General features: G+C 33.8%; 51 protein-coding genes. 11 read left to right on the top strand and 40 right to left on the bottom strand.

Going from position 1 to position 52,721, the window contains the following annotated elements; translation table 11 throughout:
- The 10 genes from M0Q24_RS05825 to M0Q24_RS05780 form a co-directional block, all read right to left on the bottom strand.
- The coding region (locus M0Q24_RS05825; protein ID WP_295048358.1) for a 2Fe-2S iron-sulfur cluster-binding protein at window positions 1–503 on the bottom strand (503 nt) is incomplete at its 3' end.
- A 3-nt stretch (window positions 504–506) separates the two neighbouring features.
- Window positions 507–2,126 (bottom strand): FAD-dependent oxidoreductase, encoded by a 1,620-nt coding sequence (locus M0Q24_RS05820; RefSeq protein ID WP_295048356.1) that lies wholly within the window; start codon window positions 2,124–2,126, stop codon window positions 507–509.
- The gene (locus tag M0Q24_RS05815; protein WP_295048353.1) at window positions 2,116–4,701 is read right to left on the bottom strand and encodes an ABC transporter substrate-binding protein; all 2,586 of its coding nucleotides are present in this window, start codon (window positions 4,699–4,701) and stop codon (window positions 2,116–2,118) included. The genes M0Q24_RS05820 and M0Q24_RS05815 overlap by 11 nt, the downstream gene beginning before the upstream one ends.
- An 8-nt stretch (window positions 4,702–4,709) precedes the next feature.
- Window positions 4,710–5,114, bottom strand: a complete 405-nt coding sequence (locus tag M0Q24_RS05810) for a YqaA family protein (protein ID WP_295048351.1) — start codon at window positions 5,112–5,114, stop codon at window positions 4,710–4,712.
- Between the two features lie 27 nt (window positions 5,115–5,141).
- A complete protein-coding gene (locus M0Q24_RS05805; protein ID WP_295048349.1) occupies window positions 5,142–6,068 on the bottom strand; it encodes a D-2-hydroxyacid dehydrogenase in 927 nt (308 codons plus the stop codon).
- Window positions 6,069–7,232 carry a formate-dependent phosphoribosylglycinamide formyltransferase gene (gene purT / locus M0Q24_RS05800; protein WP_295048347.1) on the bottom strand — a complete coding sequence of 388 codons (1,164 nt, stop codon included), beginning with the start codon at window positions 7,230–7,232 and terminating at the stop codon, window positions 6,069–6,071.
- Window positions 7,233–7,487: 255 nt separating this feature from the next.
- A complete protein-coding gene (gene flgE / locus M0Q24_RS05795; protein WP_295048345.1) occupies window positions 7,488–9,617 on the bottom strand; it encodes a flagellar hook protein FlgE in 2,130 nt (709 codons plus the stop codon).
- 272 nt (window positions 9,618–9,889) lie between these two features.
- Window positions 9,890–11,149 (bottom strand): flagellar hook-basal body complex protein, encoded by a 1,260-nt coding sequence (locus M0Q24_RS05790; RefSeq protein WP_295048343.1) that lies wholly within the window; start codon window positions 11,147–11,149, stop codon window positions 9,890–9,892.
- 5 nt (window positions 11,150–11,154) lie between these two features.
- On the bottom strand, window positions 11,155–11,853 hold the full coding sequence (locus M0Q24_RS05785) for a flagellar hook capping FlgD N-terminal domain-containing protein (RefSeq protein WP_295048340.1): 699 nt from the start codon (window positions 11,851–11,853) through the stop codon (window positions 11,155–11,157).
- 19 nt (window positions 11,854–11,872) lie between these two features.
- Window positions 11,873–13,273: a flagellar hook-length control protein FliK gene (locus tag M0Q24_RS05780; protein WP_295048338.1), complete on the bottom strand. Its 1,401-nt coding sequence runs from the start codon at window positions 13,271–13,273 to the stop codon at window positions 11,873–11,875.
- A gap of 107 nt (window positions 13,274–13,380) precedes the next feature.
- Between M0Q24_RS05780 and M0Q24_RS05775 the strand changes: the two genes are divergently transcribed.
- Window positions 13,381–13,644 carry a hypothetical protein gene (locus M0Q24_RS05775; protein WP_295048336.1) on the top strand — a complete coding sequence of 88 codons (264 nt, stop codon included), beginning with the start codon at window positions 13,381–13,383 and terminating at the stop codon, window positions 13,642–13,644.
- Here the strand turns inward: M0Q24_RS05775 and M0Q24_RS05770 are convergent.
- The 4 genes from M0Q24_RS05770 to M0Q24_RS05755 all read right to left on the bottom strand — a co-directional run bounded on the left by M0Q24_RS05770 (window position 13,623) and on the right by M0Q24_RS05755 (window position 17,230).
- Entirely contained in the window at window positions 13,623–14,033 is a 411-nt protein-coding gene (locus tag M0Q24_RS05770; protein ID WP_295048334.1) for a hypothetical protein, read from the bottom strand. The two genes, M0Q24_RS05775 and M0Q24_RS05770, sit on opposite strands and share 22 nt — an antisense overlap.
- A gap of 52 nt (window positions 14,034–14,085) precedes the next feature.
- Window positions 14,086–15,063: an argininosuccinate synthase domain-containing protein gene (locus tag M0Q24_RS05765; protein WP_295048332.1), complete on the bottom strand. Its 978-nt coding sequence runs from the start codon at window positions 15,061–15,063 to the stop codon at window positions 14,086–14,088.
- Window positions 15,064–15,108: 45 nt separating this feature from the next.
- Window positions 15,109–16,767: a DNA primase gene (dnaG, locus tag M0Q24_RS05760; protein ID WP_295048330.1), complete on the bottom strand. Its 1,659-nt coding sequence runs from the start codon at window positions 16,765–16,767 to the stop codon at window positions 15,109–15,111.
- Window positions 16,768–17,098: 331 nt separating this feature from the next.
- The gene (locus M0Q24_RS05755; RefSeq protein WP_295048328.1) at window positions 17,099–17,230 is read right to left on the bottom strand and encodes a hypothetical protein; all 132 of its coding nucleotides are present in this window, start codon (window positions 17,228–17,230) and stop codon (window positions 17,099–17,101) included.
- A 229-nt stretch (window positions 17,231–17,459) separates the two neighbouring features.
- On the opposite strand from M0Q24_RS05755, the gene rpsU reads away from it, so the two are divergent.
- Window positions 17,460–17,672 (top strand): 30S ribosomal protein S21, encoded by a 213-nt coding sequence (gene rpsU, locus M0Q24_RS05750; protein WP_295048327.1) that lies wholly within the window; start codon window positions 17,460–17,462, stop codon window positions 17,670–17,672.
- A 126-nt stretch (window positions 17,673–17,798) separates the two neighbouring features.
- The gene (locus M0Q24_RS05745) at window positions 17,799–18,932 is read left to right on the top strand and encodes a methyl-accepting chemotaxis protein (RefSeq protein ID WP_295048326.1); all 1,134 of its coding nucleotides are present in this window, start codon (window positions 17,799–17,801) and stop codon (window positions 18,930–18,932) included.
- On the opposite strand, the gene dgt is transcribed toward M0Q24_RS05745, so the two are convergent.
- From dgt to M0Q24_RS05700, 9 genes are all read right to left on the bottom strand, one after another.
- Window positions 18,927–20,024: a dGTP triphosphohydrolase gene (gene dgt / locus M0Q24_RS05740; RefSeq protein WP_295048325.1), complete on the bottom strand. Its 1,098-nt coding sequence runs from the start codon at window positions 20,022–20,024 to the stop codon at window positions 18,927–18,929. The two genes, M0Q24_RS05745 and dgt, sit on opposite strands and share 6 nt — an antisense overlap.
- Complete coding sequence (locus tag M0Q24_RS05735) at window positions 20,024–20,590, bottom strand: alkylphosphonate utilization protein (protein WP_295048324.1); 567 nt, start codon at window positions 20,588–20,590, stop codon at window positions 20,024–20,026. The genes dgt and M0Q24_RS05735 overlap by 1 nt, the downstream gene beginning before the upstream one ends.
- A gap of 47 nt (window positions 20,591–20,637) precedes the next feature.
- Entirely contained in the window at window positions 20,638–21,801 is a 1,164-nt protein-coding gene (locus M0Q24_RS05730) for a diguanylate cyclase (protein WP_295048323.1), read from the bottom strand.
- Between the two features lie 2 nt (window positions 21,802–21,803).
- Window positions 21,804–22,022 carry a hypothetical protein gene (locus M0Q24_RS05725; RefSeq protein WP_295048322.1) on the bottom strand — a complete coding sequence of 73 codons (219 nt, stop codon included), beginning with the start codon at window positions 22,020–22,022 and terminating at the stop codon, window positions 21,804–21,806.
- 2 nt (window positions 22,023–22,024) lie between these two features.
- Complete coding sequence (locus M0Q24_RS05720) at window positions 22,025–22,852, bottom strand: FAD-dependent thymidylate synthase (protein WP_295048320.1); 828 nt, start codon at window positions 22,850–22,852, stop codon at window positions 22,025–22,027.
- A 70-nt stretch (window positions 22,853–22,922) separates the two neighbouring features.
- A complete protein-coding gene (locus tag M0Q24_RS05715) occupies window positions 22,923–23,561 on the bottom strand; it encodes a protein-L-isoaspartate(D-aspartate) O-methyltransferase (RefSeq protein WP_295048317.1) in 639 nt (212 codons plus the stop codon).
- Window positions 23,562–23,605: 44 nt separating this feature from the next.
- Entirely contained in the window at window positions 23,606–24,097 is a 492-nt protein-coding gene (locus tag M0Q24_RS05710; protein WP_295048315.1) for a hypothetical protein, read from the bottom strand.
- 49 nt (window positions 24,098–24,146) lie between these two features.
- Complete coding sequence (locus tag M0Q24_RS05705) at window positions 24,147–24,629, bottom strand: DsrE family protein (protein ID WP_295048313.1); 483 nt, start codon at window positions 24,627–24,629, stop codon at window positions 24,147–24,149.
- A gap of 32 nt (window positions 24,630–24,661) precedes the next feature.
- On the bottom strand, window positions 24,662–25,684 hold the full coding sequence (locus tag M0Q24_RS05700; RefSeq protein WP_295048311.1) for a ribonucleotide-diphosphate reductase subunit beta: 1,023 nt from the start codon (window positions 25,682–25,684) through the stop codon (window positions 24,662–24,664).
- A gap of 228 nt (window positions 25,685–25,912) precedes the next feature.
- Between M0Q24_RS05700 and M0Q24_RS05695 the strand changes: the two genes are divergently transcribed.
- On the top strand, window positions 25,913–26,791 hold the full coding sequence (locus M0Q24_RS05695) for a bifunctional methionine sulfoxide reductase B/A protein (RefSeq protein ID WP_295048362.1): 879 nt from the start codon (window positions 25,913–25,915) through the stop codon (window positions 26,789–26,791).
- Between the two features lie 144 nt (window positions 26,792–26,935).
- Here M0Q24_RS05695 and typA read toward each other — a convergent pair whose 3' ends face one another.
- Complete coding sequence (gene typA, locus M0Q24_RS05690) at window positions 26,936–28,744, bottom strand: translational GTPase TypA (RefSeq protein WP_295048309.1); 1,809 nt, start codon at window positions 28,742–28,744, stop codon at window positions 26,936–26,938.
- A gap of 261 nt (window positions 28,745–29,005) precedes the next feature.
- Here typA and M0Q24_RS05685 point away from each other — a divergent pair, with 261 nt between their 5' ends.
- Entirely contained in the window at window positions 29,006–30,256 is a 1,251-nt protein-coding gene (locus tag M0Q24_RS05685; RefSeq protein ID WP_295048307.1) for a CCA tRNA nucleotidyltransferase, read from the top strand.
- Here the strand turns inward: M0Q24_RS05685 and M0Q24_RS05680 are convergent.
- The 6 genes from M0Q24_RS05680 to dnaA form a co-directional block, all read right to left on the bottom strand.
- Window positions 30,243–30,716: a hypothetical protein gene (locus M0Q24_RS05680; protein ID WP_295048306.1), complete on the bottom strand. Its 474-nt coding sequence runs from the start codon at window positions 30,714–30,716 to the stop codon at window positions 30,243–30,245. The genes M0Q24_RS05685 and M0Q24_RS05680 overlap by 14 nt on opposite strands.
- Before the next feature lie 15 nt (window positions 30,717–30,731).
- Window positions 30,732–31,109: a preQ(1) synthase gene (gene queF / locus M0Q24_RS05675; protein WP_295048305.1), complete on the bottom strand. Its 378-nt coding sequence runs from the start codon at window positions 31,107–31,109 to the stop codon at window positions 30,732–30,734.
- A complete protein-coding gene (locus tag M0Q24_RS05670) occupies window positions 31,106–32,491 on the bottom strand; it encodes a GGDEF domain-containing protein (RefSeq protein ID WP_295048303.1) in 1,386 nt (461 codons plus the stop codon). The genes queF and M0Q24_RS05670 overlap by 4 nt, the downstream gene beginning before the upstream one ends.
- A 6-nt stretch (window positions 32,492–32,497) precedes the next feature.
- Window positions 32,498–34,810 carry a DNA topoisomerase (ATP-hydrolyzing) subunit B gene (gyrB, locus tag M0Q24_RS05665; RefSeq protein WP_295048301.1) on the bottom strand — a complete coding sequence of 771 codons (2,313 nt, stop codon included), beginning with the start codon at window positions 34,808–34,810 and terminating at the stop codon, window positions 32,498–32,500.
- A 181-nt stretch (window positions 34,811–34,991) separates the two neighbouring features.
- Entirely contained in the window at window positions 34,992–36,059 is a 1,068-nt protein-coding gene (dnaN, locus tag M0Q24_RS05660; protein WP_295048298.1) for a DNA polymerase III subunit beta, read from the bottom strand.
- A 175-nt stretch (window positions 36,060–36,234) separates the two neighbouring features.
- The gene (gene dnaA, locus M0Q24_RS05655; protein WP_295048296.1) at window positions 36,235–37,542 is read right to left on the bottom strand and encodes a chromosomal replication initiator protein DnaA; all 1,308 of its coding nucleotides are present in this window, start codon (window positions 37,540–37,542) and stop codon (window positions 36,235–36,237) included.
- A 147-nt stretch (window positions 37,543–37,689) separates the two neighbouring features.
- On the opposite strand from dnaA, the gene ruvC reads away from it, so the two are divergent.
- The 3 genes from ruvC to M0Q24_RS05640 all read left to right on the top strand — a co-directional run bounded on the left by ruvC (window position 37,690) and on the right by M0Q24_RS05640 (window position 39,595).
- Window positions 37,690–38,166: a crossover junction endodeoxyribonuclease RuvC gene (ruvC, locus tag M0Q24_RS05650; protein ID WP_295048294.1), complete on the top strand. Its 477-nt coding sequence runs from the start codon at window positions 37,690–37,692 to the stop codon at window positions 38,164–38,166.
- Window positions 38,167–38,264: 98 nt separating this feature from the next.
- Window positions 38,265–39,230: a PAS domain-containing protein gene (locus M0Q24_RS05645; RefSeq protein ID WP_295048292.1), complete on the top strand. Its 966-nt coding sequence runs from the start codon at window positions 38,265–38,267 to the stop codon at window positions 39,228–39,230.
- A gap of 53 nt (window positions 39,231–39,283) precedes the next feature.
- Complete coding sequence (locus M0Q24_RS05640; RefSeq protein WP_295048290.1) at window positions 39,284–39,595, top strand: pyrimidine/purine nucleoside phosphorylase; 312 nt, start codon at window positions 39,284–39,286, stop codon at window positions 39,593–39,595.
- Window positions 39,596–39,611: 16 nt separating this feature from the next.
- On the opposite strand, the gene M0Q24_RS05635 is transcribed toward M0Q24_RS05640, so the two are convergent.
- The 6 genes from M0Q24_RS05635 to purB all read right to left on the bottom strand — a co-directional run bounded on the left by M0Q24_RS05635 (window position 39,612) and on the right by purB (window position 46,924).
- Window positions 39,612–40,892 carry a citrate synthase gene (locus tag M0Q24_RS05635; protein ID WP_295048288.1) on the bottom strand — a complete coding sequence of 427 codons (1,281 nt, stop codon included), beginning with the start codon at window positions 40,890–40,892 and terminating at the stop codon, window positions 39,612–39,614.
- A gap of 59 nt (window positions 40,893–40,951) precedes the next feature.
- Window positions 40,952–42,307: a Do family serine endopeptidase gene (locus tag M0Q24_RS05630; protein WP_295048286.1), complete on the bottom strand. Its 1,356-nt coding sequence runs from the start codon at window positions 42,305–42,307 to the stop codon at window positions 40,952–40,954.
- A 90-nt stretch (window positions 42,308–42,397) separates the two neighbouring features.
- Window positions 42,398–42,781, bottom strand: a complete 384-nt coding sequence (fliW, locus tag M0Q24_RS05625) for a flagellar assembly protein FliW (RefSeq protein WP_295048285.1) — start codon at window positions 42,779–42,781, stop codon at window positions 42,398–42,400.
- A gap of 10 nt (window positions 42,782–42,791) precedes the next feature.
- Entirely contained in the window at window positions 42,792–43,157 is a 366-nt protein-coding gene (locus M0Q24_RS05620) for a hypothetical protein (RefSeq protein WP_295048283.1), read from the bottom strand.
- Window position 43,158: 1 nt separating this feature from the next.
- Complete coding sequence (locus M0Q24_RS05615; protein ID WP_295048281.1) at window positions 43,159–45,525, bottom strand: ribonucleoside-diphosphate reductase subunit alpha; 2,367 nt, start codon at window positions 45,523–45,525, stop codon at window positions 43,159–43,161.
- Between the two features lie 70 nt (window positions 45,526–45,595).
- Complete coding sequence (purB, locus tag M0Q24_RS05610; protein ID WP_295048279.1) at window positions 45,596–46,924, bottom strand: adenylosuccinate lyase; 1,329 nt, start codon at window positions 46,922–46,924, stop codon at window positions 45,596–45,598.
- A gap of 115 nt (window positions 46,925–47,039) precedes the next feature.
- Here purB and M0Q24_RS05605 point away from each other — a divergent pair, with 115 nt between their 5' ends.
- The gene (locus M0Q24_RS05605) at window positions 47,040–47,966 is read left to right on the top strand and encodes an RluA family pseudouridine synthase (RefSeq protein WP_295048277.1); all 927 of its coding nucleotides are present in this window, start codon (window positions 47,040–47,042) and stop codon (window positions 47,964–47,966) included.
- Window positions 47,967–48,895: 929 nt separating this feature from the next.
- Here M0Q24_RS05605 and M0Q24_RS05600 read toward each other — a convergent pair.
- From M0Q24_RS05600 to hisF, 4 genes are all read right to left on the bottom strand, one after another.
- Window positions 48,896–49,138 carry a hypothetical protein gene (locus M0Q24_RS05600; protein WP_295048275.1) on the bottom strand — a complete coding sequence of 81 codons (243 nt, stop codon included), beginning with the start codon at window positions 49,136–49,138 and terminating at the stop codon, window positions 48,896–48,898.
- 230 nt (window positions 49,139–49,368) lie between these two features.
- Window positions 49,369–50,439 (bottom strand): 23S rRNA (adenine(2503)-C(2))-methyltransferase RlmN, encoded by a 1,071-nt coding sequence (rlmN, locus tag M0Q24_RS05595; protein WP_295048273.1) that lies wholly within the window; start codon window positions 50,437–50,439, stop codon window positions 49,369–49,371.
- Window positions 50,436–50,981, bottom strand: a complete 546-nt coding sequence (locus M0Q24_RS05590) for a purine-nucleoside phosphorylase (RefSeq protein WP_295048271.1) — start codon at window positions 50,979–50,981, stop codon at window positions 50,436–50,438. Before M0Q24_RS05590 ends, rlmN begins: the two co-directional genes overlap by 4 nt.
- A gap of 4 nt (window positions 50,982–50,985) precedes the next feature.
- The gene (hisF, locus tag M0Q24_RS05585) at window positions 50,986–51,744 is read right to left on the bottom strand and encodes an imidazole glycerol phosphate synthase subunit HisF (RefSeq protein WP_295048268.1); all 759 of its coding nucleotides are present in this window, start codon (window positions 51,742–51,744) and stop codon (window positions 50,986–50,988) included.
- Window positions 51,745–51,946: 202 nt separating this feature from the next.
- Here hisF and M0Q24_RS05580 point away from each other — a divergent pair, with 202 nt between their 5' ends.
- Window positions 51,947–52,411 carry a CZB domain-containing protein gene (locus M0Q24_RS05580; RefSeq protein ID WP_295048266.1) on the top strand — a complete coding sequence of 155 codons (465 nt, stop codon included), beginning with the start codon at window positions 51,947–51,949 and terminating at the stop codon, window positions 52,409–52,411.
- Window positions 52,412–52,493: 82 nt separating this feature from the next.
- A partial coding sequence (locus tag M0Q24_RS05575) for an rRNA adenine N-6-methyltransferase family protein (RefSeq protein WP_295048360.1) occupies window positions 52,494–52,721 on the top strand: 228 nt, incomplete at its 3' end.

Genomic DNA, 52,721 nt, shown 5'->3' with positions numbered 1-52,721 from the left:
TCGCTAACATATCGCCAAATACGAGTTAGTGCGAAAGGTCCTAAAAACTCTTCATTTACCGCATAAACAGGGCAAACACTATAACAAGATCCACACAAGATACAGTCACTTTGAAGCTCATTTATCTTCATACTCTCTTGGCTTAAACTCATAGTCTTGGCTATAGAGCTTTGCCACGCTTTTGCTTTTGCATTGAACTCATAAGCTCTGTCCATATCTACAACTAAGTCACGAATAACAGCGGAGTTTTTCATAGGCTCTACAAAGTCACCATCTTTTACTTTATAGGCACAAGCCAAGACTTCTCTACCATTTACTCTCATAGAACAGCTTCCACAAATACTACTTCTACAACCACTTGAATATGAAAGCGTTGGATCTTGCTTCGTTTTTATCTCATTTAAAAGTTCTAAAAGTGTTGCATCTTCTAGATCTACATCATACTCTATATTCTTTTTTACTGTACTTGCTTCGCTAACATATCTCGCTATTTTAATCCTCATCTCTTACTCCACAAAGTCTGCATAAAGTAGATTGGCTTCTTTATATGTAATAGTGTGAGCCTTATAATCTACATCATTTTGCTCTGGTATGTCGCTTCTGTAGTGAGCACCACGACTCTCAGATCTATTTATAGCACACACTATTACGATCTCGCAAAGTTCAAGCATATTTGAAAACTCTATAAACTCTACTAAGTTAGTGTTATAAGCTTTTGTTTTATCCTTTGGTCCCATCAATGGTAACTCTTTTTGGATCTGATGAATTTGACAAAGGGCTTCTTTTAAGTCTCTATCATTTCTTGAAATCCCAGCATTGTTATAAAATATATTTCCAATAAATGCTCTTTTTTCATAAAAATCTATCTGATTTGTAAACTTTTTTACTTCCTCTACAAGATTTTTATCGCTCTGAGTTTGCTCATCTGTATCTATGGTTTTATCAAATATTTTTGCATACTTTGCCGCATTCACTCCAGCCTGTCTTCCAAAAACAACAAGTTCTAAAAGAGAGTTTCCACCGAGTCTATTTGCACCGTGAACTCTGTGATTTGCACACTCTCCCACAGCGTAAAGTCCTTTTATTTTTGTACTTGAGTCCTCATCTACTTCTATGCCACCCATAGTATAGTGTGCAACTGGTTTTATAGGAATGAGATCATAAACTGGATCTATATTTTCATAAAGTTTTGCTAATTTTCTCTCTTGAGGAAGCTCAGAGTTTATAAACTCCTCACCCAAATGGCGAATATCTAGAAAAACATTCTCACCCTTTTGGATCTCCATATCTATGGCACGAGCCACCTCATCACGAGGTGCTAACTCGTTAGTAAATCTCTCTCCCTTTGAGTTTAAGAGATAACCGCCAGCTCCTCTAGCACTCTCTGAAATAAGAATGGATGAACCTTTTAGTGCAGTTGGATGAAACTGAACAAATTCCATATCGCTAAGTCTCGCTCCTGCTCTAATTGCAGCAGCTAAGCCATCTCCAGTTGAGCTTGTTGAATTTGTTGAGTGCTTATCGTAGATCCTTGAATACCCACCAGTTGCAACTATGACAGAAGAAGCTTCGTAAGTCTCAACCTCTCCACTTCTTATATTTAAAAAAGTAGCCCCACCAATATATGCGTCTTCTTTTTGTGGTTTTTTAGTTACAAGATTTACAAGGCATCTCTCATTTAACATCTCAATACCAAGAGCGTTACATCTATCGTAAAGAGTATGAAGTATCTTTAAGCCTGTATAATCTTGTGCATAACAAGCTCTAGCAGCTGAGGCACCTCCTAAAGTTCTTTGAGCTATCTTTGCATCTTTAGTTCTTGAAAAACAGACTCCTATGCTATCTAACCACTCAACTGCCTCAGGCGCGCTCTCACACAAAAGTCTAACTGCATCTTCGTTTGCTATGCCACGAGCTGACATAAGAGTGTTTTCTATATGTGCTTGGACGCTATCTTGGCTTGCATTACCCAAAGCTGCATTGATACCGCCTTGAGCCATACAAGTCTGACTTCTTGTTGGATACTCTTTTGTTATAACTTTTACTTTAGCGCCCTGAGTGTGAGCGTTTATAGCAGCTACTAAACCTGCTCCACCTGCGCCTATTATCAACACATCACTTCTCATTTTCATCCTCTACTTCTAGCTTTATTATAAATACAGCGCCATCTTCATTATTTTTCACACTAATCTTGCCATCATGGTACTCTTCTATGATCTGCTTTGACATATAGAGCCCTAAACCTGTACCATTTTTTTCTAACTTTGTAGAGAAATACGGATCAAAAATCTTCTCTATAATATTTTCAGAAACCCCTAAAGCGTTATCTCCAATCTCTAAAACAACATTTCCATTTTCATCATAACTTTTTATCTTAATGAGTGCATCTTTTATCTCTTTTTCTACTAGCTGATCTCTTGCATTGTTTAAAAGATTTAGTATAACTTGCATAAACTCATTTTCATGAAGCTTTACAACCGCATCTGAGTGTAAGCTCATACTAATACTAATATTATTTGCATCCATATTGTCTTCTACAAGACTACAAGCTTTCATTACTACTTCATCAAGCTTCCTTAACTCTGCTTTTTTATTGGGCTTATAAAAGTCGCTAAAGTTTGAGATAGTTTGACTTAGATTTTGAGTGTTCGCTGCTATCTTGTCTAACTTTTGATGTACAAACTCTAAAAACTCTTCCCTTTGTTTTTCATCATTAAGATCAAACCTCTCTAGCTCTATAGCCATTCTAATAGCAATCTGCATCGAAGAGATAGAGCTAAGTGGTTGTTTCCACTGATGAGCTACCATGCTTAACATCTCTCCCATCTGAGCTAAACGAGCTTGATGCAGAAGATAAGCATCTTTTTTTAACACATCATTTACCGCATCAGCTACTTTTGTCTCTAGTGATTTGTTTAATCTCAAAAGTTGCTCTTGGAGTGTTTGAAGTTGTCTGTTCTTTTTCTTAAGCAGATAGTGTCTGTATCCAAATATCAGAGCTAAAACAAAAACAATAAGTAAGACATTTTTTAGATAAGCATAATCTGCAGTTCTTGTGTAGTTTATAGATACCCAATCATTTAAAACTTTTTGTATATCTTTTGGTTTTAGTTCATTTGCAATCTTTTGAAAAATTCCAAAAAGTACCTCATCATCTTTTTTAACCCCAAAACTAATCTTTATATCCTCTTCAAACTGCCCAGATATTTTAAGATTTGATTTTGAGTTGTTTTGCATATAGTAAGCCGCTGCCATCATCGCATCTATATGACCATAATATTTACCCTTTTGCACGCCCATAAAGCCCTCTTTTCTTGTAGGAACAATATGCAACCTTAGCTCTGGATATTTTTTTCTTATAGTTTCTACAAAAGAGTATCCCTGTGCTATACTAAACTCTTTATCAGAGACACTTCTTATATCTAAGATATAGTTTTTTGTGCTATCGGTTATGATCGCCAAAGAATCTGTAAAGTAAGGGCTAGTAAAATCAAGATACTCTTTTCTTGACTCTGTATTTTCTACTATTGGTAAAAAATCACACTTGCCCTCTTTTGCTAAAGAGAGTGTCTCTTGCCATGTTTTTGTCTCTATAAGTCTAAAGTTTATTGGCACACTTTGGGAAATTATATCAAGGACACCAGAGCCAATACCTTGTACTTCACCGTCATGTATAGCACTATATGGCAAAAAAGAGGGAATTGAACAAAGGCTTATCTCTTGTTTTTCTCTTAGATACTCATACTCTTTTGCATTTAAAATATTTGAGTCATTGTTAAAAATAAACTCTTGTATATCTATCTTATCTTGTGCTAACCCTAAAATCTTATATATATCAAATATTCTTAGAACTTTATCTTCATTTATCTCACCGAACTTCACACCATCTATAAAAGCTAATTTTTTTAGTTCATTTGCTTCATATCTTAGAGCTTCTATACTTTTGTTTGTAGGGTTGTACTTTTCATAAATTATTTTTATGCTTTCTTCTATATTATCAAATGCATATCTCCAACCTTTAAGTGATGCATCTCTAAAGTCTTTTACTCTTTGCTGGTTGTTTTGGATCTCTTTTTGAGATGTAAAGAGTAAGTCGCTATAAAAGTCAAAACCATCATCTTTTGGAGAAAAAACCCTATAGGGAATGTTCTTCTCTTGTAAAATAAATGTCTCATTTGTTGTATATCCAGCATACAAGTCAACTTTGCCATCTAAAAGGTCGTCAAAGTTAAAACTATGGTTTAATATCTTTATCCCTGACTCTTTAACTCCTCCAGACATTATCATAGCTCGTATAGAGGCAGCATCAGAAGCATCCCGTGTTAGCATGATTTTTTTACCTACAAAGTCTTTTACACTCTTTATATTTGTTATATCGGTGCTTATTAAAACGAATGGGGAAGATTGAAAGATTGCTGAGAGTAAAACTATTTTCTCACCCTCAGAACGAGATCTTATAAGGCTTGATCTACCAATGCCATAAGTCGCTCTAGAACTTATAACCTCGTTTACAGTATTCATATTTTTTTTGAATTTTTTTATCTCTACATCAAGCCCAACTTCTTCATAAAAGCCCTTCTCTTTTGCCATGTAGTAACCAGCAAACTGAAACTGATCCACCCACATAAGTTGGATCGATACTTTTTCTTTTGCTAGTAAAAGTGTGCTAAGAAGTGTTAAAAAAAGGAGTATGATTTTCATAGTTTTTATTATACCACAAGAGTTAGAAGGTAGTACCTTGTAACTCTGAGTCCTCCGGCAACTATAACAAACCAAACAAACTTAAGTCTTAAAACACCAGCTACTAGTGTTAGTGGATCTCCGATGATGGGAAGCCATGAGAAGAGCAGTATATAGTAGCCATACTTGTGTCCGTATTTTAAGCTTTTAGTTCCTGTTTTAGAACGCTCTAGTTTTGTTTTTGTTTTATCATATAGCCAGTAACCAAACCAGTAGTTTAGAGTTATGGCTAAGATATTTCCACAAGAAGCGAAAAAAATAGCACTTAGTGGATTCATATCATTAGCTAAAGCTGCAATAAATGCAACTTCTGAGGAGAAGGGAAGTATGGTAGCTGCAAGAAATGCAGATAAAAAGAGTGCTAGTTCATTCATACAAAAGCCCTCCTAAGAAGCCTTAGACTAAAGCGTGGAGTCTGTTATGTTTTTAGCTACTAACTCTATAAGTTTTTTTCTAGCTTCATTAGATGCCCAAGCTATATGCGGAGTTACATATAGTCTCTCTTTGTTTTTTACACTTAAAAATGGATGATCTTGTCTCATTGGTTCACTCTCAAGTACATCAAGTCCAAAATATAACTCTTTTTGATCTACTATTTTTGCAACTGCTTCTTCATCTATAATGCCACCTCTTCCAAGGTTTAAAATGATCGCACCATTTTTGCACTCTCTTAGCTCTTTATCTGAGAGTAAACCCTTAGTTTGTTCATTTAGTGGAGCGTGAATAGAAATAACATCGCAAGTCTTTAAAAGTGTTTGTAGATCTACTTGCATATAGTCTCTTGTAAGATTCTTGCCACTTGTAGAGTGGTAACAAACTTTTGCACCAAATGCAGATGCAATAGTTGCAACACCACGACCTATGCTACCAAGTCCTACAATCCCCCACTTTTTACCTTTTAATTCAAAAAATGGCTTAGACAAGTGTGTAAAAACAGGACTCTTTACATAAGAAGCATCTTTTACGAACTCATCATAATATCTTGAACTACCAAGTAGGTAAAAAAGCATAGAAAAAGTGTGCTGTACTACTGAGTCAGTTGAGTAACCAGCTACATTTTTAACTTCTATGCCTCTTTTTTTTGCAGCGTCTAGATCTATGTTATTCATCCCTGTTGCAGCTATACAAATAAGTTTTAAACTAGGTGCACAGCTCATAAGCTCATCGCCTATAACAACTTTGTTAGTAACTATAACAGTAGCGTTTGTTATGCGTGAGCTTGTCTCTTTAGGACTTGTCGTCTCATAGATCTCAACTTCGCCCAAGCTCTTAAAAACACTCAGATCTGCATCTCCAAATGTAAGTGCGTCCAATATTACTATTTTCATCTAAACATCCTTGATCATCTCTATAAGCTCTCTTGATCTCTCTAGTGCTTTTTGTGCCTCATCAAATACTAGTGCAACTGCTAATCTTCTCCCTTTATGAGTATCTGGTTTTGAGAAGATTCTCACATATGAGTTTTCACTAAAGAGTTCATCGTCTATCTCTAAAGTTGGTTTGAAGTTTTCAGCCTCTGATTTGTAAGCTGCAGAAGCTCCCTCTCCATAGAATGTAAACCCTAAAGGAAGTCCTAAAACAGCTCTTAAATGAAGTGCAAATTCACTTTGACTTTGAGTGATTAGTGTAACCATTCCAGTATCGTGTGGGCGAGGGCTAACTTCACTAAAGTAGACCTCATCGCCTTTTATAAATAACTCAACACCAAAAAGCCCACGTCCTCCAAGTCCATCTGTTATAGCCTTAGCCATCTCTTGTGATCTCTTTTTTGCAATTTCACTCATTTGCATCGGTTGCCATGAAAAAACATAGTCACCATCTCTTTGCTCATGTCCTATTGGCTCACAAAAAACAGTCTCTTTGCCGTTTCTTACAGTTAGCATCGTGATCTCATAGTCAAAGTCAACAAAGGCTTCAACTATAAGTTCACTAGCATCTCCACGAGCCTCTTTTGCGATCTCCCACGACTTTGAGACATCTTCTTTAGACTTAAGAACACTTTGACCGTGACCAGATGAACTCATAACAGGTTTAACCACACAAGGGTAACCCATTCTTTGCGATGCTTCTCTTAGACCATCTTCTGTAGTTACAAACTCATAAGCCCCTGTGTTTAAACCCAAAACTTCCGCTGCAAAGGTACGGATGTTTTTACGGTTCATAGTCTTTTGTACAGCTGATGCATTTGGAATAACATTGTAACCCTTCGCCTCTGCTTCTATGAGTGCATCTATAGAGAGTGCTTCGATCTCTGGGAGTATGAAGTCTGGTTTTTCACGCTCTACTATCTCTAAAAGAGCATCTTTATCTTGCATATTTACAACATAAGCACGATGTGAGACTTGATGAGCTGGTGCGTTTGGATATCTGTCTACTGCAATAACTTCAAGACCTAATCTTTGAGCTTCAATAGCCACTTCACGGCCAAGTTCGCCAGAACCTAACAACATTACTTTTTTTGAGTTTGATTTTAGAGGAGATGAGAATTGCATCTGAGATAATTCCTTTTATTATTATATTCACTAGAGGTATTGGGAAGCGATGCTTTAGCTTCGCATAGTGCAACTTAAAAGCATCTCTACGAGCTTAAAACCTCGCTTCCGAAAAAAAACACTCTTGTTCCCACGCTCTGCGTGGGAACACATATATCTTTGAGTAGCATATACAGACTCCCACGCAGAGCATGGGAGCCAGAGAAAAAAAACTGAATTTTTATAAAAGAAATTATATCAAAAGAGGATTAAAACTTATTGTTTTAATCCTATGAGAGTTTGTAGAAGTTGATCAGAGGTTGTAATGGTTTTACCATTTGCTTGGAAACCTCTTTGGATGATTATTAGCTGAGTCAGAGCACGTGAAAGGTCAACGTTTGATGCTTCTAAGGCTGCCGCTTGGATAAATCCACGCCCAGCAGTCGCCGCAGTTCCGATAATTGGATCTCCTGAGTTTGCCGTTTGGATAAAGATATTCCCACCCTCTACAGATAAACCTTCGTTATTTGTAAACTTCGCCATAGCAATTTGAGCAAGACCAAAAGAACGACCGTTACTAAATGATCCAACTAAAGTACCACTTTGATCGATTCTGATTCCAACTAGATCCCCTCCAGTATATCCATCTTGAGATATACCGGATGTAGCAGATTCTTTATCATAACTTGTCATGCCATCAAATGAATTTGCAGTACCAAAACTAAGAGTTACTTGCTGATCTGGAGCAGAACCATTATTTCCACTAAAAGAAACATTTGGTGGATTATAAGTAGATAACGATCCATCATTATTAAAACGGATAGAACCTGTTTTCTCATCATATGGTGCTACAGTGTCAATTGTTGCAGGAGGTGGAACTGAAAGTTTCATATCCCATGTACTACCAGTTGATATATTAAGGGCTGTCTTTCTAAACTCCATTCTAAGAGTATGCTTAGAACCCAATGAGTCAAAAATATCAATAGAACTTGAGTGTGTAGCGGCATTAAATCCTTGTGAAAATACTTTACCGCCACTTGCAGCTGGAAGAGTTGCATCTAATGCTTCCATACTTTTAGTAAAGTATGCATTTTTTGTTACACCAGGCTCAATAATAGCAGTAGTTTTTATGTTTAAAGTATAGTCATTTGCGCCACCACCTGGATTTGTAATCTCTATCTTACCCTGTGCATTAACAGATATTGATATATTATTAATGTCTGTTTCTATACCATCACCATTTGCATCTCTTGCATGTCTCTCCATCGCATAGCGAAGATCAGATATTGTTGTAAATGTTTTATCTGCATTTGGTGTAGTTGTCACTGAATTGGGGCTATATTGATATTTATAAGCCGTAGTTGATCCCTCAGTTGTTAAAAACCCACTACCTAAATCATTAGCAGCTATTCTGATATTGTGAGATGCTGCTTCACTCGCATTTGTATTTATAAGTGTCAACTGATTTGTAGTACTATCATAAGAAGCTGTAATACCTGTGATTGATGATTGAGCATCAATTGCAGCAGCATATTGATCACCATTTGTATCTTGATTACCAGTACTTGTTGAGTTAATAGTAACTATTGAACCATCATCCATTTCTAACTGAAGTGCCAAGTCATCACCAGCGGAAACTTGTGCAGCAGCGGTTGTTGTAGCATTTTGAAAGGATATCCAAACACCTTGATCTTCTTGTAAAGAGAATGCTTGTCCAACTTCATTAAACATTACACCTAAATCACCAGATGCTATAGGGTTTCCATTTGCATCTATTGCCGCAAGAGAGGCTGGAGGAGTTCCTGTTGGTAAACTTTTAACCTCATAAGCTGGTGAAATACTCTCAGTGCCAACTTTTGATCCTGAGTTAAGGTTTGCTTTTAAAACTACTTCTTGTGAAGCAAAAGCTGGAGTTGTAAGCCCTGGCGGTATGTTAATGTTTGTAATAGGTGCAGTAGAGTCAACCTTTCCTGTTACTGGATCTCTGAGCCAACCTTGAGTTATAAAACCATTGTTGTCAACAAAATTTCCTTTAGCATCAAACTTAAAGTCTCCTGCACGAGTGTATTTGTAAGTATTACCACCATCTGGAGAGACTATATAAAAACCATCTCCTTGAATTGCAACATCAGTATTTTTATCTGAGTTTTGAACAGAACCCTGTGAGAAAATTCTTGTCATTGAGCTAACAGTAGCACCAAGACCAACTTGAACAGGGTTTTTACCCCCGAGCTGACCTTGAGGAGCTGTAGCAATAGCTTGTGTTTGAGCCAAAAGATCTGAAAAGTTTGCACGAGAATATTTAAAACCTACTGTGTTAACATTTGCAATATTATTTGACTCAACATCCATCGCAATTTGATGTGATTGCAGTCCAGATACACCTGAAAATAGTGATTTTAACATCTTATGTCCTTTAATTTATTTCATAAATTTAAGGGAACCTAGTCCCATTTTATTTATAACGCCAAAGGAACAAGTCCCTTTGACTACGCTAACGCTTGGTTTCCTTCGGCAGGAAGCCCTCGGCACTTGTGCCTCTTTTCTTCATTCACTAAAATTTAAGGGAACCTAGTCCCATTTTATTTATAACGCCAAAGAGAATAAACCCTTTAGACGTTTTGTCTTTTTTTACTTACTAAATAAATAGCATTTAGTGTTCCAACTCTTTAGATATTTTATGCATCCATCTGTAATGCTTTTTGCATCATTTGATCTGCTGTAGTTACAGACTTAGAGTTTGCATCATACGATCTTTGAAGTATGATTAGATCTGTAAGTGCTACATCCATTCTAACATTAGAGTTCTCAAGATTAAAGTTTACAACATCTGTTCCAATGATGTTTTGTCCACTTGCATCTGTATAAAAAAGTGGCTCTCCACTATTGTTAGTTTGTCTAAAGTTTGCTCCACTAGCTCGCTCAAGACCCTGCTCATTTACAAAGTGATAGACTGCTATTTTACCTACACTACTCTGCATTCCATTTGTAAAAGTTGCAATTACCTCAGCATTTCTATTGATACTATAACCTCTTAGATCTCCACCTATGGTTCCATCTGAAATACTAGATGCACTTATTGCAAGGTTACTAATAGCTACGACACCATCAAAACCACTTCCCATGTCTATATTTATCTGTGCACCATTGTTGTCTATAGTGCTTAGTGTAGTAGAAATAAGCCCACCACTAGCATCAAAATCAGCTCTTCCTGTCTTTGTATCATATATCTCTGTGCCATCAAGCGTTTGTGTAGTAGCTACAACATCCCATTGACTACCTGGCAATACTTGTGGAATTATTTTTGTAAAAGAGAGCTTTAGATGATTTTTATTGTTTTGTGGATCAACTACACCTGCACCTATAGTTTGAACTCCATCTTCTGTTCCTATATTTCCTGAAAACTTTGCCATAGTAGAAGGCTCAGGTGGATATGTAAGATCTTTTGGAAAACGCAACTTCTCTTGAGTTCCAACATTACCTAGTTTTACTTCCCCTAAGATATTTGTTAGTTCATTGTTAGCATTTATATTTCCACCTAGAGTTCCTAAGACATAGTGTCCATCTGTTGTAACGAGATCACTATCTACATCAAAAGTAAAGTTTCCTGCTCGTGTGTACATAGTATCCGCACTTCCCGAGATCCCAAACCAACCATTTCCAACTATAGCTAGATCTGTAGATCTATCTGAGAGCAAGATACTTCCTTGCCCTTTATCCATAGAAGATGTACCTAACATCACTCCGTAACCGGTAGTGTCGTTAGTTGGCTTTCTTGATGTGGCATTTAGAGTCTCTTCAAAAATAGAAGAGAACTCTGGTCTATATCCACGAAACCCGATAGTTGAAATATTTGCAATGTTGTCAGATACAATATCTATGGCTGCTTGGTTACTCTTTAAGCCAGATATACCTGTATAAAAAGCTTGAGTCATCATGATAGTTAATAAACCTCTTTAATATTGTCAAGTGGAACATAGTTTGAGCCCACTTTTACAAGTGCTTTACCCTCTTCAAACCTAACTGCTTCTATAGGATAAGTTCCAAGTCTTGTAGTTTGAAGATCTCCTGCTTCATTTCTATAGCTTGCTGTTATATAGTATATACCGCTATCTGCACTACTGCCGTCGCTAAGCGTTCCATCCCAGTCAAACTGATAGACTCCTGCCTCTTTTTTATCTAAAACATTTCCATCTTTATCTTTCATATCTATATCTATTTTACCAACAACTTTACCCTCATTGTTTAGTATCTCTAGCGTTCCATTTTTTATCTCTTGAGGAAAATATACTTCAAATGAACTGTCTGAGCCTTTATCGTGTGCTATAGCATTACTTCCCAGGTCAGCTGTTTTACCAATTGCAGCAATAGTTGAGAAGTGCTGTGATGCACCAAGAGATGCAGCCAAATCAGAAAGAGCTTTGTTGGTGTTCTCAGATGCCTCAAGAGTAGCTAGTTGAGAAGTTTGAGATAAAATCTTCTCACTATCCATAGGCTCAGTTGGATCTTGATGCTGAAGCTCTACTAAGAGAAGTTTCATAAAATCATCTTTACCTAAAATAGTCTTATCTTTTACTGCCGCTGTTGTATTACCTACTGCTCCATGTGTTGCAATATTTTCACCATATGAGTTAATAGCCATAATATACTCCTTATTTTAATTACGCGTAGTATGGAACTACGATCTCTAGTGAGCTTAAAATCTCTTCGTTCTTATCTTCGTTTTCGAAGTAAGAGTACTCTTCATTAGCTCTTCTTTCATTTTGGCGATTTTGCTGCTGCTGACTTGCAGTTTGCTGTTCACTTCCTGAAGAGTTATTAAAGTTCAATGAAGCATTATTTATTCCACTATTATTTAACTGCACTCTCAACTCATTTGCATTCATTGAAAGCGTGTTAATTGCAGCGTTGTTTGAGCTAATATTTACATGCAGGTTTTTACCTCTTTGGATTATAGTAAGATCAACTTCTCCAAGTTTTTGCGGATTTAGTTGAAGCTTTACTCTTGTAAATGGAGATTTATAGTCTTCAATAGCCGTCTTTACATCTTGAGATAAGTACTTTATCATCTGCTTAGCTTCATTTAGTTTTACTTCTAAACTATCAGTTTTTAGAGCTAGCCCATCCAACTTTGAGTTCGAACTACTTTGCTCTAAATTTGATGATGCTTCTCCATGCAAAAGTCTCTCTAAATTTTTTGTTGCGTCAGATGTTGCAGTTGGAGCTATTACTCTCGCTGTTGCTACAGAGAAATCTGCCGTGAAACTCTTAGAGCTTTTGGCTTTTTCACCTTGAAGCAGTAACTTTAGTGTCTCATCTGCTTTCTCTTTTGGTGATTTTTGCTCTATTTTAAACTGCTTTGCTACTACTATCTGTTCTGTTGTATGCTCTTTTGCTTCAAAAGCCTTAAACAGAGGTGTTTTTTTTGTTACATCCACAACAACTTTTGCATCTATCTTTTTATCTTCTACTATATTTTGCACTTCGGTTTTTGCTTGAACCTTTTGCTCACTGTTGTTTTGTACTTTTGTATCACTTTTTACATCTAGTAGAGAAGTTTTTGATTTACTCCGCACCTCTTCTAGACTTAGTTTTGAGACATCAAAGCCAAAGTTTTTAGCCATTGCAGCTAAGCCTCTTAAAGTTTTTGGTAGATCTTTAGCTTCTGACCTTTTATATTCATCACTTTGTAAGATTTTAGACTTTAGATACTCTTTTGCATCTGAGACTAAGGCTTTAAGCTCTTTAGAGCTCATACCTTGAGTAAGTTTTGGGTTTAATTCTAAGGCTTCTTTTTGCTCACTCACAAGCTTTGTAGGTAGTTCGTCTTTGACTTTATCACCTTTTAAAAGAGAGAGAAGTGACTCTTTTTTAGAACTTATTTTTGAAACTATGCTTGGTGACTTTTCATTTTCTAGTGAGAGAACTATTGCACCATTTGCTGGTTTGTCTTTTGTAACAACACCCTTTAAGAGCTGTGAGAAAGATAGGCTCGGCTCTTTATCTGGAGTTGCAAGAGGAGATGATGCTTTAACATCACTTTTTGCATTTACAACAATCATCTTTTACTCCTTGCCTTTGTTTAGGCGATTTACAGTTATATAGCATTAATTATTCCAACAGATAAAATTAAATTTAAAAGATATATGATTTTGTCGATCTTAGGTTTATGAAAAAGATTTTTTTTTTAATTATTCCGGCTATTCTCTTTTCTCAAAGCCCATTTGATACACCAAAGAACAAGTCGTTTGAGTGTTTGGCTTTTGAGACAAAACAGAGTAGAGAAGCACTAGAGGCTGCAAAAAATCCTAAAGTAAATTGTAGATGGGTATGTGATAAAAAGATCTATAAAGAGCAGAAGATCTCAGAGGCTTTAGAGTTTTATAAAAACTCTAAAATATATAAGTTTGACTACTCAAGTATGTCTAAGTAGTCTATATCTTTTTTACAAAAGTGTTTAACACTGTTTTGAAGAACGGCCACAAGTTCATCAGCATTTTCTCCATCAACTGGATAGCTGATTAAAAAAGAGTTTAAAAAGACTCCAAACTTCTCATCAAGTTGTTTTTTAACTATCTCTGCACCATATTTATCTGTATAAGGAAGAACAAAAAAGTAATCTTTTTTATAGTTTGCTATAGTATCTGATGTTCTAAGCGTATCTGACAAGGTCTCTAAGATATTAACTTTTTGAGTTTTAGAAAAGTCACAATAGAGTATAGTAAAACTCTCTGCTCTGTTTTCATCAAGCCTTTGAGCTATACCAATATTTAAACGAAGCAGTTGTTTAAAGTCTGCAAATTGAAAGTGAATACCAGCCATAATAAAACTCCTAATTTAGTCAAGTTTTTAACTCTTTGTAGTATAGCCTAATCTATAAAATTGTAAAAGTTTCTATCTCTTGTCTTGAAGCGTATGGCGAGCTTTGCATCTCCTCTTTATCAAAAAGAAGCGTGTAAGTAGTTTCTGCTTGTGCCTTAGTATATGTCAAGATCACTTTTGCAGCTAATTTTTTATCTTCAACACTTGCATTTTTACTCAGTAGTGAATGAGGTCCGGGAATTCCAAGAGTTCTTATGTGGTAAAATTTATCATTTGCTAACTCTTGTAAGTAAGCATTTTCTTCTTTATTTCTTCCCACAACAAGCTTTGCCCCATCTGGCAGACGAAGGTGTCTTCCAAACTTCATAACTGGGATATCTTTTACTTCAAACTTATCATACTTTATAAAATCTCGCATCTTTTTCCCAAAGTTCTCATCGGTAAGCAGACATCCTCCACCAGGACTCTCAAAGTCAGCAAGTCCTATCTCCTTGGCAAGTTGAAGCTGTCTATCACGGCTTCGTCCACTAATGCCCTCTAGTAGCTCTCTATCTACCCAACCCTTTGTCTCAGCGATAGTTGGTTCTAATAATTTTGCCGACATTGGACGCAAAAGAAGTCCATCACAGTTACTCTCATTTAAAACAGTTTGAAGAGCATCTTTGTTTTGGCTCATAGGACGTTGACCTAAAACCTCCCCGCTTATTAAAAAGCTAGCACCCTCAGCTTCCATGATTCTTTTTGCAACTGCAAACATTTTTGCATGACAATCTATGCAAGGATTAAAATTTTTCCCATATCCATGCTTTGGACTAAAGAGCACATCTTGCAAAAATTCACTCTCTATATCTATGATCATAAGCTCAGCACCAACTTGATCACACATACTCTGCATATGATCCTGTCTATCTTTTGTACTTCCAAAACCCGTAGAAATATTTAGAGCCAATACTTCTATGCCTTGGTCTAGGATAAGTTTCATCGCTAATGTTGAGTCGAGTCCACCACTAAAGAGTGCTATCGCTTTCATATGCTGCCTTTTTTATTTTTATAATTTTACCATTATAATAACTTTTTATAATTTAAAAGCGACTAATTCGCCTTTTTTGAGTTTTGCAATTTTATCACGAATTTTACGGATGATAAAAGCTTTTTTCTCAAATGTGATATCGGTACGAATTTTTATATTTTTATATTCTCTCTCATAATATTTATGCAAAAAAGGTATAAGTTCACTCTTTAGTGCATCTTCATCTCTAAGAGCTTGTATATTATTATCAACCGCGATAGCCATTAGAGATGGTTCATCCGTTTTTCCTTGAAGTGCGTACATAAACTCTCTTGAGTGAAACTGCAAAAGTGAGGCATCGAGCACATCTAAGATCTGATCTATAAATTCAGGACGTTCTAAAACAGTTTTTATAAGCGCTAACTCCCACATATCTTTATGAGTGTTTTTTTGCATAAGCGGGGAGTTCGTTTGCTTTGTATTTTGTGAAAACTTAAGTAGAGATGGACTAACACCCAAGCCACCTAGTCTTGATGCTAAGAAAGTTTTATACTCTTCTTGAAGGATTGGTGAGAGTGTTTTTAGGTATGCCATTCCTTCCTGCATACACTCCTCTTTAGCCTTTGGATCTTTTAGATCATAGAGCGATAAAAGCTCTTCTAAAACAAACTCTATAAAAGGTTTTGGCTCTCTTATCATGTTAGCCAACTCTTCTATAGCACCTTTTTGTACCATATCCGCTGGATCTTGTCCATCGCTAAAAATAATTACTCCACCTCTAAAACCACTAACACTAAGAAGTTTTGATGCTTTTAGTGCAGCCGCACGACCTGCATTATCTCCATCATAAGCCATAACAATTCTAGGCTCGCCCTTTCTTAAAAGGGGTAAATGTTGAGGCGTTAGTGCAGTTCCTAGAGTTGCTACTGCATTTGTAAATCCGGCTTGATGAAGCATTATAACATCGAGATAACCCTCTGTTATGATTATCTCTTTTGTTTTATGTAGTGTTTGTTTGGCGTGATGATATGCATAAAGTAGACGAGATTTGTTGTAGTACGCTGTCTCTGGAGAATTTACATACTTTGCTTGATGACCAGATATAGTTCTTCCACCAAATCCCACAATAGAGCCATTTGCTGAGTGAATAGGAAAGGTTATCCGCTCTATAAATCTAGCAAAACTTCTTCCGCTATCAGATCCCACAACTCCCATATCTATGGCTTCACTAAGTAAAAATCCTTGTGAATTTATATAGTTTATAGTAGAGTTAGAATCAGGTGCATAACCTATACCAAACTTCTCTACACTACTCTCATAGATACCTCTCTCTTTTATATAACTTAGTGCATCAGATCTTGTAGTTAAGAGATTTTGGTACCATTCATTTAGTTTATCCATAACTTGTGAGCGAGGTTTGTTATGTTTGTTATCGGTATGTGTTAGTGTAAAGTTATAGCTATCTGCAAGTTTTTCAAGAGCTTCTGGGTAGTTTAGTTTTTCATATTCCATAACAAACTTAATACTATCGCCACCAGCTCCACAGCCAAAACAATGGTAGATCCCCTTAGATGGACTTACAACAAATGAGGGGGAATTTTCATCGTGAAATGGACATGGTGCTTTAAAGTTTGCACCAGCTTTTTTTAGCTCCACATAAGAACCAACAACATCAACAATATCAAGGCGTGCTTTTAGTGCTTCTATGGAGTCTTGTGTAATCATGGTGAGATTATATCAAGTATAGGCTTACTTTTTTGGTATAAATTTTCCGCAGCCTTTTTTCTCTGTTCCTTTAAAAGTTTTATAGTTTTTAGAACCCTTTAGCCATGCCTCATGACGAGCACATTTTGGACTATCTATACATTTTTTATTATCACAAGCTTTATTGCCCATTTTATTTTCCTGTAGTTTATTGTACGAATTATATATAGAATTTTATCATATTTTATATTTATAATTTTTATATTTTGAAGTTATATGTATAATATTAGAAGGGTTTTATGTTAAACAGATCCAAAAGGATCTATTTAACTGGAGGAAGAATAAGATCAGACTAATAGATGTCTGTACTTGGGTGGTTAGGTTTACTTATTGGCTCTTTAGTATCTACCTTATCGTAGTGTACTGTGTTGCTTGCTTGAAGAGCACCTAATGTTAACGCTATAAGTAAAATGAATTTTTTCATTTTGTATCCTTTGTTAAGAACGCATTACGCTCTAGTATTTTTAAATCAGACAAAGTTTATCCTGTTTAGAGTAAACATACATTGACATATATCAAGAAAGAGTCAAAAAGCTCAATAAATTACTCAAAATACAGATTTAAGCTACTTTTTTCATTTTAAAATCTAATTTTGACAAGGATTATGATATACTCCAAATTCCAAAAATTTAAAAGAAAGTAGGTGATGTGATATGCCAGGTATCGTACTACGCAGTGATGATAACTTTGATGCATCTTACCGCCGTTTCAAGAAGCAGACTGACCGTAACTTAATCGTTACAGAAGCTCGTGCTCGCCGTTTCCATGAAACTGAAACAGAAAAGCGTAAGAAGTTCAAAATTGCATCTCGTAAGAAAATACTTAAGCGTCTTTATATGATGAGACGCTACGAATCACGCCTCTAATAAGCTAAAGCCTTCGGGCTTAGTTTATCTTACTTAAAATATTCTCCTTTAAAAATAATCACAAAACATCTTTTTTTAACAAACCTTTCATGATATAATATCCGCATATTAATATTAGGAATTGTTATGAGTTCACTCTTTCTTCGTATGCGACTAGTTCACTGGATTGGCATAGTGCTTCTTATAGTAAATGCTTTTGTATTTACAGACAATCTTATCTCTCAAATAATTCAAGTAGTGATTGCCCTTGTTATTGTTATTCACGATATAGATGAAAAAATCAACGGTGTTGATGTAGCTAAAAAAATAATACAAAGCCTCTCAGACTTCAAATCAGGGCAAAGAATAGACTTAAAACTTAACTTTTCTAAAGAGTATAAGCATATGGTTGAGCTTATAAATGAGTTTAAAGACAAGGTAGGTGAGGCAACCGAGCTTGGTGATGCTTCTAATGAAATTCATTCAAAATTAAATCAACTTAGAGATTCTGTTAAAATTTTAGAAGATGACTTCAAAATAGGTGAAGATTTAACAACACAAGTATCTACTAAATTAGAGACTATAACTCTTGAATCAGAGAGTAATTTAGAGTTCTCAAATGAAGTTTTAGAGAGTCTAAATAGTGTTTCAAGTCAAATAAGCGAATCTGTTTCTAAAATGGCTACACTTGAAAAGCAAGTAAGACATACTCATGAGGGCGAAATAATACTTAGTGAGAACCTAAAATCTTTAACTATTAATGCTGAAGATATCAAAAATATTTTAAACATCATCTCAGATATATCTGATAAAACAAACCTTCTAGCACTCAATGCTGCCATAGAAGCAGCACGTGCGGGTGAGCATGGGCGTGGTTTTGCGGTAGTTGCGGATGAAGTAAGAAAACTTGCTGAGAATACTCAAAGATCACTAACTGAGATAAATGCAAGTGTAAATGTCATAGTCCAGAGTATCTCAGATGCGAGTACTAGTGTTGAAGAAAATGCTAAGTCAGCACTTGAGTTGGTCTCAATATCAGAGATACTACAAGAGAGTCTTACACAATCAAGTTCAGAGATAGAGCATACTCATCAAAAAGGGCTTCAAGATACAGAAAACTCCCAGCTAATCAAAGATGAAGCATATAGTTCAAGAGACTTAACTAAAATGCAAATAGATAAAATGAAAGATACAAAAGTCTCTATAAACAAGATAAAAGAAAGTATTGTTGTTATAAACGATAACACAAAAGCACTAGTTGAAAAAGTTTCTAGTTTATAGTTTTCCGTACATTTCATTATATAGACTAAGAGCGTGTCTATCACTCATATGTGCAATATAATCAGCTACTACTCTATGTTTTTGTTTTTTATCTAGTGACTCATAATAAAATTTTGGTAACATCTTCTCTTCTTGCATCAAGGCTTTATAAAGGCTTCTAATGGCTTGTTTTCCTGCAAACATCTTTATAACTATATTTTGATGTTGATAAAGTTTATTAAAGAGAAGTTTCTTGAGTTTTTTTATCTTTGTTTCTAACTCTGGAGCAAACCCTACTGGGATCTCATCTTTTGAGCTTATTGTTGCACTCAATACTTCACTACTCTTTATTTTATCTTTTGAATACTCTAGCAAAGAGTAGACTAGGTGATTTATAAGATGTGAGCTAAAACGATAACGAAACATCTCATCTTCATCTTCTAAAATACCCTCAGATTTTACTTTTAGAAGTATTTCTTGTATGAGCTCACTCTCTCTTAAATCATCAAAGTCAATTAGTCCAGAGTTGATACCATCATCTATATCATGGCTCATATATGCTATCTCATCGGCACGATCAACTATCATAGCTTCAATAGAAGGATGAGTATCAAGATTAAACTCCTCATCGATCCACTCTGGTAAAAAGTTCTTTTTATAAGGATATGAATGTTTTAAGATCCCTTCTAATGTTGCAAAAGTAAGGTTTAGTCCATCAAAACTTTTGTATCGTTTTTCTAAATAAGAAACAACTCTAAAACTTTGAAAGTTATGTTCAAACCCATTTTTAAAGCCATCTTTTCTTAAACACTCATCTAAGGTATCACCTCCAATATGCCCAAAAGGCGTATGTCCTAAGTCGTGAGCTAGAGCGATAGCTTCTGCTAAAGATTCATTTAGTCCGAGATGTGAAGTTATTGAGCGAGCGATTTGTGAGACTTCTATAGAGTGCGTCAGACGTGTACGAAAAAAATCTCCCTCTTGGTTTAAGAAGACTTGAGTTTTGTACTCTAACTTTCTAAAACTTCCAGAGTGGATGATTCTATCTCTATCTCTAGCATAGGGATTTCTAAAGTCCCTATCTATATTATAAAAACGCTCATTAGGTTTCATTAAGATTTTTTCAAAAATTTTGTTAGTATTTGAATCTTTACACCATTTACACGACCCTCTATAAGCTCGCTATTGTCGTGAACTAGTGCTATATTTCTAACTGCTGTTCCTCTTTTTGCTGTAAAAGTAGTACCTTTTACATCTAGATCTTTTGTGATTACAACAGTATCCCCAGTTTGTAAAACAACACCATTTGCATCTTTATGTACAAGTGCTTCCTCAGATGAGCTAACACTCGTCAAACCTGCGTCAGCGTAAGCTTTTAACTCATCTTCCATATAGATCATATCTACTAGATCTTGGCGACCAAGAGCATTTAAAAGTCTGTATGCTACAACTTGAACTACTGGCGTTTCACTCCACATAGCGTCATTTAAACAATTTAGGTGTGCCTCATCTAAAAGAGTTGCATCTTGGATCTGCGGTGCACATTTACTACAAACATAGATTGCAGTCTTAGAAGTTGCATCTGATGGTGTGATCTCTAAAACACTTAAACCCTCACTACTTCCGCACAATTCACAAACACCACCACTTCTTTTTTCCAATTCTTTTTCTAAACTCATTTTCTTAACCTTTTAAAATAATAATGCAATTATAGCCCAAATATCTTTTAGCCTTTAATAACTTGGTTTCTTCCTGCTTTTTTAGCTTTATATAGTGCATTATCTGCTCTTTTCATAACTGCAAATGGATCTTTGTCTTTTTGCGTATTTTGTGTAACTCCAGCTGAGATATTTATAAATATCTTTTTAGTGTTGTTTTTATTTCTTACGCTAAATGGAGTAACCGAGATCTCTTGTCTTAGAGCATCTACATGAGCAAATGATTCACTTGTGTCTTTAGATGCAAAGAGTATGACAAACTCTTCTCCACCGTATCTGTAAGCTTTTCCTCCGCCACTAACTCCAGAGAACTTAGCTGCAACCATTTTTAAAACTTCATCGCCTGTGTCATGCCCATAAGTGTCATTAAACTTTTTGAAAAAATCTATATCACACATCGCTAAAGAGTACTTTCTTCCAAGCTTTGCCATATCTTCGATCATTGCTCTACGCCCTGGAAGCGAGGTGAGTTCATCGTAAAAAGCAAGTCTGTAGGACTCACGAATTAAAAGCACAAAAATAATAGTCGCAAATGCCAAAAAGGCTACTTCTGTTGCATTTGGAGTTTTTAAGAAGTAAAGCCCTGCGTAAAATGTCAAAAGAAGCATGAAAAAAGAAGTCGCATACATTAAGTATCTGCCAAACAAGACTAAAGCAAGCATTATAAAGAGGACAAAGATGCCAATGGCAACACTAAGATCTTTTAGTGGGTAAAAGTTTGCAGCAAAGAGTTTTACATTGAGGTAAGCCTCTATACTCTCTTTTGGATAGTAAATTAGATATAAAACTAAAGCGATCTCTACTACAACAAAAACTATCTTTAAAATACCCCAAAAAGAGAAGAGCCCTCTCTCTTTAAAAACCAAAAAGACCATTAGATGAAAAGGATAAAGCATAGATGCATACAAAAATAGCAGTGTCGCTTTTGCAGCACTAAAATACTCAAACCCTAAGTAGATCAAGATAAGAGGGATGATAACAAATATAAATCTGTTACGATTAAAATGCCATGAAACCCAAATAACTAAAAGACTTAGCCCATAAAAAAGATATGCAACTATATCAAAAAGGATCTCTGGTATTTTTTGTGCATTGTAGAGAATTATCGCAAAAAGAGAGGCGATAAAGAGCGGTATTAGTAAGTTTAAAGAGATAGCTTTGATTTGGTTCACGGCTACTCTTTGTTAAACTCTACTATATCTTCTTTGCTTTGCACTTTGTTGTGTTTTGTGTTATCGAAGGCTTTTTGTGCCTCTTTCTCATCATAGTTTCTACACTCTTGAGGCATTATAGCATTTGGATCTTTTGCTATTTGGTCACACATACTTGCATTGAACTTCATGTTTGAACAACCAGTAAAGATTAGTGCTGCTAAAATTAAATATTTGTACATTTTTACTTCTTTTTTACTATAAGATTTAGATATTTTGTAGGTGTAACTCTCATCATCTCCTGGGCTAGCCAGCGGATCTGAAAAAAGGCCGCGCCACTATCTCGAAGAGTGAAGTAATTTTTTAGGCTTCTAAGATTAAAAGTCACCACCATATCTACTTTGACATTGTCAGTGATGATGTGCTTAAAAGCATCTCCAACATTTCGCTTTTTTTTGCCACTCTCTAGGGCTTTGAACATAGCCTCAGAGTCATCTTTAAACTCTTGCAAATAATCCAAAGAGCTTTTTGCTATAGCTATCTCATCAAAGTTTTCTACTTTTGTTTGTTGATATGATAGTTTATCAAACATTGCTGAGATCTCAAGTCTATTATACTCTTTATCACTAGTTACAAACATATCAAAGTTCAAGATCTTTGATATAAAAAATTCTCTATTTCCCTTTGATGCAACAAAAGCGTTGATAATAGAACTCATTGTATAACGAGTACTTCTTACACTTATGGCTTGGATCCTGTGTCTTGCGTGTTCTTGCAAAACTCCTCTTGAAGTCCCACGAACTAAAAAACTAAGGTTTGCATGTTCTAGGATGCTGTGATGAAAATATGTCCAAGCCAAATCACCTAAAAGATTTGACTCTTCTATTTCATTTATCTCATCGCACATTTTAGCATCTGGCATATTATCTTCGATGTAGTTTATAACTTTATTTTCACTATTTGAAAAAGAGTCATAACAAGTTCTAGCAGCCGTTTCAGCTACTCCAATACCTGTATCTTGGAGTAAAATAACCTCTGGTCGAGAATATTGAATGCCGTACATATTTTCCATAACTTCACCCTTTTTAAATTAGTGTTATTTTACACTATTAAACTTTTTAAAGAATTAATGAAATATACTCTTACTTTTGAACTCCGTTAAGTACAGGTACAAAGTCACAAACTTCATGTTCTTTTGATTCAATTGATGAGCCATTTTTTCTATAACTAGTTATGACTTGTTTGTTAGCTACTTCCATCGGAGCTACTAAGATCCCGCCATCAGCTAGTTGATCAAAGAGTTTTTGTGGGATCTTTTTTGTAGATGCTGAGAAGAGGATTCTGTCATATGGGGCGTATTGTGTCCAACCATTTTGACCATCGTCGGTTCTTGTGTGTATATTGTTTATCTTTAGATCTCTAAAGCGTGCTTTTGCTTCAAGCATCAAAGATTCTATACGTTCTATTGTAAAGACGCCACGAAAGAGATGTGACAAAACTGCAGCTTGATAACCACTTCCACAACCTATCTCTAAAACTCTATCTGCACCATCTGGCTCTAAATATTGTGTCATTTTGGCAACTGTTAGAGGTGAGCTTATCCACTGAGCTGAGCCCATAGGAAGAGCATCAAGTTTATATGCGTTATGCTTAAAACCCATTGGAACAAATTTCTCTCTATCAGTCTTTGCTATTGCTTCTTTTACACTTCTATCTAGTGCGAACTTTTGGTGACACTCTTCTGCTAATCTTGCAGTTTTTGTTGCTGTTATTCTGTCCAAACTATTTTATTCCTACATCCATGTATCTTCTTGCTATGCTTAGATTAACTATCACTTGCACATAAAAGTTTTTTTATCGTACCTGTTTTTTTAACTCTATTTTCATAAATAACATGGACAACATGAGCTATAACCATTAAAACAAAAATAGGCTGAGTGCTATTTCTAAGTTCATGGATCCATGTTAGTGTTATATTATCAAGCGCTAAAAGTATATAGATCTCACAAACTAGTGTAATTAAAAGTGCTGTACACATCGCTATATAACCTATGGCTACTATTGCTTGTGATGCTGATTTTGCACGTATGAGATGCATAAGTGGAACAGCGTTCATGCCAGTTAAAGCCATATAGACTCTAGTTATAACTCCACCTAAAAGCATCCCTATAAAAATAGTATGAAGATTTAACATAGACATTGACCAAGTATTGAGTGTTTGATCATAACCTGCATAATAAGTTATAAAGATACCAAAAATACTAACAGCCGTTAGTAGATGCCAAAGTCTATATAGTTTTGTAAAATTTACTTGCATTTATATTTTTCCTAAATTAAAATTATTATCGAAATTTAAAGAGTTTTTATTATTTAAATGTCATAAGAGCATAGCCACTGTTTTGGTACCCAATAGTATCTATGAAGCTGTTAGGCGTAATATGAACAAACTTGAGTACATCTTCTTTATCAATAGCGTTCGAAGCTAAGCTCATTGCGCATGCAATAACCTTTACTCCTCTTTTTTGAGCCAATTCTCTGAGGTATTCTTGCGCTTGTTGTGTGTTTGCTATATCTCTCTCTTTGACTATAAAATCATAGTTTTTTGAAATCATAGGAACACAAGAGCCATGAAGTGTGATAACAAAGTTTGCTTTGTCTCCTCTCTCTTCTATCATGCTCATGGTTTTACCAATCAGCCACATACGAGTTTTTATGTAGTTAGCATCTCCTGAACTACAATCAAATACAGCTTTATACTCATTCGCATGAAGAGTTCCAAACAACATAAATAATAACACTAGAACATTCTTCATTGAAAAATTTCTAAAACCTGATTTTGTATGTGCCATTTTTTTCCTTTATACTATGTGCTAAAAAGTGTTTAGAAATCATCATCAAAATTTAAAGAACCCTTTGAGTAGTTCGTTACAGTTCCCTCAAAAAAATTAGTCTTTTGGTCGTTAAACTTAGCAAAATCGTCTACCCATTTTATAGGGTTGCTTACATTATAAAGCTTGTCAAAACCAACAGAAGCGAGTCTATCATCTGCTAAAAACTGAATATATTGCTCAACTATATCATTTGTTAGACCTAAGATCTGACCTTGAGTTATGTATTTTCCCCAGTCACTCTCTAACTTAACTGCCTCTTTAAACATCTCTATAACTTCTGCTTTTAGTTGAGGAGTGAAGAGATCTGCTCTCTCTTTTCTAAGAGTATTTATAAGGTTTTTAAACAGCGCTAGGTGAGTCACTTCATCTCTTTGGATAAATCTAATCATCTGAGCAGATCCAAGCATTTTACCAGAACGTGCAAGTGTATAGATATATGTAAAACCACTATAAAAGTAGATCCCTTCTAATATCTGGTTAGCAAAACATGCTTTTACAAAGTTGTGTTCAGTTGGGTTTGCAGCAAGCTCTAGGTAAACTTTTGCAATTGCATCATTTTTACCCTTTAGCATCATATCACGACGCCAAAGCTCGTAGATCTCAGCAGAGTTTGTTGAGATGCTATCAACCATGACTGCATAAGATTGTGAGTGTAATGCCTCTTCAAAAGATTGGCGAACAAGGATTAGGTTTATCTCTGGAGATGTAACATATGGATTTACATTATCTATAAGGTTGTTAGTTTGAAGCGAGTCCATAAATATTAACTGTGCAAGAGCCTTATCATAAGCTACTTTTTCATGTTCTGTTAGATTTTTATAATCATTTACATCACGAGTCATATCTACTTCTTTTGGAAACCATGTGTTGTTTAACATCACTTCCCAAAGATTATATGCCCACTGATACTTAATATTATTTAACTCAAAGATACCCGTTGGATCCCCACCAAACACCTTTCTATCGTTTACATTTTCTTTTGAATCTGGATTATATATATTTTTTCTTTTCATCTCTTCCTACTTATCTTGAATAAAGTTTATGATTATACCATTTCAAGATTTTGTTTTGATAAATTTAAAAATCATAAACTAAATATTTACTTGAGTCAAAAAAATCTAGTTATTTTTGTGAGTATATTTAATACTTAAGTTATTATAATAGTTTTAAATACAGACTTAAAGGAGATGCGTATGAAGTTTTTCATATCTTTCATACTGCTAATATTAACAATGAATGCAATGAATTTAGAACCGTATCAAAAAAGAGTAGAGCAACTCAGCGATGAAGAAAAAAGAGTGCTTATCCATAAAGGCACAGAGAGACCATTTAGTGGCAAATATACAAATGAAAAGTCAAACGGCATCTACACTTGTAAGATTTGTGATACACCACTTTATAAGTCAAATGATAAGTTTGACTCAAATTGTGGTTGGCCTAGTTTTGATGATGCAATTGAGGGTGCAGTAAAGAGAGTGCCAGATGCTGATGGAAGACGCGTTGAGATCGTTTGTGCAACTTGTGGAGGACACCTTGGTCATGTCTTCCTTGGTGAGGGATTAACTCCTAAAAACACTAGACACTGCGTAAACTCGATCTCTATAAAACTAGATCAAACAAAAGGGGCAAAAGATGAGACTCTCTCCTATGCTTACTTCGCAGGTGGTTGTTTTTGGGGAGTTGAGTACTACTTAGAAAAACTAGATGGTGTAAAAGAAGTTCACTCTGGCTTTATGGGCGGTCATGTTAAAAACCCAGGTTATTACGAAGTTGTCTCTGGTAGAACTGGCCATCTAGAAGCTGTTGAAGTTATTTACGATAAGAGTAAGATCTCTTATGAGATGCTTGCTAAAACATTTTTTGAGATCCACGATCCAACCCAAGCTAATGGACAAGGTCCAGATATAGGTTCACAATATCTCTCTGCTGTCTTTGTGAGCAATGAAGATGAAAAAAAGATCATCAACAAACTAATAACAGAGCTTGAAGCAAATGGTTATAAAGTTGCTACAAAAATTTTAAATAGTAGTGAGTTTTATAAAGCAGATGAGGGACATCAAAACTACTACAAAAAGAAAGGCTCACTTCCATATTGTCATAGTTATAAAAAAAGGTTTTGAGAAAACTGTATTGGCGACCTCTGCATAAAGAAGTTATGACAGAGTATTTATGTCGCCTTTAGTTTAAAATACCTTTGTTGCAAGGGACAAAATGTCCATGCCATTAAAACGGACGAATTCGTTTTAATGTGTAAATAAAAGAGGCTATTTGCTACCTCTAGAGTGTCTTTTTCTTTCGTTTTCTGTTAGGTATTTTTTACGAATACGAATGTTTTTAGGAGTTATCTCTAAAAGCTCATCATCTTCTATCCACTCTAAGGCACGCTCTAGAGACATAGTTCTAGGTGGGATAAGTTTGATTGCCTCATCTGCACCAGAAGAACGAACATTTGACTGTGCTTTTCCTTTGATAGGATTTACTGCTAAGTCGTTTGAACGAGAATGCTCACCAATAATCATTCCTTCATAAACTTTTGTTTGTGGCCCTATAAATAAAACTCCACGGTCTTGGATATTAAAGAGTGAAAAAGATAGTGTTTCGCCATTTTCCATAGAAACTAAAGCACCATAACTTCTTGATTCAACTCCTCCAGAATATGGACGAAATTCTAAGAAAGAGTGATTCATTACACCCTCACCTTTTGTATCTGTTAAAAACTGTCCACGAAAACCTATAAGTGCACGAGCTGGGATCTCAAACTCAATTCTTTGAAAACCTTGTCCCATTGGTAACATTGATTTCATTTCAGCTTTTCTCTTGCCAAGTCTCTCAATAACTGAACCACTTAGTTCTTCTGGTACATCAATAACTAAATGCTCAAATGGTTCACATTTAACGCCTTCTATCTCTTTTACAATAACTTCAGGACGAGATACACCAAACTCATAATCTTCACGACGCATATTTTCAGCTAAAACAGTGATTTGAAGCTCTCCACGACCTGAAACTTTAAACTTACCTTCACCTACAACTTCTAACTTCATAGCAACATTTGTTTGCATCTCAGCATCTAAACGCTCTCTTAGTTTGTTTGATGTTACATGTTTTCCCTCTTGACCAGCAAGTGGTGAGTCATTTACAGAAAATACAACTGTTAGAGTCGGCTCTTCAATATGCATTGGATCTAGTGGAACTGGATTTGCAGGATCACAAATAGTATCTCCAACATCAACAGTCTCAAGTCCTGCAAATGCAACAATATCTCCAGCTTCTGCTTGCTCTATCTCCATACGGTTTAGTCCGTGAAAACCAATAAGTTTAGTAATTTTTCCCTTTACTAGTGCGCCATCGGCTTTAGCTAGTAAAACTTGATCACCTTTGTTTATAACACCATTAAAAATACGAGAAATTCCTATCTTTCCAACATAGTTATCATAGTCAAGTGTAAAAACTTGTGCTTGAGTAGGGTTTTCTCTATCTCCCTCAGGTTCAGGAATGTGTTTTAAAATAGTTTCAAAAATACATTGAAAATCTCCACCCTCTTGTGCTAGATCTAGCTTTGCTATACCATCACGAGCTGCTGCATATATAACTGGAAAATCTTGTTGTTCATCTGTTGCACCCATGTCTGCAAAGAGGTCAAACATTTCATCAACAACGCGATCTGGATCAGCCGACGCTTTGTCAATTTTGTTTATAACAACAATAGGTTTTTTACCTAACGCTAACATCTTTTTTACAACAAACTTTGTTTGTGGCATAACACCTTCGTAAGCATCAACTAAAACTAAAACACCATCAACCATTTTAAGAACACGCTCAACTTCTCCACCAAAGTCAGCGTGACCCGGAGTATCGATAATATTGATCTTATAGTCTTTATATCGAATAGCTGTGTTTTTAGAAAGAATTGTGATTCCTCTTTCTTTTTCTATAGCATTTGAATCCATAGCTCTTTCATCATGTTGTTCATGACTTCCATATGTTCCTGATTGTTCTAACAATCCATCAACAATTGTAGTCTTACCATGGTCAACGTGTGCAATAACTGCAATATTTCTAATCTTTTGCATTAATCTTTCTCCATTGATATTTCCAAATTTTAGTGTTAAAGAAGCAGTAGAGCACTTCTTTATAGAGATGGAAAAAATTTCCGCGATTGTATCAAAATAAGCTTTAGTTCTTGCCAAATTTAGTTACAAATTTTAAAATATCTGATATTAATGTGCATTTTATTGTTATAATATCTCAAAATATAATCTTAAAAACGGATATTAGAATTCATAATATTGGTTTTTAAGTAAAATTATTAAAATCAAACTATAAGAGAAGAAATGATTGATTATCCAAACTTTTTAGAAAAAATCTTTGATAAACTAAAGTCTAAAAACGCAAAAGCCATTATAGTTGGTGGATATATTAGAGATACTTTACTTAACTTTGAGTCAAATGATATAGATATTGAAGTTTATAATGTAAAAAGCTTTGAAAAATTGCAAAATATCTTAGAAGAGTTCGGAGATTTAAATATTGTTGGAAAAAGTTTTGGAGTTTGTAAACTAAAGATGCAGAGTTACGACTTAGATTTTACTCTTCCTAGACTTGATTCAAAAATTGGATCTGGACACTTAGGATTTGATATAAAAATAGACAAAGATCTTGATTTTAAAGAGGCTGCAAGAAGAAGAGATTTTACTATTAATGCTATTGGATTTGATGTTCACGACAAAACTTTACTTGATCCTTTTAATGGTCTTGAAGATTTAAAAGAAAAAACTCTTAAGATGGTTGATATAAAGACATTTACAGACGATCCTCTAAGGGTTTTAAGAGCAGTGGGCTTTTGTTCAAGATATGAGTTTGCAATGCACGAAGAGCTATTTAGCTTATGTTTTAAGATGATTAGACAAGATGCTCTTCAAGAGCTTCCTAAAGAGAGAATTTATGAAGAGATTAAGAAGATTTTACTTAGATCTACCAAGCCTTCGATTGGTTTTGAACTTTTAAAAGAACTCGGTGCATTAAAGTATTTTAAAAACCTATCTCTTTTAACTCAAGATAACTGGCATCTTATTATGGATGCGCTAGATAGATTTACATCCAAACTAACTGCTAACATTAAAACTAACGAGATCTTGATGTTAGCCATTCTTTGTTATAGATTTGATGAAGTTCAAACTAAAGAATTTGTTATATCCTTAAGTGATGATAAGTTTCTCTTAAAAGAAATTTTAACTCTTAAAACTCAATTTACACAACTTTTAAAACTCTCTTGTTGTGAAGTAAATAATTATGATATTTATAAACTAGCAAGTTTTGTAAATATAGAGCATCTTTGTATTTTAGGTGATGTTTTATCTGGTGTTGGCAAAACTATATATTTAAGAGCAAAAGAGTTAGGAGTGATAGAGAAAAAATTAGAGGCTATTATAATGGGAAAAGATTTAATTTTATTGGGGTTAAAACCCTCAATTGCTTTTTCTAAGATATTAGATGCAGGCTATGAGGCTCAAATGAGAGAAGAATTTTCTAATAAAGAAGAGGCATTAAAATGGTTAAATAAAAATTTACCTAACTACCAATAACACCCATTTTTCTTTGAATTTCACTCTTTTTATTCATATTTTCAATGGCTTTATTTAAAGATTCTCTTATTTTAGAAAGATATATTTGTTTATTGTCTGTATCGTACTTCTCTATCATCTCTTTTGAAACTTCGAACAGCTCTATTGCTGCTTCTATTGCTTCAATAGATAATTTTCTATTTGCTAAGATATTTATTATAAGATCAAGCCCTTTTCTTATCTTGCTATCCATATCTTCTATATCTATATATCTTTTTTGAGTTTTTTCATCTACTTCAAGAAGCCTTTTTAAAACCTCTTCTAAACCATCTGCACTTACAGGCAAATCAGAAATTCTGTTATTAATATATGATCTCATATCTGTTAGATTCATCTTTGAGATTCTCTCAACTAATTCATTATGTTTTTTTTCTTTATCATTTTTAGAGATTCCTATTTTACCTAGCATATTTGAAAACATATCTACCTCTATCTCTTATAATTTTGAACTATCTATCTCTATAACTGTGTGAACATTCCCACGTGGGTTATAATCAGCTACAATCTTCATGTATTTAGGTTTTATTTTTTTCTCAAGTGCTTCATATATTTCATTTGCACTATTTTCATGTGAGACATGCTTATCTCTAAAAGAGTTTATATAGAGTTTCATAGCCTTTAATTCTACTACAAACTCATCTGGAGTATATTCCAAATATATAGTTGCATAGTCTGGATATCCACTTCTAGGACACAAACAAGAGAATTCTGGAAGTGTCATTTTTATAAGATAATTTCTTTTATATTTATTTGGCCATATTTCTAAATCTTTTTCAATATCAAACTCATTGACAATTTTTTCGCCATACTTCATATATTTTCTTCCTTATTTGTTATTTCAGAGATATAGTTTCCCTGTAAATAGTCTATATTCAACTCTTTAAACTTTTGTAGAGTTTCATAAGATTCTATCATCTTTATCCAAGTTTTTACACCTTTTTCATGTGCCATAAGGTTAAAACCTTTTATAATATCTATATATTGTCTATCTTTTGTGTAAAAAGAGTCATATCTAACTAGATCTATTTCTAGATCTCTTAAATATAAAAAACTTGTATGAATAGAACCAAGTCTATCTATGGCAATCATTATGCCCATGTTTCTTAAGCGTTGTAGAGTTTCATTATACTTACTTATTTGTGAATAATAGTCTAATTCATGTAATATAAAAATTATTTTATATTTTTTATTTAAAAGTTTTTTGACTTTAAAGATAAAACTAGGATTTCTAATAGATGTTGGTGATATATTTATAGCATATATATTATCTTCATTTTCATTGCATTTAAAAATAATTTCTTCTAAAACTTTTAAGTCAAATTCAAGTCTCAATCCCAATTTATCCAATATTTTCATATATGTTTTTTGATGGATAATTTTCCCATCTGTTTCTTTTAACTTTACAAAACACTCTTTTATTATAGGTTTTTCTTTTTCATAAACATCTTGATACATAATTTCGAAGAGTCTATTTTTAACGGCATTTTCTACAAATGATTCTTCCATATGCGGATTTATATTTTCTTTGTTTTTAGATAAATTTTTTCTATTTCTATCTTGTGTCTCAAAAAGATCTTCTATAAGATATTCTACTTCATTTGAAAAGTTTGTATCTGTAACAGCTCCACTTAATTTAACTTCAATCTCATCTACTATAAACTCGTCACTTTTTAAAAATAGCATATCAACTAAAGAAGTAAATTCTTCTTTTTGACCTCTTAACCCTATAACAAAATCTCCGCCTTTTATATGTCCCATAGGAAAGTGTGTTATATCTTTACTCTTTAGATATTTTTCTATCCATGAGATTACTTCTCTTATTACTTTATCTCCATTTTTTATACTATACCTATTGTTTATATTGTCAATATTATCAATACTTATCAAGATAAGAGTATATTTTTCATATATATTTATATCTCTTTGTAAATATTTGAAAATATATTCTCTTGTAAAAGTTTTAGATACAGATTCTGTTATCCTAATATCAAAACTTTTATAGATAATATAAAAAATAAAATATATACTAAATAAAAAAAGTATAAGTATCTCTACATAAAATGAGGTGTCTATTGCTTCATAATCGCTTATAAGTTTGTGAGAAATAAATAAAAGTATAAGAGAAAAGATAGGAAGTCCCATTCTAAGTGCTAACTTAAAACGGTATTCTCTCTCTTTTATCTCTGGAAGTAGCATATATTTTTAGACATCTAAATGTTTAACATCTTTAGCATGTGTTTCTATATAATTACGACGAGGTTCAACTTCATCACCCATAAATAGAACAAATGCATCAGATGCCGCTTCTGCATCGTCTATAGTAACTTGAAGTAAGACACGATTTTCAGGAGTCATAGTAGTTTCCCAAAGCTGATCTGGATTCATCTCACCTAGACCTTTATAGCGCTGAATATATGCACCTTTTTTAGCATAATCGTTAATACCCTCTAATACATCAATAATATCTTCTTCAAAAGTTAAATCCCACTCTTGAATCTTTTTAAATACATAACTAGCTTCATTAAAGTGTGGAGCTGCAAATAGATCATCATTTATAAGTAACTCTTCCATTCCACCTTTTGTTTGAACATAGAGATGTATAGAATCTTCACTTACTGTCTTAGTTAATATATTATTTCCATTTGAGAGTAAAAATTTTTCAATCTCTTCATACATAGCTTTAATATCTAAACCTATAAGGTCTGAATTTTCTATAAAGTGACGAATCAAACTAATAAGTGAATATCTTCTCTCTAGTGCAATAAGTGAACCTCTATAGTGATCAACCATCTTAAAAAACTCTATAAGATCGTTTTGTCCAACACCTTGCATCTCTAAAGATTCAACACCATTTTCAATTAAGAAAGCATTCATCTCTCTATCATCTTTAAAGTAGATCTCTTTCTTACCTTTTTTATAACGATATAGAGGAGGTTGAGCTAAATAAAGATATCCTTTTTCAACTACATCACGGAAGTGACGGAAGAAAAATGTAAGTAGTAGAGTTTGAATATGAGATCCATCGACATCGGCATCGGTCATTATGATGATTTTATGATAACGAAGTTTATCTTCATTATATTCTTCACCAATTCCACAACCCATAGCCGTGATCATATTTGTTATCTCTTCTGACTTTAAGATCTTGTCTAGTCTTGATTTTTCAACATTTAAGATTTTACCTTTTAGTGGCAGTATTGCTTGAAAAACACGATCTCTACCCATCTTTGCAGATCCACCAGCAGAGTCACCTTCGACTAAGTATAGTTCACAAATACTTGCATCTTTACTTTGACAATCGGCTAGTTTTCCAGGAAGAGTTCCAACACTCATAACATCTTTTCTACGAGTTAATTCTCTTGCTTTTTTAGCAGCCTCACGACCACGAGCAGCCATAAGAGCTTTATTTACTATCGCTTTTGCTTCTATAGGTGTTTCTTCAAAGTACTTAGATAAAAGCTCATAAGTAGACTTTTGAACAAGAGGTCTAACATAAGTGTTACCTAGTTTTCCTTTTGTTTGTCCCTCAAACTGAGGCTCTGGAACACGAACAGAAACTATAGCTATAAGTCCTTCTTTTACATCATCTCCAGATATTTTAATATCTTTCTCTTTAGCAGCTCCATTTTTAGCGTTATAGTTTGATATAACACGAGTTAGTCCAGCACGAAAACCAGCTTCATGAGTACCACCATTTGGAGTTCTTATGTTGTTTACAAAAGATGCAAGTTTTTCATCATAAGTTTCGTTATACATTAGAGCAATATCGAACTCTATATCTTCTATTTTTGTACTAAAAGAGTAAACTGATGTTACTGCAGTTTTTTTATTCATATCTTCTACATACTGAGCTATACCACCCTCAAAGTGGTAAGATTCACTAACATTAGATCTCTCATCTTTAAAGTTAATTGTAATAAATGGATTTAAATACGCAAGCTCTTTAAATCTTTTTGCTAAGTATTCAAAGTCAAAAGTAATAGTATCTGTAAAAATACTAGGATCTGCACTAAATTCAATAGTAGTTCCAGACTTTCTACTCTTTCCTATAACAGCTAAAGGTTCTAAAGGTATACCTTTTTTAAAACTTTGCTCAAATTTTTCGCCATTTTTATTTATTGTCATCTTAAGATCAGAAGAGAGTGCATTTACAACAGAGACACCAACACCATGAAGTCCACCAGAGACTTTATAAGTATCTTTGTCAAACTTTCCACCAGCGTGTAAAACAGTTAAAGCAACTGTTGCAGCACTAATTCCCTCAGTTGGATGCATATCTGTTGGAATACCACGACCATTATCTCCAACTATACAACTATTATTTTTAGTAAGTGTCACATTTATAGTGTCACAATGTCCAGCCATCGCTTCATCTATAGAGTTATCTATAACTTCATAAACTAAATGATGTAAGCCACGATGACCAGTATCACCAATATACATACCAGGACGCTTACGAACAGCCTCTAAACCTTTTAAGACTTTAATATTACTAGCACCATAATTTTGTTCCATTATTCTTCCTACTATAAAATTCTCATATATAGTCACAAGATAGATATCTTTATTTAAAAAGATAGTCATGACATAATTAGAGACATTTTATCCAATCTTTATTAAAATAAAGTTTTATGATGTGTTTTTGTGAGTTTGCAGAGTATTTACTTCACATAATGTGAAGTAAATTATTGAAATTTTATATAACTATTGGCATTACTACTGTTTTAAAATTACCATCCATTAAAACAAAAGGAAGATTTCCTTCATTTAGTCCTATGACAAATTCTGATGAATTTATGCTATTTAAAAAATCCAATAAATATCTTGAATTAATTGCTATAACAAAATCTTCACTAAAATTTGTTGTGAAGTTTATCTCAGTTTTTGCTTCTATATTATCATCACTTAGTGATTCAAATATAATCAAATCATTTAAAAAACTAATTTTTACGTCTGATGAAATTGTAGTTATCTGTTTAATAGATTCAATCATTTTAGCTTTTGGTAGGACTAAAGAGTTTTTAATCTCTTTTGGAATAATTCTTGTATATTCAGGAAACTTTCCATTTATAAGCTTTGTAAAAAATGTGTACTGTTTAGAGTGAATAATAAGATTTGTATCATCATAATACATTTCTATATCATCAAAGAAAAGTTTTTGGATCTCAACTATTGCTTTTTTAGGGATAATAATGGATAGTTCATTATCACTTGTATTAGCTATTGTTACAATAGCTAATCTTCTAGTATCAGTTGAAGCAAAGTTTATACTATCTTGTTTTATATCTATAAGTGCACCATTTAATTCAAATTTAGGATTGTTAGTGTCTATAGCTGGAGTTATTTTTTTAAGTGAATCTATAAGTGAGTGTGAATCTATAGATATACGAGGTTTTCCTTCATATGTTGGAAATGCTGGAAAGTCATTATGTGAAAAAGTAGGTAATTTAAACTTTGAATGAGATTGAGAAATAAAAAGTATTTCATTTTTAACTTCTAAGTTAATTTCTGTATCTTTTAATATTCTAATAATATCTAAGAATTTTTTACCATTTGCAGTAATGCTTCCTGTTGAGATAATATTTACTATATCTGTAGATACTTCAAAACCTATCTCTTGGTCAGTTGCTCTTAGAGTTAGTTTTGTTTCATCAACATTTATAAAGACATGAGAAGTTATTTGAGATGTATCTTTTTTTTCTAAAAATGGCTGAGCATTTATTAGTATGTTTTCTATAATTGATTTAGAGATTGTTATCTTCATATGAATTCCTATTATTATATAATATTTAGTAAGTAGTAGTAGGAGAGAGTGATTATGTGAATATCACTTTTCGCTTCCCACTAACAGAGCTTTTTGGATGTGATGAACCAAAGTAACTCTACTCACATCTATTCACTTTTATGATTATATCTTTTTTTAAAGAAAAATATAACATTTAAGATACAGAAGTTATTTTATTAGTCAATTCTTCTATTTTAACTCTGAAATCTTCATCATTTTTCATTAGTTCATTAATCTTTTTGATAGTATGACTAATAGCTGTATGATCTTTCATCCCAAAATATTGAGCAAGTTGTGGCATAGTATTTGGAGTTAATTCACGACATAGATATATACTAATTCTTCTAGCATAGACTAGATTTTTACTTCTACCTTTTGAACGAATTTCAGTAGGTTTTATATTTAGATCTTTTGCTACACTGTTTGTTATAGTATCAAGTGTTAAGTTAGCTCTGTTTTCTTGGAGTTGATCTCTTAAAACATTTTTTGTAAAAGCCAAATCTATATCTATATGCATAAGTTGTGAATAAGCATGAAGCTTAGATAATATACCTTCGATTTCACGAACATTACTCTCTATCACAGTAGCTATATAGTTTATGATGTCATTAGTTAGTTTGACTTTATTGATCTCACATTTCTTTTTTATAATAGCTATTTTAGTTTCTAACTCTGGAGGCTGAATATCTGCAACTAGTCCCCACTCAAATCTACTTTGGAGTCTTTTTTCTAGTCCACCTATTTTTTTAGGGTGTTTGTCTGCTGTTAGTATTATCTGTTTGCCCGCACCCTTTAGTGCTTCAAAAGTATGAAAAAATTCCTCTTGGATTCCTTCTTTGTTACTTAAAAACTGAACATCGTCAATGAGAAGAACATCACATTTTCTATATTTTTCTTGAAAAGATGGCATTGTTTTGTTTCGTACATGCCTTATAAAATCATTTAAAAACTGCTCAACTGAGGTATATATAACAATTTTACCTTGGTTTTGAAAAACATTTCCAGCTGATTGCATCAGGTGGGTTTTTCCTAAACCAACTCCTCCATAGATAAAGAGTGGGTTATAAACTTCTCCAGCTGATTCACTAACACTCTTTACTGCTGCATAAGCAAACTGGTTAGATCCACCAACCATAAAGTTATCAAAAGTGTGAGATGGATTTAACAAAGAGTGTTGTGGTTTTTGCTCATTCTTTGGTTTTTTACCTTTTAGGCTTGTTGAATTTTTAAGAGCTATCTTTACATTGACTTTATTACCACTCTTTATTTCAAAAAGATGAGCTATTTTTTCAGTATATTTATTTTTTATCCAGTTAAGAACGAGAGCATTTGGGGCATAAAAAATTGCCATATCACTTGTTGATTTTTTAATATCATAGGTGAGTTGCTTAATATATCTATTATATTGTAACTCTGTTATCTCTTCTCTTAGTAGTTCTAAAACTTCTTGACCTATATTCACATAAAGCCTTGTTTAAATTATTTATATGTGAATAGTAACTCATAATTACATAAAATTCTATTAAATATATGTGAATAACTAAAATATTACTATGTGAATAAGTTTTAAACTCTTTTGTATATAATGTTTAAAAAAAAGATTAAAAATATGACAATACTAGGATTGGATCCAGGAACTAGAAATATGGGCTATGCACTCATAAAGCTAGAAAATTCTAAAATCTCTCTGCTTGGGGCAGGACTTATAAAGATGAAAGCAGAAGATCTACAATTTCAGATACCTCAAATGGTAGAAGCTCTTGATATTGTTTTTAAAAATCACACCATAGATGAAGTAGCAGTAGAAGATATATTTTATGCTCACAATCCAGCCACAACTATTAAACTAGCACAATTTCGTGGGGCTATTATGCTAAAAATTTTACAAGTTCATGGACATTTTAGTGAATACACTGCGCTTCAAGTAAAAAAAGCACTAACTGGAAATGGAAAAGCTACAAAAGAACAAGTTGCTTTTATGGTTAAAAGACTACTAAACATAAAAAAAGAGATAAGACCACTAGATATATCAGATGCAATGGCTGTTGCTATTACTCACTCACAAAGAGTTAGATTAAGAAAATAACTTAAAAAGAAACTCTTGCTACATATCAAAAAATAAAAGATATAAAGTAGATACAATCAAAAATAAAATTACACTAGTGTAGCTAAAGGAAATATGATATGAATCAATTTACAAATCTCCCAGAGGGACATCCAGTTAGAGTTTACTTAGAAGAAAATCAACTCATTCGTGGTTTAATGGCAAGTATCAATAGTATAGATATAGTTAAAAACCAAGATGAGTTTAAAGAGAAATTTGCAAGACTTTGTTTAGTTGAAAAACACTTTGCAAGAAAAGAGAACCAACTTTTTCCATATTTAGAACAATACGGCTGGACATCTCCATCTCAAAATATGTGGGCTTTTCATGACGATATAAGAGCTATAGTAAAACAAGCTAGAAACCTCGTTGAGAGTGATGAAAAAGAGTCACTTATGATGGTTTTACAAAATCTTTTTCATAACTTAGAACACATTATGCAAGTAGAAGAGGGTAGACTTCTTCCACGAGCATTAGAGATGTTACAAGAGAGTGATTGGATGGAGATGCGAGATGGAGATGAAGAGATAGGTTGGATGTTTGATGAAAAACCAACTGCTTATCCTGCTCACACAGAAGATGAATATATTCACCCATCATTAGACACTAAAAAGAGAAAACTCCCTTTTTCGCTTGAGGGAAGGATAGATCTAGAACAGGGTCATATGTTGCCAGAACAGATAAACTGGCTTTTAAAATTTATGCCTGTTGATATCACTTATGTTGATGAAAATGATATTGTTATCTTTTATAATCGTGGTGATGATAGGGTCTTTCCAAGAAGTGCAGGAATTATAGGTCGTGAGGTAAAATTTTGTCATCCTCCAAAGTCTGTTGATCAGGTTTTGATGATATTAAGAGAGTTTAAAGCAGGTCGTAGAGATGAAGCGGAGTTTTGGATAACATTTAAGGGCAAATTTATTCACATTAGATACTTTGCTATTCGTGATGATGCGAAAAATTATAAAGGTGTTATAGAAGTTAGTCAAGATGTTACTCATATAAGAGAACTTGAGGGTCAACAAAGACTTCTTGATTGGGAATAGGGTTTAGTTAGTTTTGATATAATCAAATATTACAGAAAGTTAAGGAGAAAATTATGGGCAAGTTTACAAATGCAACTATAAAAAAAGAAGCAAACATTTATTATGATGGAAGTGTAACAAGCAGAAGTGTTGAGTTAGAAGATGGTTCAGAAATTTCACTTGGTGTTATGCTACCAGGAGAATATACTTTCAATACGAATAAAGCTGAGATTATGGAGATGCTAAGTGGTAATTTAGAGGTTAAACTTCCAGATGAGGAGTGGAAAACTCTAAACACTCCAGAGTCTTTCAATGTAGCATCTAACTCATCTTTTGATGTTAGAGTTAAAACAGTTACCGACTATTGTTGTTCTTACATCGATTAAATTTTAACTCCAATATTTAATATATTGGAGTTCTGTCATCAGGTCCTAAGTAGAGTTGGCGAGGACGAGCTATTTTTATGTTGTCTTGCTCTTTTAATTCGATCCATTGAGAGATCCACCCAGGGACTCTTCCTATAACAAATATAACAGCAAACATATCTTTTGGAATTTTTAGAGCTTGAAGAATAAGACCTGAGTAGAAGTCTATGTTTGGATATAAACCTCTACTAACAAAGTAGTCATCATTTAAAGCAATGTTTTCTATCTTGTTAGCAACCGCTACAAGCTCACTATCTATTCCTAACTCTACTATGAGTTCATCTCTAATGTTTTTAAGAATCTTAGCACGAGGATCAAAGTTTTTATAAACACGATGTCCAAATCCCATAAGTCTAAAAGGATCATTTTTATCTTTGGCACGTGCTATAAACTCATCGACTCTATCAACTGTGCCAATCATCTCTAGTTGGCGAATAACGGACTCATTTGCTCCACCATGAGCTCGACCCCATAAAGCACCAATCCCAGCACTAATAGCCGCATATGGATGTGCGTGAGTAGATCCAAGATTACGAACAGCAGTTGTAGATGCATTTTGTTCATGATCTGCGTGAAGAGTTAAAATAGTGTCTAGTGCTTTTATCTCTATATTTCTTAAATCTACATACTTGTGAGGATAGGCTCTCATCATATATAAAAAGTTCTCTGCAAAACCTCTCTCCATATCTGGGTAGATAATAGGAAGACCATTTGAATATCTATATGAAAAAGCAGCAATAGTAGGAATTTTAGCAATGATTCTATTTGCCATTTCCATGTATTCTTCAGGTGAATCTATATCTAAATGATCAAAGTAAAAAGTAGATAGTGCTGAGACACCAGCAGAAAGAATAGCCATTGGATGAGCTTGATCTGGAAAGGAGTCAAATAGCTTTTTCATACCCTCATGAATAAATGAGCGTTTTGCCATCTCTTCTTTAAAATTTTCAAGCTCTTCTTGAGTTGGTAGTTCTTTATTTAAAAGTAAATATGCAGTATCAAGAAATGTTTTTTCAGTTGCAAGATATGAAATATCATATCCTCTATACATCAGTTTACCTTTATCTCCATCGATATAAGTTATCTTTGAGCGACAAGATGCAGTAGATGTATAACCTCTATCAAATGTAAACATTCCTGTATCTTGGTAAAGAGTTGAAATGTCAATAACAGAAGGACCGACTGTTGCTTCTAATATAGGAAGCTCATAAGACTTTCCAGTTCTATTATCTATAAGTGTTACTGTATCGTTGCTCATTTATAAAACCTTTGCATCTAAAATAGTAAATTATTATATCATATAAACTTTATTTGATATTACAAAACAGTTGCAACTACACTTCCTCTTCTAAAGATATAAAATCTTTTCTTCTCTTGGCTTGAGGTAACAGATCTAAAATCATCTATATCTTTTATTTCTGTCTGCTCTATCTGAATTATAATATCACCTTTTGTTATACCAATATTATAAGCTTCACTGTTTGTATCTACACTATCAACTAAAACGCCACCTGATATATAAGTGTTATTTTGTAAAACTTTTTGTGTCTCTTTTGGAAGTGAGACTACATTTAAACCTTTATAATTTACATTTGCATTTGATAGCTCTTTATTTAGTGAGCCTAACTCCACATTTACTATATCTATCTTTTTATCTCGTAAAAATTTCATATTTACAACTCTTGATGGTTGGTAAGAGCCTATTATATTTTTTAACATACTAGCATTTTGTATTTTTTTGCCATTTATTGAGATGATTAAATCTCCTCTTTTTAGTCCAGCTTTTTGTGCAGGAGAATTCTCTTCAACACTTATAATTAATGCTCCATACTCATTATTATAAAAACTGCTCATGTCTTCACTAATATCATCTATACCAACACCTAAATATGCGCGTGTATATTTGCCATTGTCGATAAGTTGCGATGCTATTGAAGTGACCATATTAGAAGGGATTGCAAGTCCTATACCATCATTTCCGCCACTTCGTGAGATAATAGCGGAGTTTATGCCTATAAGATGTCCCGCAGAGTTTACTAGTGCTCCACCAGAGTTACCTGGGTTTATAGATGCATCTGTTTGTATAAAATCTTCATACTCAACTATTCCGATGCCATTTCTTCCAGTAGCTGAGACTATTCCTTGTGTGATAGTCTCTCCAACTCCGAAGGGATTTCCAAGAGCAAAGACAACATCACCAACTCTAACATTATCCGAGTTATAAAAAGTAACTGCATTTAACTCACCTGCATCTATTTTTATAATGGCAATATCACTCTTTGCATCACTACCTATTAGTTTTGCAATATAGCTTTTTTTGCTATCGGCTAAACTAACTTTTATCTCATCTGCACCATCTACAACATGATTATTTGTAACTATATAACCATCTTTTGAAATAACTACACCACTCCCCGAAGTTCCTTGTGGAACTCTTGGTTGTTCAAAAAAGAATGGATTTTGATATCCCCTTTGGGCAGTTATAGTTTTTTTTGTAGATATATTTACAACACTTGTTCTAATATCTTTTAAAACATTGTTATAAGAGAGGATAAAGCTTTGACTTGTGGGATTTTTTCGCTGAGTGTTTTCATCAGCATATTTGAAGTTCACTCCATCTTTAGCATTAAGTAAAGATAGAGAGAGTAAACACAGTAAAAGTATTTTTTTCATCCGTTTTTCCTTGATAATGAAATATCAAAGTTTATAAGCATTTGGTTTACGAAATGCTAACGAATATATAACGCTTGGTTAATGGTTTAACTACATAAAAGCTTTTATGCTTTCTGCCATTCCAAAGTCGGGATGTCTTTTTGGGTCAAGAACTGCTTGAGCTATTGTCATGTTATCGTTGTTTATAACTATAGGTGCTAAAAAGTTTACAGTAGAATTTTCAAGAGGTTTTTGAATAACTACAATGTTATAAGCACTAAGATTAGAGTTTTCTTTTATATCTAAAAGAACTTTTATATTTGATTTTACATCAAATGAGTATTCTCTTAATTCATAAGGATTTACTACTGTAAAAGAAATACCCTCATTATCTAGATCTCTTATTGTTGAAAAAAGATTATCAATCTGAACTATTTCTACATTCATTGTTTTTTCAAAACCTAATATATTACCCTTTACTTCATACTTTTGCATCAGTTTCTCCTTAAAATTGTTCCTCTTTGTATTTGATACTAGAAGATATTATATAGCATATAGCATTTTTTATACCAAATATATTATCATAATTTCCAACACCAAATGCAAAAAGACTATCTTGACTTAAAATAGTAAGTCCATCACTCATATCTATAAGAGATAGTTTATCATCTTTTAGAAGCTTTGCATCACTAACATTATTAAACTCTAAAGTTATTGTTACCCAATCATAATCTCTAGAACTGTCTTGTGTAGCTATAACAACTTTTATAACATCTTTTGATATTACTTCAAATGAGCGAAGTTCTGCATCTACAAACTTAATAAATCTTGTGCAAAATCTTTCAAGATCTTTTTCAAGTAGTGGTTTCATCCTATTGACAACCTACACACTCCATACTTCTATCTTCAACATCATTTGCTACTTCAGGAGATTGTGAACGAAGATAATAAGTTGATTTTAGGCCTAGCTTCCAAGCTAGCATATAGATCTCATTTAAGTATCTTCCACTAGCTTTATCAAGTGTTATAAAAATGTTCAGACTCTGACCTTGATCTAGCCACTTCTGTCTAATGGCTGCAGCTTTTATAAGTGCAGTTTGGTTTAGATCATAAGCAGGAGTATAGTAAGACCAAGTCTCAGGAGAGAGATTTGGAACAACCACTGGGATAAGTCCGCTTAGATTTTCTTCAAACCACTTTCTTTTAAATACTGGCTCTATAGCTTGAGTAGTTCCAGTAAGGATAGAGATAGAACTTGTTGGTGCAATAGCCATTAGATAACCATTTCTCATACCTTGCTTTTTAACTTTAGCTCTTAAATCATCCCACTCATAAGTAGATGCAAATAAGCCTCCACGATCTACTAAGTTTCTAACTTCAGCGTTAGCGTGATCCATTGGCATAGTGCCTTTACTCCACTGAGATCCTTCAAAATCAGGATACTTTCCTTTTTCTAAAGCTAGATCTGATGATGCAGAGATAGCGTTATAACTAACAGCTTCCATAACTTCATCTATCCTATCAAAGTGTTCTTGTGTTCCCCAAGATATGCCTTGTTCAGCTAACATTTGTGCCTCACCCATAACACCTAGACCGATAGATCTACTCTTCATGTTAGTTCGTTTTACTTTTTCTATTGGATAAAAGTTAAGGTCTATAACATTATCCAAACAACGAATTGCTATAGGCACGATTCTGTCTATATCTTCTTTAGTGTTTATACGAGAAAGGTTTACTGATGCTAAGTTACAAACAGCAGTATCACCATTTATCTTTTCTTTTTCAACTACATAGATTGGAAGTCCACCAAGTGAATCTAGTGCAGTTATTTTCTTAGCTGGTTTTTGTGCGCCACTATCAACAGTTACTATCTCATCTTCTTCATAAGATACAAAGTCACCATTTTCAAAGATGAGTTTTATCTTATAGTGGTTTGGATTAGTGTTTTGAAATATCTCAGTACAAAGGTTAGAGCTTCTTATAACACCAACATGATTGTTAGGGTTAGCACGGTTAGCATTGTCTTTAAAACATAAAAAAGGAGAACCTGTTTCAAAGTAAGACGTTAGTATCTTTTTCCAAAGGTTTTTAGCCTTTATCTTCTCTTTTACAATGCTCTCATCTTCTTCAAGTTCCATATATCGTTTGTCAAACTCTTCTCCATAAAGTGTAGCTAGATCTCCAGCATCGTAAGGATCAAAAAGTGTCCAGATTCCATCTTCTTGAACTCTTCTTAAAAACAAATCATTTAGCCACATTGATGGAAACAGATCATGTGCACGGCGACGCTCTTCACCAGAGTTTTTCTTTAAATCTAAAAAGTCATTTATATCTATGTGCCAAGGTTCCATATAAACAGCAATAGCACCTTTTCTTGTGCCTAACTGATCAACTGCAATGGCGATATCGTTTGTTATCTTTAAAAATGGAACAGTTCCACCTGCTGCATTTTTATGTCCATCTATATAAGATCCCATTGAACGGATCCCAGTCCAGTCCCAACCGATGCCTCCGCCAAACTTAGAGAGCATAGCCATCTCAGCGTATGAGTCAAAAATTCCCTCTATATTGTCAGGAGTAGATCCTATGTAACAAGATGATAGTTGATGTCTTGTTGTTCTTGCATTTGAGAGAGTTGGAGTTGCAAGCATAACCTCAAACTGAGAGATCATGTTATAAAATTTTAGTGCCCACTCATGTTTATCTTCTTCTCTATGAGCTAAAAACATTGCTATGGCCATAAACATATGTTGAGGAAGCTCTATTGGGTTAGAGTTTCTGTCTTTTATAAGGTATCTATCATAAAGTGTTTTAACACCCAAATAGTTAAAGAGCATATCTCTCTCTGGTTTTATATGTTTGTTTAGCTCTTCTAGGTCGTACATTTCTGCTAAACCTTGAAGAAGTCTGCCCTCTTTTTCGCCTCTTTTGAAGTACTTCTCTAGTGTGTCATAACCTGTAAAGCCATTTACTTGATGGTAGAGGTTAAACATAAAGAGTCTAGATGCAACGAAAGTCCAGTTTGGTGCATCTATGTCTATCTTATCAACTGCGGTTTTTATAAGAGTCTGTTGGATCTCTTTAGAAGTAATGCCATCGCGAAACTGAATCTGTGCATCAACTTCTAGTTCACTTTGAGATACATTTTCAAGTCCTGCAATAGCTGCTGAAGTATATTTTTGTATCTTTGAAATATCAAGAGGCTCTGTTCTACCATTTCTTTTTATAACTGTAATCATATATTTTCCTAGTGTAAAGTATCTGTTTAAATAGTTTGTTTTATATACTTAAAACTTTGTTATTGTGGCTTCAAGTAAATACTCTATTAAATATTGCATCCACATTTTTAGTGTAGTAGTCATAGTTGAAACACTCACGGATCTGCTCTTCGCTAAGTGAATTTCTTAACTCCTCATCTGCTAATAAATGGTTAAGATATAAACTCTCGCCATTCTCATTTGTAGTAGCTTTTCCTTGCTGGATCTCTTCCCAAACTTTCATAGCATTTCTTTGTACAATTCTGTAAGCATCCTCACGACTTACACCTTTTATAGGAAGTTCTAAAAGAACTCTTTGAGAAAATACAAGTCCACCAGTTAGGTTTAGATTTCTCATCATATTCTCAGGATAAACAGTCAAGTTTGCTATAACACTGTTCATGCGATGTAGCATAAAGTCAGTTGTTATAAAAGCATCAGGAAGCCAAAATCTCTCAGTAGAAGAGTGAGATATATCTCTCTCATGCCAAAGGGCTACATTTTCCATAGCAGGTATCGCATAAGCTCTAACCATACGAGCAAGTCCTGTGATGTTTTCTGTAAGGATTGGATTTCTTTTGTGTGGCATAGCTGATGAGCCTTTTTGCCCCTTTGCAAAATACTCTTCACACTCATAAACTTCTGTTCTTTGCCAGTGGCGAACTTGAACTGCAAACTTCTCTATTGTAGATGCCATTAAAGCTAAAGTTGTTGCTAGTCTTGCATATCTATCTCTTTGGATAACTTGGTTAGATGCTGGAGCTGACTTTAGTCCTAACTCTTCACAAGTATACTCTTCAAGTTCTAGAGGCGCGTGAGCAAAGTTACCCATAGCTCCACTTACTTGACCGACAGAGATTACTACCATGGTCTGCTCTAAGTTCTCTAAGTGTCTTGCCATCTCATCATACCAAACAGCTAAAACTAAACCAAAAGTTATAGGCTCTCCATGTATTCCGTGACTCCTACCAACCATTAGAGTCATCTTATGTTCCTCAGCGCGTTTCTTTATTGATTCCATAAGCATCTTCACATCTTTGATGATTAACTCTAGAGAGTCTTTCATTTGAAGTGCTACAGCGGTATCTATAGTGTCAGATGATGTCATACCATAGTGAAACCATCTTGACTCATCCCCAAGTGTTTCAGATACACTTGTTGTAAAAGCTATAAGGTCGTGTCTTGTTACCGCTTCTATCTCATCTATGCGCTTGATATCAAAGTTGGCATTTTTAACTATCTTATCAGCATCCTCTTGAGGAATCTTTCCAAGTCTAGCCCATGCTTTTACAACAGCTTTTTCTACATCTAGCCAAGCTTGATATTTTGCTTGATAAGTCCACTTTGAACTCATCTCTTCTCGAGAGTATCTATCTATCATTATATAGCTTCCTTATGATTTTTATGTTAAGTATTATGTTAAAATTTGTACATAAATTAAGTCATTGATTCTACATAAATAATTGTAAAATCTTGATTAAATAAGGAAGATAATTTTGCCATTTATTATAAAAAAAATGTTTGCCAAAGAGAAAAAAAAAGCATTTTTATATCTCATAAAAGAGTTAAACTATACACAAAAGGAAGCACAACGACTTATTGCAAAAGGAAGACTTTTTGTAGATGGTGAACCGATGACTAGAACTGCTGGAGAAGTTGAGGGTGAGTTTGAATTTATATACTTCGAACCCATCACAAGAGGATTAGAGCCAACAGCAGTCTATGATGAGTTTGTTCTTTTTGATAAGCCAAGCGGTGTGCTTATTCATCCACAAAACAGAAAAACTCCCTACTCTCTTATAGATGAACTAAAGTATCAGTTTGGCAGAGATGCAAACATCGCGCATAGAATAGACCAAGAGACAAGTGGACTTGTTCTTTGTGCTAGAAACAAAGATAGCGAGAGAGATATAAAGATGATGTTTGAACAAAGGGATATGAAAAAGAAATATCTTGCACTTGTTCATGGAGAGCTAAAAGATGCTATGTGCATAGAAGCTCCACTTTTAAGACGTGAAGATGAGAGTGCCATGGTTAGAATGGTTGTAAAGGTACATGAAGATGGAAAAGCATCTAAGACAGATATAAAACCATTGAAGTATTTTAAAGAGAAAGATATGACTCTTGTTGAGTGTTTTCCTTATACTGGAAGACAGCATCAGATCAGGGTGCATTTGTTTCATGTGAAACATTCTATAGTAGGAGATCCTATTTATGGACAAAGTGAAGAAAATATAGTTCGTTTTTTAGATAAAGATTTAGATGACAAAGAAAGAACGAAACTAAGTGGAGCTACAAGACTTTTACTTCATGCAAGTGAGTTGGAGTTTGAGTTATATGGAAATATGTATAAGATCCAAAGTAGAGTAGATTTTGCTAAAGAGTGCCTTAGTTATGTGAATAGTCAAACATTATGTGAATAAAAAAAGCTAGATATTTAAAAGACATTTATTTTATAAATTGTTTTTTTTATATAATAGGCTTTAAAGCCCTATATTTAGGGATTTAAAGCCAATTAACAGCATTGCTTTTTCAGCATAATTTTATATAAAATATTTCTTAAAAAAAGAGTAAATTTTCAAATTTATCAGAGAGAAATCAAAAAGATATTCACAGCTTACAACACAGTGTGAATAGTCCCTTATTTAGGTGATTTATGTAGTTTGTTTTATTGTTTAGTTTTAAAATGGATTATATTTGTGGTTTTAGTTGTAGGCTTATAAGATTATATTCTTATAAGAAAAGTAGGGTATTATTATATTCATAAACGACCTCCCTGGTGTGTTGGTCGTTTAGGCTAACATTCTTCTAGTTATTAACAAAACAATCATTATATTTTATATCCTAAATCAAAGAAAGAGAACCACTTTTTGCTATGCAAAATTTTTCTTTAGAGTTCAGGATGACGATAATTTTTATTGTGAGATTGATCTATCCCGTCATTGCGGGCTTGACCTATTTCATCATTGTGAGATTGATTTATTTCATCATTGTGAGATTGAACTATTCCGTCATTGCGGGCTTGACCCGCAATCTCATGAGGTCTTAGAAACTCAGAATTTGTTAGCATCTGAGTTGTTTTAAAACCTAAAGAGATCCTGAATCAAGTTCAGGATGACGATATTTTTATTGTGGGATTGATCTATTCAGGATGACAATGGTTTTTATTGTGGGATTGATCCATTTCATCATTGTGAGATTGATCTATTTCGTCATTGCGGGCTTGACCCGCAATCTCATGAGGTCTTATAAACTCAAAATTTGTTGGCATATGAGTTGTTTTAAAACCTAAAGAGATCCTAAATCAAGTTCAGGATGACAGTAGGTTTACTCGTTAAAGAGATTTATACTATCACACTGCGTTGTATCTTTTTATGATTTTTTTCACACGATTTTTTAAGTTACGAAGTGCTTCAACACTTGTTTCACCATCAGCAGTTAGATTTTCAAAATCACCATCAAATTGAGCTTTTGCTATCCAACCTATTTTTTTATGGTACTTTATACCAACGAAACGAATATCACCAAAATGTACTTTACATAAATCATATATTCTTTTTATGCGATCTGTGTTTGTTTTTTTGCTTTCTGCCATTATTGTTCTCCTTAATTTATTTCTCTACAAAAGAAACGAGTTCATTTTTAAGAGTTTAGCTTGTTTAGAATGTTATATTATCATAAGCTTTATTACAAAAAGGTTATGATTTGTCTTTTTCGTCGCTACTTGTTGCAGCTCTTATGAAGCCTATAACGCCTACAGCAAAAACTAGTATCAAAAAAATTATTTGAAATACTTCTATATAATTCATTTACTCTCCTTTGCCCTTAAGCAATAACTTTACTCTGCTCTTTTAATTGCCCACAAGCTGCACTTATATCTATGCCCTTAGAGTCTCTTATGGTACATAGAAGCCCATGATTGATAAGATAGTCTGCAAAGCTAACCATGCTCTCTTTAGAAGGTCTCTCGTAAGGTGTGCCAGGATATGGGTTGAAGTAGATCAGATTTACTTTTGCTTTTATGCCACTTAGAAGTTTTACAAGCTTTTTAGCAGATCCTAAGTCATCGTTTTTATCTTTTATAACAAGGTACTCAAACATAACTCTTTTTCTTGTGTCAATTGGAAATCTCTTTACCGCTTCTATGATGGAAGCAATATTGTGAGCTTTGTTCATAGGAATAAGTTCAGTTCTAAGTTCATCATCCACAGCGTGAAGTGAAATAGCAATGTGAACGCCTAGATCCATCTCCCCTAGTCTGTCTATCTTGTTACTGAGTCCACTTGTAGATACTGTCTGTCTTTTGCCAGAAATACACAAACCATCTTCTTCTTTAAAGATCTCTATCGCCTTTGCAAGGTTGTCGAGATTATCAAGAGGTTCGCCCATTCCCATATAGACTATGTTTATCATTCTGTTGTGTTTGTGTTTGTTGTCTCGCTTGAGCGTGACTACTTGAGCTACTATTTCGCCAGTAGTTAGATCTCTTGTAAAGCCACCTTTAGCAGTTAGACAAAAAGCACACCCTACTTTACACCCGACTTGCGTTGAAACACAGATAGTAAATCTTGCTTCTTGAACAAGTTCTCCATCCTCAGCGTAGATAGCATCTTTCATTTTAAGCCAAACAGCTTCCATAGTTTTGCCATCTTGAAGTTCTAAAAGATACTTTATAGTGCCATCAGTTGAGATCTCTTTGTTTATGATCTTTAGTGGATCTACTATATACTTTTGAGCTAACTCTTCTCTTAGCGCTTTTGGGATGTTTTTCATATCATCATAACTCTCGGCATATTGATGGTAGAGCCAACCAAAGATCTGGTTTACTCTAAAGCTTGGTTTTATAAGTGCTAGTAACTCTTTTTTTGTAAAGTCAAGAAGTGATGGTTTGCTCATCTTTTTGTTAGCTCCTTAATTCTCTTTTTTACATGCTCTTCTAAAAGTTCTTTAGCCTTTTGGTGGTTTTTTAAAAAGTCCTCGTGAGCATTTTTGTTAGTGTAGTTAGTTATACAAAAAACTCCACCAGCAGGGATGTTAAACTCCTCTGCAACCTTTAAAACACTAAAGAACTCCATATTTTCTATGCCAATCCCAAGTTTTAAAAACTTCTTTGTTAGTTCTTCGTTAGTTGAGATATAGTTAGAAGAGTTGACTATAACATCTTTTATATTTGTGTCTGTGTTAGTTGAGACAACATTGTCAAGCGGAGTGTAAGCGTCAGAATTTAAAAACGCTAACTCGATGTTAGCTGCAGTTTTAGACTCAACTATATCAAAGATCTTCTTATCTCCATAACTACCAGCACTTCCAACAAAAAGTAGAAACTCTGGTTTATCAAAAAGGCAAAGTCTTGTTAGGTTCATTGCAGTCTCAATGAGACCGACTCCCATAGGTATTGCAAAGTCAAATGTTTCGTTATTTCCTGCACATATTATCATAGAGTTATAGTCTCACAGGGATATTGTTTTGTGAGAGGTAACGCTTAAGATCCATAATGTCTATCTCTTTGTAGTGGAATATAGATGCAGCAAGTGCAGCGTCAGCTCCTGCTTCAAAAGCATCTTTTATGTGCTCCATTGTGCCAGCTCCACCGCTTGCAATAACAGGAACATTAACAGCCTCAGAGATCATTCTTGTTATGTTTAGCTCAAATCCAGCCTTAGTGCCATCAGCATCCATAGACGTTAAAAGGATCTCTCCACTTCCACGATTTACTACTTCTTTTGCCCACTCAAGAGCATCTATGCCAGTATCTACTCTTCCGCCATTTAAGTAAACTGTGTATTTATCGCCAGTTTTTTTAACATCTATAGCTGTTACAATGCACTGAGATCCAAAACGTTTTGCACTTTCATCTATGAGTTCTGGACGATGAAGAGCTGCAGAGTTCACGCTAACCTTGTCACAGCCTACATTTAAAAGTTTGTAAATATCGTCTAGTTTTCTAATACCACCACCAACAGTCAGAGGTATAAAAACCTCTTTTGCAACCCTTGCTACGATATCAACTATAGTGTCTCTGTTCTCATTAGATGCAGTAATATCTAAAAATGTAATCTCATCAGCACCCTCTTCGTTGTAGCGTTTAGCAATTTCTACGGGATCTCCCGCATCTCTTAAGCCAACAAAGTTAACACCTTTTACAACTCGTCCATCTTTAACATCAAGACAAGGAATGATTCTTTTAGCAAAGTAGTTCATAGTATAAAGCCTTGTATAATATCTTGCAATTATACACTTTAGTGCTTATATTTAAATATGGTTAAGAAACAAAAGAGCTGTTTATAACTTAAAATTTGATGTTTCACATGAAACATTATTCTTTTAACATATAGTATTATTTTTAATATTTAATTCATTAAAAATTGTTATAATGACGAAAATAAACAATACAGGAAATATTATGGAAAAAGAACATATTCTTGAACATCTTAGAGCTGCTAAATCTGCTCATGTAAAATGGGTACAAAAAGCAAAATTTCTTATAAATGGTATGGATGTAAAAGAAGATGCAATTCCTGTTGATTCTACAGAGTGTAAGTTCGGAGAATGGTTTTATAGTCAAGGGCAAGTATTGAATGCGCTTTCTAATAATCCTATAGAGTGTATGAATAAAATAGAAAGACTACATTTTAACCTACATGATGTATATATGAATATATTTAATATATATTTTAATAAACCAAAAGGTGGATTTTTTTCAAGACTTTTTGGAAAAAAAAATAATATAACAGATGAAGAAACCAATAAAGCAAAAGAATATTATGTTAACTTAGAAAGCATTTCTGATGAGCTTGTAGAAGAGTTAAATAGGCTAGAACGAAGAATATTAGCGGTTTCAGAAGAAAAAATCAAAAAATTGATGTAGAGTAATTTTAAGTGAATATTAAACTTTACCTAGATTGTTAACTTATCCTAAGTATAATTACTATACACTCTTGCTTATGAAGATAAAAGCGATAGTAGCTAAGAAGAGATATGGACAAAATTTCTTAAAAGATCAAAGTGTCCTTAGAAAGATTGTCGAAGCGATGCCCAATAACGATAATAAAATCGTAGAAATTGGACCTGGCTTAGGTGATTTAACTAAATATTTAGTAGATGTCAAAAGTGTAGAAGCTTTTGAGGTCGATACCGATTTGTGTAAACTGTTACAAAGTAAATTTAAAGAAGAGATT

The sequence above is a fragment of the Sulfurimonas sp. genome, from assembly GCF_023228785.1.
GTDB lineage: Bacteria > Campylobacterota > Campylobacteria > Campylobacterales > Sulfurimonadaceae > Sulfurimonas.
Note: the sequence above shows the minus strand (reverse complement) of the source record. Positions and strands in the feature narration are given on the sequence as shown.

Bases quoted from the DNA above. Each gene is read 5' to 3' on its own strand.
- rlmN (WP_295048273.1), bottom strand. From the start codon at position 50,439: ATGAGCAAACCATCACTTCTTGACTTTACAAAAAAAGAGTTACTAGCA.
- M0Q24_RS05770 (WP_295048334.1), bottom strand. From the start codon at position 14,033: ATGGCTGGTATTCACTTTCAATTTGCAGACTTTAAACAACTGCTTCGT.
- M0Q24_RS05700 (WP_295048311.1), bottom strand. From the start codon at position 25,684: ATGAAAAGAAAAAATATATATAATCCAGATTCAAAAGAAAATGTAAAC.
- M0Q24_RS05755 (WP_295048328.1), bottom strand. From the start codon at position 17,230: ATGAAAAAATTCATTTTACTTATAGCGTTAACATTAGGTGCTCTTCAA.
- M0Q24_RS05590 (WP_295048271.1), bottom strand. From the start codon at position 50,981: ATGATAATATGTGCAGGAAATAACGAAACATTTGACTTTGCAATACCT.
- M0Q24_RS05820 (WP_295048356.1), bottom strand. From the start codon at position 2,126: ATGAGAAGTGATGTGTTGATAATAGGCGCAGGTGGAGCAGGTTTAGTA.
- M0Q24_RS05785 (WP_295048340.1), bottom strand. From the start codon at position 11,853: ATGGCTATTAACTCATATGGTGAAAATATTGCAACACATGGAGCAGTA.
- dnaN (WP_295048298.1), bottom strand. From the start codon at position 36,059: ATGAAGATAACAATCTCTAAATCAATTATAGAAAACATACTAATAAAT.
- purB (WP_295048279.1), bottom strand. From the start codon at position 46,924: ATGATAGATAGATACTCTCGAGAAGAGATGAGTTCAAAGTGGACTTAT.
- M0Q24_RS05735 (WP_295048324.1), bottom strand. From the start codon at position 20,590: ATGAGTTTAGAAAAAGAATTGGAAAAAAGAAGTGGTGGTGTTTGTGAA.
- gyrB (WP_295048301.1), bottom strand. From the start codon at position 34,810: ATGGAACAAAATTATGGTGCTAGTAATATTAAAGTCTTAAAAGGTTTA.
- M0Q24_RS05695 (WP_295048362.1), top strand. From the start codon at position 25,913: ATGAATTTAGAACCGTATCAAAAAAGAGTAGAGCAACTCAGCGATGAA.
- M0Q24_RS05765 (WP_295048332.1), bottom strand. From the start codon at position 15,063: ATGAAAGCGATAGCACTCTTTAGTGGTGGACTCGACTCAACATTAGCG.
- M0Q24_RS05710 (WP_295048315.1), bottom strand. From the start codon at position 24,097: ATGCAAGTAAATTTTACAAAACTATATAGACTTTGGCATCTACTAACG.
- M0Q24_RS05580 (WP_295048266.1), top strand. From the start codon at position 51,947: ATGGAAAAAGAACATATTCTTGAACATCTTAGAGCTGCTAAATCTGCT.
- M0Q24_RS05720 (WP_295048320.1), bottom strand. From the start codon at position 22,852: ATGGAAAATATGTACGGCATTCAATATTCTCGACCAGAGGTTATTTTA.
- M0Q24_RS05805 (WP_295048349.1), bottom strand. From the start codon at position 6,068: ATGAAAATAGTAATATTGGACGCACTTACATTTGGAGATGCAGATCTG.
- fliW (WP_295048285.1), bottom strand. From the start codon at position 42,781: ATGCAAAAGTATGAAGTAAAGGGTAATATATTAGGTTTTGAAAAAACA.
- queF (WP_295048305.1), bottom strand. From the start codon at position 31,109: ATGAAGTATGGCGAAAAAATTGTCAATGAGTTTGATATTGAAAAAGAT.
- M0Q24_RS05725 (WP_295048322.1), bottom strand. From the start codon at position 22,022: ATGTACAAATATTTAATTTTAGCAGCACTAATCTTTACTGGTTGTTCA.
- M0Q24_RS05640 (WP_295048290.1), top strand. From the start codon at position 39,284: ATGGGCAAGTTTACAAATGCAACTATAAAAAAAGAAGCAAACATTTAT.
- M0Q24_RS05810 (WP_295048351.1), bottom strand. From the start codon at position 5,114: ATGAATGAACTAGCACTCTTTTTATCTGCATTTCTTGCAGCTACCATA.
- hisF (WP_295048268.1), bottom strand. From the start codon at position 51,744: ATGAACTACTTTGCTAAAAGAATCATTCCTTGTCTTGATGTTAAAGAT.
- dgt (WP_295048325.1), bottom strand. From the start codon at position 20,024: ATGAAACCTAATGAGCGTTTTTATAATATAGATAGGGACTTTAGAAAT.
- M0Q24_RS05705 (WP_295048313.1), bottom strand. From the start codon at position 24,629: ATGGCACATACAAAATCAGGTTTTAGAAATTTTTCAATGAAGAATGTT.
- rpsU (WP_295048327.1), top strand. From the start codon at position 17,460: ATGCCAGGTATCGTACTACGCAGTGATGATAACTTTGATGCATCTTAC.
- M0Q24_RS05620 (WP_295048283.1), bottom strand. From the start codon at position 43,157: ATGAAACCACTACTTGAAAAAGATCTTGAAAGATTTTGCACAAGATTT.
- M0Q24_RS05790 (WP_295048343.1), bottom strand. From the start codon at position 11,149: ATGATGACTCAAGCTTTTTATACAGGTATATCTGGCTTAAAGAGTAAC.
- M0Q24_RS05615 (WP_295048281.1), bottom strand. From the start codon at position 45,525: ATGATTACAGTTATAAAAAGAAATGGTAGAACAGAGCCTCTTGATATT.
- M0Q24_RS05815 (WP_295048353.1), bottom strand. From the start codon at position 4,701: ATGAAAATCATACTCCTTTTTTTAACACTTCTTAGCACACTTTTACTA.
- M0Q24_RS05670 (WP_295048303.1), bottom strand. From the start codon at position 32,491: ATGCTACTTCCAGAGATAAAAGAGAGAGAATACCGTTTTAAGTTAGCA.
- M0Q24_RS05680 (WP_295048306.1), bottom strand. From the start codon at position 30,716: ATGTTTTCAAATATGCTAGGTAAAATAGGAATCTCTAAAAATGATAAA.
- M0Q24_RS05600 (WP_295048275.1), bottom strand. From the start codon at position 49,138: ATGGCAGAAAGCAAAAAAACAAACACAGATCGCATAAAAAGAATATAT.
- M0Q24_RS05780 (WP_295048338.1), bottom strand. From the start codon at position 13,273: ATGATTGTTGTAAATGCAAAAAGTGATGTTAAAGCATCATCTCCTCTT.
- ruvC (WP_295048294.1), top strand. From the start codon at position 37,690: ATGACAATACTAGGATTGGATCCAGGAACTAGAAATATGGGCTATGCA.
- flgE (WP_295048345.1), bottom strand. From the start codon at position 9,617: ATGTTAAAATCACTATTTTCAGGTGTATCTGGACTGCAATCACATCAA.
- M0Q24_RS05745 (WP_295048326.1), top strand. From the start codon at position 17,799: ATGAGTTCACTCTTTCTTCGTATGCGACTAGTTCACTGGATTGGCATA.
- M0Q24_RS05775 (WP_295048336.1), top strand. From the start codon at position 13,381: ATGAAAAAGATTTTTTTTTTAATTATTCCGGCTATTCTCTTTTCTCAA.
- typA (WP_295048309.1), bottom strand. From the start codon at position 28,744: ATGCAAAAGATTAGAAATATTGCAGTTATTGCACACGTTGACCATGGT.
- M0Q24_RS05685 (WP_295048307.1), top strand. From the start codon at position 29,006: ATGATTGATTATCCAAACTTTTTAGAAAAAATCTTTGATAAACTAAAG.
- M0Q24_RS05645 (WP_295048292.1), top strand. From the start codon at position 38,265: ATGAATCAATTTACAAATCTCCCAGAGGGACATCCAGTTAGAGTTTAC.
- purT (WP_295048347.1), bottom strand. From the start codon at position 7,232: ATGCAATTCTCATCTCCTCTAAAATCAAACTCAAAAAAAGTAATGTTG.
- dnaG (WP_295048330.1), bottom strand. From the start codon at position 16,767: ATGATTACACAAGACTCCATAGAAGCACTAAAAGCACGCCTTGATATT.
- M0Q24_RS05635 (WP_295048288.1), bottom strand. From the start codon at position 40,892: ATGAGCAACGATACAGTAACACTTATAGATAATAGAACTGGAAAGTCT.
- M0Q24_RS05630 (WP_295048286.1), bottom strand. From the start codon at position 42,307: ATGAAAAAAATACTTTTACTGTGTTTACTCTCTCTATCTTTACTTAAT.